Raw genomic sequence first — 56,827 nt, forward strand, 5'->3', positions numbered from 1 at the left:
AGAGCATGCCGTGGTACTCGATATTCGCAGCGCTGAAGAAGAAGACGAGAACCCGCTTGAGATCGACGGCGTCGAAGTGAAGCATATTCCGTTTTTTAAACTCGGCACCCAATTTGGTGACCTAGATCAGTCTAAAACTTACCTGCTTTACTGTGACCGTGGCGTGATGAGCCGACTTCAGGCCCTCTACCTGCAAGAGCAAGGCTTCAACAACGTGAAAGTCTACCGCCCGTAAGTTTGACTCATTCCGCGAATTTAAAAGCGCAAACCGTTGATTCGGTTTGCGCTTTTTCGTCTTCGTCGGAGCGTAGTCTGGTTGTGATATCAATAGCGAATGATGCTTTTGTCTCAAGGATAACAGTAAAGCTGGAAACATTTCGCGAACATAAAAAAACACCGCCATGTAGGCGGTGCTAAAAAATTTGACAGACAGGTCAAAATAAATACAGGAAGTATATGTTTTGTTTCTGCATGAAACAAAACTGGTAGAAACCTACCGAACTCGAAATACGAGTTTGCAAACACAACATCGCAAAGAGTGGTCAATTGATTCAAAACAAATCAAGCCGTTCTGACTTCTCTTTGCGGGATGAAATATAGAATTTCTCTGGTCGTCAGGCAATGGACATTTTATAATGTTTCAGATAAAAAAAACTAATCCAATATGTAGAGGGCTACTATGTCCAGAAGATTGCCTCCGTTAAACTCTTTAAAAGTGTTTGAAGCCGCGGCGCGTCATTTGAGCTTTACTCGTGCAGCAGAAGAACTGTTTGTTACTCAGGCGGCCGTGAGTCACCAAATCAAAGCCCTAGAAGAGTTTCTTGGTTTGAAGTTGTTCCGTCGGCGCAATCGTTCCTTACTTCTGACCGAAGAGGGACAAAGCTACTTTCTTGATATCAAAGATATCTTCTCTTCCTTAGCAGAGGCGACTGATAAAGTTCTAGAACGTAGTGAAAAAGGTGCGTTAACTATCAGTTTACCACCTAGTTTTGCTATCCAGTGGTTGGTACCCCGTCTGGCAGATTTTAACCTGCAAGAGCCTGACATCGATGTGCGGATTAAAGCGGTCGATATGGATGAAGGCTCGCTGACCGATGATGTTGACGTGGCTATTTATTATGGCCGTGGCAATTGGCCAGGGCTGCGCGCCGACAAACTTTATCAAGAATTTTTAATCCCACTTTGTTCACCTTCATTACTTTTGGGTAACAAACCATTAGAAACTCTAAGTGATCTAAAGCAACACACGCTGCTGCATGATACCTCACGTAAAGACTGGAAGCAGTTTGCTAAGCAAAACGGTATTGAGGGCTTGAACGTGAATCACGGTCCGATTTTTAGCCATTCGACCATGGTGCTGCAAGCCGCTGCGCACGGTCAAGGAGTGGCACTTGGCAATAATGTCTTAGCGCAACCTGAGCTGGAAGCAGGACGTTTGATCGCGCCATTTGATCAAGTTTTGCTGTCGAAAAATGCGTTTTATGTGGTGTGTCATGAGAAGCAAGCGGATATGGGCCGGATTGCGACTTTCCGCGATTGGATGCTAGCCAAGGCGCAGAGTGAACAAGAGGAATTACTGGATGAGTGAGATTCGAATTGATGGTCAGACTCAAGACCCCGTTTTTATCTTCGCTCACGGCGCGGGAGCCGGGATGGAGCATGCGTTTATGCAAGCTGTGGCTGCTGGGCTGGCACAAAAGGGAGTTCAAGTGGTGCGCTTTAACTTTCCGTATATGGTAAAGCGTGCCCAAGACGGTAAGAAGCGACCGCCAGACAGAGCACCGAAATTGCTTGAGGCTTATACCGAGGTGATTGAGCAGTTTGCTCAACAAGGCCCGATTGTGATTGGCGGCAAGTCGATGGGAGGGCGTATGGCCAGTTTGCTCGCTGACCATCCCAATGTAGCGGGTGTGGCCTGTTTGGGTTTTCCATTCCACCCTCCGGGGAAGCCTGAAAACTATAAAGGTGACCATTTAGCTCAACTGTCTAAACCTTGCCTTATTTTGCAGGGAGAACGAGATACATTCGGTAAGCGTGAAGAGTTTGCTGAGTTTACGCTCTCCGAACAGGTGATCACGGCATTTTTGCCCGATGGAGACCATAGTTTTAAACCGCGTAAAGCGTCTGGTCATACGGAAGCAGGAAATATTGATCGAGTGATTGAACAGTTAGCGGCGTTTATTCTTGAGGTCTATCATGGTGCAAAGTAAAACCTTATTCGCCATCGGCGGTGCGTTGAGTGGAACAGGGGTTGCGCTCGGTGCTTTTGCCGCGCACGGTCTCAAACAGACGTTATCGCCTTATTTAATCGATGTGTTCAATACCGGGGTTTTGTATCAGATGCTGCATTCACTGGCGATTGTATTATGTGGCTTGTTAGTGCTAATAAAACTGCCAGCCAAGGCGCAAAAATATTTCGCCCTCGCGGCAATTTGCTTTATCATCGGCATCTTTTGTTTTAGCGGCAGCCTCTACGCCCTTGCATTGACTGGTATCAAATGGTTCGGACCAGTCACCCCACTGGGTGGTGTAACCTTTATGCTAGGTTGGGGGCTGTTTGTCTATGCAGCATTGCAAGTTAAAGAGGTGAAACAGTGAAACAGTTAATGCTCTACTGCCGCAGCGGCTTTGAAAAAGAGTGTGCCGGTGAAATTCAAGATCGTGCGACTCAACTCGAAGTGTTTGGTTTCCCTCGCCTCAAAAAGAACAGTGGCTTTGTGATTTTTGAATGCTATCAGGAGGGAGACGCTCAGAAACTGGTTAAGGATCTAGATTTTAAGTCGTTGATTTTTGCTCGTCAGATGTTTGCTGTCGCGACGGAAATTGACGATCTGCCTCGCGAAGACCGTATCTCGCCTATTCTTGAGCAGTTATCGCAAGTAGAAGCAATGCCACGCTGTGGTGACTTACGTATTGAAACGCCAGACACCAACGAAGCGAAAGAGTTGCTCAAGTTTTGCCGTAAGTTCACCGTACCTATGCGTCCGGCGCTGCGCGGTAAAGGTCTTTTGTTTGCTAAAGATAGCCCTAACAAGCCCGTCCTGCATATCTGTTTTGTCGAGCCTGGCCACTGTTTTATCGGCTACTCGTTGACTAGCAATAACTCACAGTTCTTTATGGGCATTCCTCGCCTTAAGTTCCCTGCAGATGCGCCGAGTCGCTCGACTTTGAAACTGGAAGAAGCGTTTCATGTTTTCATCCCGCGTGAAGAGTGGGATGAGCGATTAGCTGCTGGGATGTGGGGCGTCGATTTGGGGGCGTGTCCAGGTGGTTGGACTTATCAGTTGGTGAAGCGCTCGATGTTTGTCCACTCTGTGGACAATGGCCTAATGGCAGATAGCCTAATGGATACGGGCCAAGTAAAGCACCACCAAGAAGATGGCTTTAAGTTTGAGCCAGCGCGTAAAAACGTCACTTGGTTGGTGTGTGACATGATTGAAAAGCCTTCGCGCGTCGCGCAATTGATGGGAGAGTGGATCATCAGCGGTTGGGCAAAAGAGGCTATCTTCAACCTTAAGCTGCCGATGAAAGGTCGCTATGATGAGGTGTTGGAAGATATCGAGAATTTAAAAATCTTTCTGCGTGAACATGATGTGAAGTTCAAACTGCAAGCCAAACACCTGTACCACGACCGTGAAGAGATCACCGTACACATCCAGTGTCTTTCAAATATCTCGCCTAGATAGCGTCGATAAGTAATCTGTGTGGATAGTAAAAGGGTGACCGATAGCGTCACCCTTTTTTCATTTATTTGGACCAGTAAAACGAATATCTTGCAGGTTAAAGCCGAGTGCGATATCGGTTTTGAGTGCGGCTATCTGTTTGCATCGCCGTGCTGAATCGATATGCTCGTCGAGCTTTTTTCGATACTTTGGTGCCAGTTCGTCACTGGCGAAGGCTTGCTCAATATCTTCAAATTGAGTGAGTATTTCTTTAGCTGCTTTGGGGCCGATGCCCGGTACTCCTGGGACTTGACTAGAACTCACACCGGTCAGCCCCCAATAATCCGCCAGTTGGTTCGGTTTAACCCCAAACTCTTTCGCGATAAACGGCTCATCGAGCCAGCGATGCTGAAAGTAGTCGCGGATCTGCAAGGTAGGCGACAAGAGTTGGCAATAGCCTTTGTCGGTTGAAACAATGGTGACTTTTTCATTGTGGTGGGCAACTTTCATCGCCAGTGTCGCCACTAAATCGTCTGCCTCATCTCCATCAGACAGTAGTGAGTCGATACCCATTGCCCACCAGGCATCTTGAATAGCGTCAAGGCCATTCAACAAAGGTTCGGGCATGGGCTTACGATTTTGCTTGTATTCAGGCAGGATCTCGGCTCGCCAGCCTCTTTCCTGTAAATGATGGTCAAACACGGCGATGATATGAGTCGGCTGTGCTTCATCGATAATTCGGTGTAAGGTGCGCGAAGTGGTGGTGATAGTGCGGTCTATCTCTGTTGGGTCGGGTTGCGCAGAGTGAACTCGGCGAATCAGATTTAACGCGTCAATAATGACCAAGTGAATCGACATAACAAGCAAAAAAATAAGGGCATCAAGCCCTTATTGTATCGAATGCACCGTATTTTATCACTAGTTGTCCGTTTTGATTTGGTAGCAAGGTTCGTAAGCGCTACCGCCAGGCAGCTTCATACGGTCTTGGGCCACAAAGTCTTTGAGCAGTTTATCCATTTTGGCCATCAAACTGCGGTCTCCATCAAGTTGGTAAGGGCCATGCTGTTCAATCTCACTAATCCCTTCAGACTTAACATTCCCGGCAACGATACCCGAGAAGGCGCGACGTAGTGCAGCGGCCAGTGCTTCGGGTGGTTGGTCTAAATGTAGATCTAGGCTGGCCATATTGGCATGAGTAGGCTCAAACGGCATTTGGAACTCAGGTTCAATATTGAGTGACCAGCTAAAACTGTATGCATCACCATTGTCTTTGCGGTGCTGACGAACATCAACCATGCCTTGTTTCATGATTTGAGCGACTTTGGCGGGATCGTCGATGACTATCTGGTAATGTTTTTGTGCCTGCTCACCGAGTGTGTCTGCGACAAAGCGATCAATTGAACGGAAGTACGCTTCGCTCTCTTTGGGGCCTGTCAGCACTATCTGCAGCGGCTGATCTTTGTTATCGGGGTGCATCATAATTCCGAGAATATACAGTAATTCTTCGGCAGTCCCCGCCCCGCCTGGGAAAATGACGATGCCATGAGCCATACGCACGAAAGCTTCGAGACGTTTTTCGATGTCTGGCATGATCACCAGTTCGTTGACAATTGGGTTCGGTGGCTCAGCGGCTATGATCGACGGCTCTGTCAGACCGAGGTAGCGTTGCTCATAATAGCGCTGCTTGGCGTGGCCAATGGCAGCGCCTTTCATCGGTCCTTCCATTGCACCAGGCCCACATCCGGTACAGATGTTCATTTCACGCAGGCCAAGCTCGTTACCTACCTCCCTGGTGTATTGGTATTCAGTGGCATTAATTGAGTGACCACCCCAACAAACGACTAAGTTGGGCTCTATGCCAGGGGTGAGAGCGCCAGCATTGCGCAAAATGCCGAATACTAAGTTAGTGATATGCGCAGGATTGGTTAAGTTGAGACGCTGATTGTCAGCGAGGTGCATATTGACGTAAACGATGTCACGTAATACGGAGAACAGATGCTCTTGAATGCCTTTGATGATTTCGCCATCGACAAAGGCGTGGTCTGGCGCATTGATCAGTTCAAGCTTAATTCCACGCTCTCGACGCATCACGTTGACGTCGAAGTCTTGATATTTATCGAGTAATTCTTTGGAGTTGTCGGTATGTGCCCCAGAATTGAGGACGGCGAGGGTACAGTTACGGTAAAGCTGGTACAGGTCGCTGGTTGCGGTTTTCTTAAGACGCTCAACTTCAAGTTGAGAAAGTAAGTCCATACTACCGGCAGGACTGATATGAGTGATCATGAAGACCTCCTAGGCGATGCACCTTAGCGTGATTCATCGCTGTTATTATTATCGTTATACGTCGCTCTAAGCTGTTTGTTTTCGAGTTAACATAACTAAAGTCTAGCAGTTGTTGCTATATAATAAAGTTAACTGATTGATATATATAGATCAATAAGCATTGTCTAACAGTATATAGGAGGAGAGAACAGGGGGTATGCGTTATTAGCGCCAAACCAGTTGACTGTTTCCGAGTGCTTTGGCTTCGTTGAGGCAAAGGTTAAGTCGCTCGAGTATCTCTTCTGGCGTATCGGAGTCTTTGAAGGCGGTACTGGCTGCGGATAAAGTGATGCTCAGGTGGCGGTCTCGGAACTTAAATGGCAATTTAGCAACCTGTTTCTGAATAGTCTGGATCACATTGAACGCGTCGTTGTCACTGATTTCTGGAAGCAAAAGGATAAATTCTTCACCAGAGAAGCGAGCGACAGTATCGGTTTCCTGTAGCTCTTTCTTGATCGTGCGAGCGATGATTTTCAACGCTTTGTCACCTGCGGTATAGCCAAAGCTATCATTGATCGATTTGAATCCATCAATATCCAAAATGACCACTCGAAGCGTGTGTTGGGCACGAATCCAACGGCGGTATTCCAGTTCGAGACGGTCTCCAAATGCCGCGCGGTTGTACACCTTAGTCAATGGATCGAGCAGCATCCGCTGGGCTTGATCTTCCAAACGGCGTCGATAGTCTTGCGTCACTTCATACAGCGCCTCAAGCTGGCTTTTACCATAGCTCATGCGATCGAGCAGCGCTTGCTCACGTTGTTCGGCATGCTTTAAGCGCTCAGACAGCGAACTTATTTGCTCAAGAAGAGGGTTGACCTGAACTTTCAACTCATCCAACGAGCTGGCTGTCGAGACTTTGGTTTGCGTCGTATCAAGGAGTTCGACCAACTCGCCGTTCATCTCTTGGCGATGTTGGAAGTAGTTGTGTGATTGCTGTACGTTCTGTGCTGAGCTCTTTAGAGAAGAGGAAAGGCTTGCATTAACTTGTTCAAGGAACTGCTCTGAGGTTTTTCGTTCGTAGTTAGTGCCATCAATGACCAGTTTCAAGGTTTGTAAGGTCAGTTCGAGTAGAACATGGCTATTCACGCCGATTAACAGCTTAGCGCGAATATCGGCCAATAACTCACCTGACTCGCCTTCGAAGTCGAGTTCAGTAATTAAGTGTTGCAGTTCATCAGACAGTCTAAGCAGCAGCTCTCGATCTGAGCTATTGGCGATTTGATTAATCGTGTGTTCAGGGTTGGAAGTGATAATTTTGACAGAACGTTCATAAAGACTCAGTAAGCGCATTGCCTGTTCGGCTTTCGGATGTTTTAAGCCGTTCGAATAGCTCAGTAAATCTCGTAGATCGCGCTTGATTTTGGCGGGCAACCCCGTCAGTCGTAACAAGGTCTCGCCGCTGTGTTTGATTTGCGAGTCAAGGTGTTCTGTCTGTTTATCCATAGCCAAGCCTTGTTGTTTAAGCAAACGTTCCAATACCGCTAGTTTTGGTATCAGAGTACTGACGTCTTGTTGCTGCTCGATAGCTTGTTTTAGTTCGATTAACCCTGCGTTTAAACGTGGGTTTTCGCTTTTATAGGCGCTACTTAGCGACGCAATAATGCGCTGTAGGACCTTCTGTTCTCTATTAAATTTGAACGAGGTGTCCCGCTGTGTCAATCGAACTTGTTCCAATTGAGATTTCAGCTTGTGAAGCTGTGACTGAAGATCTTGCTCAAGAACGCCCATGAATAAACTTAAGGAGGAATCTACTGCTACTTAGTAATCTGTCGATAATATCAAATAAATCGAGGCCGTCACGAGTTTGTGAGTTCGATTGTCGAGCTTTTACTCATCTTTTAATAGTTTTTTGATGCTGTCCTCATTCTTGAAAGAAGAGTGGACTTTGATCAAGCCCTGATTAATCGAGTGTTTACACGCTTTGCGGATATTTCCCGTTGCTAAACTCGCGGCTGGAGCATTCTCAATCGCGCGTAAATAGACCCATTGGCTCGAATGTTCTTTCATGCTCAATGTGCGCGCGGTGCTGGTTGACATCAGGAGTACATCAATGAGCTCCTTATCATTCACCGCGGTATAGGCGCGTGGTAAAAATGGATAATCCGCCATGCCGATACGAATAATGCGATTGATTCGGCGCTCTGGCTCGAACTCCATAATCCATTGTTGGATCTTTTCGAACAACTGCTCTGGTTGCGTGTTCTGCTCACTATTGGGTTCAATATAGAGTAAGTTGGCATCAGAGAAGTGATAAATACGTGCTGGGTGCTGAACACGTTGTTTGAGAAAATCGCCAAACGCTCGCTCAAGCTTTAGCCCTTCCTGGTAACCGTGTTGAAGATACATGTTGCGTAAGAACGGCACATCGATCATCACGAACCGTAATCGATCGTTGAGTGGCTCGTGAATAAGTTCACCTACATGCCACTTCTCAAATTTATGGTTACTCTCCTCGAGGGAGGCGGGCAAGCGGGCGTTTAACATACGCAAGTTCTTCAATCCCGAACGAGAATGGGTGTAGAGATCTTCATTCAGCGCATCTAACTCTTCGTTTTGTATGCCGATCACATGCCCTCTGCGCAGCAAGAACAGAAAAAGAATCGCACACAGAATAAATAGTGTCAGAGTAATGTTCTGAAATTTTCGGTAGTCGGTTTGGGTCTGCTCGAGCTCTTGCTTCTGGCTGTTTAAGTGCAGTGTCTGCTCGACAAACTCTTTTTGCTGACGGAAGGCATCCTCACTGAGCAGGTCTGTTTCTTGTTGTTCAATGGCCGCCAGTGAGTTGTACTGTTTTAAACTCTCCAAAGCCAGTTGGTATTGGTTGTCCATTTCATAGCCCAAGTAGAGCATCTGATAAGCGTGTTTTTCGACATTCACGTCTTGCTCGGTTTGCGCTATTTTCAATGCTTGTTTGGCGGCTTCAATCGCCTGTTTTGGGTGGCTTTGATAGCGCAATAGCCCCGCTTCAAGTAGCAGAGCGTAGGATTTTAACCGCGGAATATCTACGTATTGGAGCAGTTCTTGCGCGCGTTCTAAGTACTGCTCTGCCAGCGGATAGTTGACCAGTTTAAGGTAGGTGGAGGCTAAGGCGATGTGTAAATCGATCACATTTTCGATGCTGTTGTGCAGCCTATCGTGGTCCATCGCGTTGAAGTAGTGAACCAAAGCTAAGTTGTACTTACCTTGGTGGTAGTAGATGTCTCCCATGCTTTTTAGAATAGGAGGCAGTGCCGGTGAGCCTTGATAATTGTCGTAGTAATCGGCGGCTTGTGAATAGTGGTTGTTGGCTTTATCGAGGACTTTACGTTCAAAAAACAGCTGTCCAAGTAAACGGTTTACCTCGGCAAGTTGATTGGCAGAATCTTTTTCTATCGCTTTCCAATAACTGATCAACAGCTCGGATAGAGCACGATTATACTGTTTATTGGCCAGTAAATGCTGCCCGACCGTGGTGTGATAGTCGATGTATATTGAGGTCGAGTCAGTACTATCGACATACTCTTTAGCTTGCTCATAGAGTTGGTCTGCACTGCTCAGTTTGCCCTCGCGCGAGGCGATCTGCGCTTGAAACATGAGAATGCGATAGTTGAGGCCGCGCGCCAGTTGCTGAGGGTTATCTATGCTCGCAAAGCGCTGTTCCAACTGACTGATCTTGGCTCGGGCTTTGGCATGGTCTTGGTCAATCAACCAAACCAGCTCTGTCTCTTCCAAAGCGACGCTAATCAGCAGGTATGGAAGCCTGTAGCGCTCTGCAATACTGCGTGCTTCACGCAAGTGCATAAGTGCTTGTGGAGAGTTGCCCAAGTTGAATTCGGCTTGAGCAAGTATACGTAGAGCGTCTATGGTGCTGCCGGGAGTGCGAATCCGGCTATCTGCTTCATCTCGAGACATCGCTGACGGGCTTTGCTCGGTGTTGTCAGACAAGGTTCGCTGTTCAAGGTAGTTGTTGATCAACTGTTTGGCTTGATGGGGAACCACATCGACCAAGCTATTTGCTTCACTTAAACTCGCAGAAGCATAAATAGTATTGGCCATTAAGGGCCAAGCGAGCAACAACAGCCAAGCACATGTCCATCGTTTCCAGCATAGATACACCATAAACCGCTTTCCTTATTGTCGTGCCATACGTTGGTTATGGTTTGGCTGGCGTTGGATATTTGAGCGGTATGGGTTGATGTCCAGACCTCCGCGTCGGGTATAACGAGCGTAGACCGTCAGTGATTGAGGCTGACAGAACGCCATCAGATCGGTAAAGATTCGCTCCACGCATTGTTCGTGAAACTCATTGTGCTCACGGAACGAGACCAAATAGCGCAGCAAAGCTTCACGATCGATTTGGTGACCGGTGTAATGAATCTCAACACTACCCCAATCAGGCTGGTTAGTGATTAAGCAGTTTGATTTCAATAGATGGCTATGCAAGCTTTCCGTCACGAGCTTGCCTTTGGCTGCGCCAGACAATAGACGGCGGTCGAAATCGTAATCAGTGATCTCGATATCCTGATGATCGATACACTCACCGTCCATCGTTACGATGACAGTATCAGTGTAATCTTCAACGCTACGTAACGTCACGTTGACGTTTTCGCCTGCACAGGCTGAAAGGTCTTGAATTAATGTTTGTTCAACATGCTCCCAGCTAGCAAAGCGAGTTTGGTTAAAGCTGTTTAAGTAGAGCTTGAACGATTTAGATTCGATAAGATTCGTGCTGGTCGCCGGAATAGAGACTTCGCCGATCGCCACTTGCGGTAGCCCTTTTTCGTTAAGCCAAGAGAGCTCATATAAGGTCCAAATATCACAACCGCTGAAGGGCAACACGTCGCCGAGTTCAAGGTCGTCTCGATTAAGGCTGCGTGGTACCGGTTGTAGCAAGCTCGGATCATATTGGTTGGCGTATTCAGTTTTCTGGCCTAGGGTGAGCCCAGCCAGCTCTTTCGCATCAGAATATTTGCTCATACTTTTATTCATTTTCTATTAGAATGGCGAGAATTTTACGCAATCCTGCGGTCAAAAGCGAATATTCATATTGGAGAATCTAATGACTGATAATGCCTTACAAGCGTTGCGATCATTCAGTGAAAAATACCGTCAAGCACACTTAGATGCTTTAGGACACCTACCCAAAAGCACAGAGCTGGTCGACATGGTCTCTCCATGTGTAGAACGAAAAACCGAGCAACACGTCGAGTGGCAGGCGTGCCCACGTGAAGTGGCCGCAGATTTCACCAATGTAGAAAACGGTATTGAGCTGAGGCTGCATGACGACATCAAAACGTTTTACGGTGTGCAGTACAGCGCGGATATGGAAGCGACATGGCAGGGGAACCCGTTAACTCTGTTGCAAGTATGGAGTGATGAAGATTTCCTGCGCTTGCAAGAAAACATCTTGGGTCATTTGGTGACTCAGCGCCGTTTAAAGCTTAAGCCAACGGTGTTTATCGCCGCTACGGATAGCGAGCTGGATGTCATTTCAATCTGCAACTTAAGTGGCAACGTGATTCTTGAGCGTCTTGGTACCGACAAGCGTGATGTCCTTGCCCAAGACTTGGCCGAGTTTTTAACTCAAATAGACGCAGTGGTTGAGTGATGTACGTTGTTGAGTTGCAGTTTGAGTGTTTTGATAACACGACAGTTTCAGCGGTCGATAAGGCCATTAACGGTTTGATGGATGCTTTGCGTTATAACGGCCAAGTGCTAGGGCGTGAATTTCCTATCGTGATGGGCGAGGGGGAGTTTTTTGTTCGGGTGGTTTGCCCAGAGCAGGACAGTTTGCACCCCAACTATCACTCTGACTTTGTCAACGTGTGCTTGAATCGCCTAGCGAACGCGAGTTTATTGACACCAAAAATGCGCCTGCTCGGTCGTGATCTCAACTCCGAACAAGCCGCGGAAGAGGAGGCGCCGAGTTGGCAGGTGCTTTACACCACCTATGTGCATACCTGTTCCCCCCTGCGTAGCGGCGACACCTTATTACCGATCCCGCTGTATCGTAATCAAGCGACCTTAAATGGTGATCACAAAGCCGTTATTAAATGGCAAACCGAGTGGCAAGCGTGTGATGAGATACAGATGGCGGGAGGGTGCCGGGCCGAGCATGCGGCGCTGCATGAGATTTGTGATACCGACAGTGTGTTATTCAAACGTGGCTGGGACTTGCGAGGCCGGATTGAGTACCTGACTAAGATTCCGACCTATTATTATCAATACCGAGTTGGAGGTCAGAGCCTCGCTGCAGAGAAAGCGCGTAAATGTCCTAAGTGTGGTGGCGAGTGGTTGGTTGAGCAGCCTCTGCATGATATTTTCCATTTTAAGTGCGACGAGTGTCGGCTTGTCTCCAATATTTCTTGGGATCACCTCAAGTAATCAAGTTTGATCCAATGTTAAAGACCCGCTTAGTGCGGGTCTTTATCTTGTTCACTCTCTTCCTCTTTGTCACTTTTAGGCGTGGAGTCTGATTTTTTGTTCATCTGGCCAAATTTCATATTGGCGTTGTACTTGAGCGCCGCGATGTTGCCGATGACAACGCTCAGCACAACGAAGCTAATGACCCATGGGTTTGTCAGCAGTTCCATCACAGTCCTTGTTGAGAGATGTTACTAATAAACTGATTGTAGATCTTTTCCAGTAGGACGAACACTGTTTGCTTAGCCAAAATGGGCGCCGACATCAGTTGTTGCTCCAACATGGCGATGTTTAGCTGCTGTAAACAGTCATAGGCGCTAGCGCTATGGCTGACGTGCCAAGGTTCGACCGCGACGCCGCCCAAATCACGAGCGTAGGGAAAGAAGAATCCATACTCATGCAAATGATCTTTCAACCACAAATAGAAGTTGTGTTGATGACCGGAAAGGTACTCCCATGGCTCGAGTAGAAGCTGCGTGCCTTGCGGTAGGCTAGTGCGGTCAAAGATATCGAAGTCTGTGCCCCAATGATGGCGGCTTGCGCCGGGCAGTGCAGACCAGCGCAGCACGGCCAAAACCAGCTGCTCTTGGCTAAGTGAGTGAATATCGAGAGGCTGGCTATTACTGTCGAGCACGGCACTTCGCCCCGAAAGTTTGTTGTTCCAAATCAGCCGTTGACGTTCAAAGTCACGAAAGCCGCTCGCGATGTGCAAGTCAAACCCCGCGTGCGCTGCCGCCTGCTTGAGCGCCAATAGATCTTGGCTCACTTGAGGGTGAACCAAGAAGCTTTTTTGCCCGACCACTGTCTCGATTAAGTGGTCGGTACTTTGCCCGGTCAGTTGCTCTGGCGTCATGGTTATGCGAGTAAGTTTTCCAATGTTTTTTGATACATCTTGGTGAGCTTCTCTAAATCTGCCACACAGACGCATTCGTTGACTTTATGAATCGTCGCGTTCACCGGTCCCAGTTCGACGACTTGCCCGCCCATTCGAGCAATAAAGCGACCATCTGAGGTGCCGCCAGTGGTGAGCAGTGCAGGCTTGGTTTGGTTCACACTATCAACAGCGTCGACCACGGCGTCTAGCAGCGCTCCGGTATCGGTTAAGAATGGGTCGCCGTTAAATGTCCACTTGAGCTGGTAATCCAAGTCGTGCTTATCCAGTGTTTCGGTCACACGTTGGACAATCGCATCGTTGTTGAGCTCGGTGCTAAAGCGAAGATTGAACTGAACGTTGAACTCCCCCGGGATCACATTCGATGCCCCTGTCCCTGCGTGAACATTTGGGATTTGGAAGCTGGTGGGCGGAAAGTAATCGTTACCTTGGTCCCATTCGGTTGTAGCTAACTCATGGATAGCCAGCAAAGATTGATGCACAGGGTTGCGTGCCAAATGCGGATAAGCCACGTGGCCCTGCACGCCCTTGACCGTTAGGTCGCCGGTAATTGAACCGCGGCGACCGTTTTTCACCACATCGCCGACGATTTCAGTACTGGATGGTTCGCCAACGATGCACATGTCGATGTTTTCACCGCGAGCCATCAATGTTTCCACCACACGCACGGTACCATTGATGAAGGGGCCTTCTTCATCTGAGGTGATCAAGAAACCGATTGAACCTTTGTGGTCGGGGTGCGCTGCGATGAACTGCTCTACCGCTACCACCATACTTGCGAGTGAGCCTTTCATATCGGCTGCGCCGCGGCCATACAGTAAGCCATCTTTAATGGTCGGTTCGAATGGTGCAGTATGCCAATGGTCGAGATTGCCCGCCGGAACCACATCAGTGTGACCAGCAAACGCAAACAGCGGCGATTGTGTACCGCGGCGGGCCCAAAAGTTGGTGGTGTCCTCAAACACCATGATTTCGATGTTGAAACCAAGCGCTTTGAGGCGGTCTATCATCACCTCTTGGCAGCCAGCATCTTCAGGTGTGACCGATTGGCGGCTAATTAAATCTTTTGCGAGAGCCAGAGTAGGGCTGTCTGTCATCCTTGAAATCCTTACAAAATACTATGAAAAAATAGCGGCGTACTGGTCCGCTTTAAAACCAATGTAGTAGTCATTACCGATGACCAAAATCGGGCGCTTGATCATCGCAGGTTGCTCAATCAGCAGTGTAATGGCATTGGCTTCATTGAGCGTCTCTTTTTGCTCTTGAGTCAATTGACGATAAGTGGTGCCACGTTTATTGAGTACGTTCTCCCAACCAAGCTGCTGACAGAAAGTCTCGACCAAGGCGGAGTCGATGCCTTGTTTACGGTAATCGTGAAAGTGGTACTCCACTCCCTCTGCTTCGAGCCACTTTTTGGCTTTTTTAATCGTGTCGCAATTGGGAATGCCGTACAGGGTGATTGTCATAATGAAACCTTTGAAAGTGACTTTTATATCGTTGTTTGTCGCATCCTAGCAGGAAGTGTTCGGCGAGACAAAAGTGTGATAGATATATTTTATTGGCTAAAAAAAATCATTTCCCATGGTGAGCGATCGTAGAGTTTTTGATCGAACGCAACACATGACAGTGCAAAACAGAAATAATGACTCTAGAAATTTATAGGAGGTATCAATGGAATTGAGTCCTGTTTTTGCGAGGCGCTTATATCTTGCCCTGCTGGTAGAAAACTTAGACAGGCCAAATGTGCCTAAACTCATCGAGCAAACAGGTTGGCCACGTCGTACTATTCAAGACGTTATCAAAGCCTTGCCCGGTATTGGCATTGAGTTGATGTTCGTGCAAGACGGACGTCGTCACAATGACGGTTATTATCAGTTGTCGGACTGGGGACCGTTTGACAGCCAATGGGTAATAGAGAGACAGTCCGATATTGCGGCTAGCTTAGGCTTTCAGGCATAAAGGGAATCTAGACAAAAAACCTAGCGAACATTCGCTAGGTTTTTTTGTGTTGTCACTCAGGGGGAGGGCAAGAGTAGGCGCTGCCCATTAGCGTGAATGAGGTGACAAAGTTTTGTGAATGGTTGACCGAAACCGTGTTAGCTCCCAAGTTATGAGCGCGATTCTTGATGTCGTTCAACGCGCCTTGTACCAAAGAGTCATTAGGGAAAAACAGGTAGCTATACCAATGGCCTTCACTCCCCGTCACTTCACCCAGCCATTGACATTGTTCAGGATTAAACTGGCTGTCCATTCTCAAGTGAACCTGATCTGCCGCTGGCTCTAACAGGGTGTCAGGCGTGACACATCCTACGAGTGCGCCGCTGATGGTCAGCACCAGTAGCGATTTAATTTTGACTGACATAGACCAAAAATCCTATCCAACTAACGATGAGCAGTATCCAAGCAAGCCGTCCATCATTCTGCTTTTGTTCCGTCACTGTGCTTGACTGTGTGGGTGACACTTCAGCCGCAGGTGAGGACGCTTGTTTGGCTTTGTGAGCTTTTTTCTTGGCTTTATTGGCTTGCCGTGCGCGCTCTTTTTGTTGCTTTTTATATTGTGCGATGCCTTTTTCAATCCCTTGGGCGATCAAGCGCGTTTGTTCTTTGGTTTGTCCAGGTTTTTGGGTCGCCTTGGCAATTTTAAACGCCTCTTGTTGAGTCTCAACAGAGGGGACGGTTTTGTGCTTCATTGAGATACGCCTTGCTGATTCATTTAAGCCATATCCTAACACGATATCGCGATGAAGCATGAAGATTGATGCTAGTGAACACGGTGTCATGATTGCTGCTTTGACCTAATGTATCTAGCCTTATCCCTTTATTGCTTCTACGCCACAAGACAAAAATTTGATAGAAAATAGCGTTACTTGGGGTAAAGTGGTCATAGAACAACGACAGTGAAAGAAGTCCTAGTGCGCTACGCAATCGAACAATATGATAAACACGGCTACCTCAAAGCGCCCAAGTTACTCTGGTTAGGCTGGTTCTTGTTGGCTAAAGCTTGGGTGGTGTTTGTCGTCGCAGGTGCTAGTCGAGAAAGCGGCAGTAAAATCCTGGCGATTATCTATCCCGATCAGACCATGCTCTATTTAGGTTTAGTTATGGGAATACCGAGCCTTGTTCTGATGTGGCTATTTGGTCTGCGCAACCCTGAGCGACGTATCATAACGCGTCTCGTCGAGTGGGGCCGTTCGATTACCCTACTGACCGCTTGTGCTCAACTTGTGCAAGCGGCTTATCATGTCTATCTGGCGCATGGGGCGTTTAGTTGGGCAAATGGCGTCGTGATGTTACTTTTGCTCTGGTTTATCCTCTACGTGATCAATAGCCGCAGTGTCAGAGACAGCTTTATAGCACCACCTATGATGTGATAAAACCAAGCGATGATCAGCGTCAATATGTTGTGAGTCAAACCGAATACACTGAGCCAAAAACAACAAATGAGGAGTAATCATGTCACAGTTTCAAAGCGCAATTCTCCCTGAAGCAGGCCCTTTTGCGCAATTTACCTTGCTCAAGGTGACACATAATCCACATCAGGTGCTTGAACAATTGCAGGCATTACCCGCTCTGGTTGATGAGTTAAACCGTCAGCAACCCGGAGCGCAGTTAACCGTGTCGATTGCTTTTACCAAAGCGTTTTGGCTCCAATTAAATCAACCTATGCCGAGTGAGTTGATTGATTTTCCTGTATTGGGGCAAGGTGAGGTCGTGGCACCAAGCTCAGATGTCGATGTGTTGATCCATTGTCATTCTCAGCGTCATGATCTGCATTTTTACCTATTGCGTAAGCTGATGGAACAAGTCAGTGATAGCGTTGCGGTTGTGGATGAAACTTACGCCTATCGCTACCTAGACTCACGCGATTTGACCGAGTTTGTCGATGGCACCGAAAATCCTAAAGCAGAGCAACGACAAGAAGTCGCCATCATTCCAAACGGAGAATTTGCCGGGGGCAGCTACGTCATGGTGCAACGCTTTGTGCATAACCTGCCCGCTTGGAATCGCTTAAATGTCTCGGCGCAAGAGAAAGTCATTGGCCGCACTAAGCCAGACTCGATTGAACTCGACGATGTCCCAGCTGCATCTCACGTAGGGCGAGTGGATATTAAAGAAGAAGGCAAAGGGCTTAAGATTGTTCGCCACAGCTTGCCATACGGTAGCGTGTCGGGTGAGCATGGTCTGCTGTTTATCGCTTACTGCCACACCTTACATAACTTTAGCGCCATGCTGGAAAGCATGTACGGTGTGACCGATGGAAAAACCGATCAGTTGTTGCGCTTTACCAGCGCCGTCACGGGGGCGTACTTCTTTGCGCCATCTGTGCCGATGCTGCAGGCATTGAAAGTCAAGTAACCGACTGATTAGTGAATTATTTTGTTAGCCGAGCCATTGCGCTCGGCTTTTTTGTATTTGCCATTAAAGTAATTCGCATTGTGCCGATACAGAGAGTAACCCTTTGGAGGATCGTGTTATCTATGGCTATTACTGTGAATACCAATGTTTCAGCAATGACAGCGCAGCGTCACTTGACGACGGCGACGGATTTGTTGAACCAATCACTGGAGAGGCTCTCTTCAGGGTATCGCATTAACAGCGCCAAAGATGATGCCGCTGGGCTGCAGATTTCTAATCGTCTTGAATCACAAATGAGTGGGCTAGACGTCGCGATGAGAAATGCCAATGATGGGATCTCGATTATGCAGACCGCTGAAGGGGCGATGAACGAGAGTACCAATATACTGCAACGTATGCGCGAGCTCTCGTTGCAATCCGCCAACGGCTCAAACAGCCGTGCAGAGCGTGATGCCTTGCAAGAAGAAATGGCGGCTTTAAACGACGAATTGAATAGAATTGCCGAAACCACCTCTTTTGGTGGTCGAAAATTGCTCAGTGGCTCGTTTGCTTCCTCATCATTCCAGATTGGTGCCAGCTCAGGTGAAGCGGTACAAGTGTCACTGAAAAACATGCGCTCAGACAGTTTGGATATGGGTGGCTTTAGTTACGTTGCCGGAAACGCTGCGGGGAGTGATTGGCAAGTGAGTCAAGGTAATCGCATGCTGATGATGCAGTACACCAATGCTCAAGGTCAGCAAGAGACAATTAAGATAGAAGCCAAAGTCGGTGACGACATCGAAGAATTGGCGACCTACATTAATGGTCAAACAGATAAGCTCTCCGCATCAGTGAACGAAGAAGGCCAACTGCAACTCTTTATGGCGGGTAAGGAAACCGCTGGCACGCTCTCATTTTCGGGGAGTTTAGCCAATGCGCTAAATATCAATCTTAAGGGGTACGAGGCAGTCGACAACCTCGACATTTCAAAGGTGGGTGGCGCACAGCGTGCTGTGTCGGTGATCGATACCGCCCTCAATTATGTCGACAGTCATCGAGCTGAGCTAGGCGCGATGCAAAATCGCTTTAATCACGCGATCAATAATCTATCTAATGTGAATGAGAACCTGTCTGCATCAAACAGTCGTATTAAAGATACCGATTACGCCAAAGAGACCACTCAGCTGGTCAAACAACAAATTCTGCAGCAAGTCAGTACATCGATTTTGGCTCAGGCGAAGCAACAACCGAATCTCGCTTTAACCTTATTAGGCTAATTGTCAAAAAAGAGAAAGGTATCGACAAGCGGACATAAAGCTTTAGTAAAAAAATCGGCTTTTTAACGATTTTTGTTTGTTGGTCACGCTTTCTCTTCCAAACCAATTTTTTTCAGAAAATTCTCAAAAAAAGACTCAAGGTTTCGAAAACCGTGCCGTTAATAAAAGTAACTTTTGAGAGAACTAGCTTGGTTTTCCGAGACGTCGGAAACCGGAAACATCGGAAAATCAAACGGAGAAATCACCATGGCAGTGAATGTAAACACTAACGTAGCAGCAATGACAGCACAGCGTTACCTAAATAGCGCAAACAACGCCCAACAAGGTTCAATGGAGCGTTTGTCATCAGGCTTTAAGATCAACAGTGCAAAAGACGATGCAGCGGGTCTACAAATTTCGAACCGTTTGAATGTTCAAAGCCGCGGTCTTGACGTTGCAGTACGTAACGCGAACGACGGTATCTCTATCGCGCAGACTGCTGAAGGTGCGATGAATGAGACAACTAACATTCTGCAACGTATGCGTGACCTATTGCTACAATCGGCAAACGGCTCAAACTCTAAATCTGAGCGTGTCGCGATTCAAGAAGAAGTCACTGCGCTGAATGACGAACTAAACCGTATCGCAGAAACAACCTCTTTTGGTGGTAACAAACTGCTTAACGGTACCTTCTCAACCAAGTCTTTCCAAATTGGTGCAGACAACGGTGAAGCGGTGATGCTTTCACTTAACGATATGCGCTCTGACAACGTAGGCATGGGTGGTACTAGCTACCAAGCTGCGGAAGGCAAAGACAAAAACTGGACAGTAACAGCAGGTTCTAACGACCTAGCGATCACTTTGACTGATAAAGATGGTCAAGAGCAAACTATCAATATCAACGCTAAAGAAGGCGACGATATTGAAGAGCTAGCGACTTACATCAACGGTCAAACAGATATGGTGAAAGCCTCTGTAAACGAAGATGGTCAGCTACAAGTGTTTGCTGGTGCGAACAAAGTTGATGGCGCAGTGTCATTCGCTGGTGGTCTAGCAGGCGAGCTAAACATGGGCGAAGGCAAAGCAGTCACAGTAGACACCATCGATGTAACGTCTGTGGGTGGGGCTCAAGAGTCTGTGGCTATCGTTGATGCGGCGCTACAATATGTAGACAGCCACCGTGCGGAGCTGGGTGCATTCCAAAACCGCTTCAACCACGCGATCAACAACTTAGATAACATCAATGAGAACGTGAACGCATCGAAGAGCCGTATCAAAGATACCGACTTCGCGAAAGAAACAACGGCATTGACCAAGTCGCAAATTCTTTCTCAAGCTTCAAGCTCTATTCTTGCTCAAGCCAAACAGGCGCCAAACTCGGCACTCAGCCTACTCGGTTAATCAAGACCTTAAGAAAAAAATCCAGCTTCGGCTGGATTTTTTTGTTTCTAGTAACTGTTTGATTTAAATCGCTATATTTTATTTTGAGCAAAAAAGTTGCGAAAAAGTTTAATTTTTCTCTAAAGGTATTTTTTAGTGGGCCGTTAAAGGACTGAGAGAAATGAGATGTGTTGATGCGAGGTGAGAGACGCTGAAACACATCACCCTAATGCCTAAGGAGATCAAATATGGCAATTAACGTAAACACGAACGTGTCTGCGATGACTGCTCAGCGTTACCTTAATGGTGCGACTGATGGCATGCAGAAATCGATGGAGCGTCTATCTTCGGGTTACAAGATCAACAGTGCCCGAGATGATGCTGCTGGCCTCCAAATCTCAAATCGCTTGAACTCGCAAAGTCGTGGTTTAGACATGGCGGTAAAAAATGCCAATGACGGCATTTCTATCGCTCAAACCGCTGAGGGTGCGATGAATGAGACCACCAATATCTTGCAACGTATGCGCGATTTGGCGTTGCAATCTTCCAACGGCTCTAACTCTCGTTCTGAACGTATCGCTATCCAAGAGGAAGTGACGGCGCTGAACGACGAGCTTAACCGTATTGCAGAAACCACGTCGTTTGGTGGTAATAAACTACTCAACGGTACCTTTGGTAGCCAATCTTTCCAAATTGGTGCAAGCTCGGGTGAGGCGGTTCAGCTTTCGATGGGGAATATGCGTTCTGACACCATGAGTATGGGTGGTAAAGCGTACGTTGCTCAAGAAGGTAAATCTCCTGACTGGACGGTCTCTGAAGGTACGACGGACCTGACTCTAAGCTATACTGATGTGCATGGTGAGGCAAAAGAGCTTTCTATCAACGCGAAAGCGGGTGATGATCTCGAACAGCTCGCAACCTACATCAACGGTCAGAGTGAAGATGTCAAAGCTTCTGTCGGTGAAGAGGGTAAATTACAACTGTTTGCTGCTTCGAATAAAGTGGCGACAGAGGTCACTATTGGTGGTGGATTGGGCGGCGAAATTGGTTTCGGCGCAGCGCAAGATAGAACAGTGGCAGATGTTGATGTAACGTCAGTTGCAGGATCGCAGCTCGCGGTGTCTGTGATTGATGGTGCATTAAAAACGGTTGACAGTCAGCGTGCTGAACTGGGTGCATTCCAAAACCGTTTTGGTCATGCAATCAGCAACCTAGATAACATCAACGAGAACGTGAATGCGTCTCGTAGCCGAATCGTGGATACTGACTACGCGAAAGAAACAACGGCGATGACTAAGTCGCAGATTCTTCAGCAGGCCAGTACCTCTGTTCTAGCGCAAGCTAAGCAGTCTCCGTCGGCAGCTCTTAGCTTATTAGGTTAATCGATAGGTTCGATTGGAGCTTATTGGTACAACGTTATGTTGTGACCTGCTAAGGTGGAAGGGAGATCGTTATGGAAATACCATCCTACACATCGAACATCCAGCCTTATGGCTCAGAAAGTGGCACTAAACTTGCTTCAAAGTACGATGGTGTACAGCAAGTTTCCTCACAGAAGGAGCAGGTCTCTACTGCGGAGATAAGTGAACAAGCGGCTCAAACCGTTGAGAAAGCGATAGAAGCCTCGCAAGAGCGTGAAAAGCTGAATCGGGAAGAGCGCGAGAGGATTGTACAGCAGATGAATGATTTCATCTCGTCAATCAATAAAGGCTTATCATTTCGCGTCGACGAAGAGTCGGGCAGAGATGTTGTGACAATATATGAAGCGGATACTGGCGATATTATTCGGCAGATACCCGATGAGGAAATGTTGGAGATCTTACGACGGTTACGTGAGCAAACGGCTCGCTACTCGTCTGGACTGGTCAACCAAATGGTGTAATCGTACTGGAGTGAATGAATGAGTTTTGGGCCAATAGGCATGAATTCTGGCATGGATATCAATTCTATGGTCAGCAAAATTGTTGATGCGGAGCGTGTTCCTAAACAGCAACGCATCGATAATGAGCGGGCCGAAATTGATTCCAGTATCAGTGCCTATGGTCGACTCAGAGAGTCGCTGGATACGATGAAAAACTTGATGGCGAGCTTTCGACAAGAGAAAGCTTTTGCCGCAAGAACCGTGGAGTCAACTGACGAAGCGGTCGTATCGGCGACAGCAACCACTGACGCTATCGCTGGTCGATATGCTATCGATGTGTTGCAGCTTGCCCAAAGTCATAAAATTGCGTCCGATGTACTACCGGAAGACGCGAAATTTGGCCCGGGTAAGCTGCAGATTTCACTCGGAGAAAAAAACTTTTCCATTAATGTTCAGGATAACTCGAAACTGATCGACATTGTTCGAAGTATCAACAACAGCAAGTCTAATCCAGGGGTTCGCGCCGCCGTCATCAACGACGTTGAAGGTCCTCGTTTAATCGTCGCTTCTAATGTGTCAGGAGCAGACAACGATATTTCTTTACGTGTCGAGGCTAAGCCTGGCGACACACTTAAATCTCTAGAATACAAAACCCTTGAGCAGCGAGTGAAAGATCTTGAACGCGCCCGTGCTGCTGCTCAAGAACTGATCGCGCCTTTGAACCCTGCCGAGAAAAAAGTTGCCGATAAAATTGCGCAAAAAATCATCGATGCGGCAAAGGTTGTCGATCAAGAAATTGCGCAAACGTCAAAACAGGCGGCAATGAATGTCGATCCCAATGCGGCCAAAGAGGCCACACCAGGAAACGAACTATCGAATGCCGCAACGGCAGCGGCGGCGAAAGCGGGAATTGAAGCTAACAAGTACCTTAAGCCCTCGGAGAGAATTCCAGGCTGGACGGAGACGGCATCCGGCACCTTGTTAGACTCCTATTGGGAGCCAGAGGCTGAGCTCGATGCGAAAGCGTTGGAAAAGGCTCCGGATGTGCCGGGTTGGAGCAATACGGCGTCTGGCACATTAACCGACTCCTATGTGACACCCAAAGAAGCGCAAGCCAAACTTGAGGCGGCCAAAGCTCGTCTCGAACAGCAAGTTGCGCAAGAGCAAGAGCGACTGGCTAAACGAGTTGAGTCAGGTGAACTTACTCCCGAGCAAGCCAAACAGCTTGAGCGAGCAAAATTACCGCCAGAAGAGCGAGAGTATTTAGAGCGTATAGACCAAGCTCAGCGCGATTTAGATGCAGCGCAACGATCCTTTGATACTTATCAAGGGATGACAGAAGTTCAGTCTGCTCAAGATGCGAAAGTACTACTCGATGGCGTGGCGCAGCTCTCTAGTAGTAATAATATTATTGAAGATGCGATTGACGGTGTTGATTTAACGCTCAAAGGTCGCTCTGGGCCGGGTAAAGCGCCGTCAGAAATTGATATTGAGTACGATCGCCAGGGTGTACGTGACGACATTGAACAGTTTGTTGCCGCTTACAATCAGTTTTATCGAGTCAGTAAGGAGCTGTCAGGCGTCGACCCTAGAACAGGTATGGCTGGGCCTTTGGCAGGAGACAGTATTGTTCGCAGTGCAGATTCGCGGCTCAAAGCGGTGTTTTCACAGCGAGTAGAACCCGCTCCAGAAGAGCTCAAAACGTTGACCGAGTTTGGTATCACCACCACTCGCCAAGGTGACCTAGAAATCAATTACGACATGCTGGACAAACAGCTCAACAATAACTTTAACAAGCTGGCTGATTTTTTTGGTGGCAATCAGGGGTTTGCTAAAAAAGTCGAAGACGCGATACAGGGGCTCACTGGCGTGACCGGGTCGATCCGAAATCGCGAGCGTAGTATGGTAGAGCGCAATTACCGCCTCCAAGATGATCAAGCGGCACTGGATCGCCGTATGGACAACTTAGAGAAGCGCACCCACGCCAAATTTACGGCGATGCAGGATGCGACGAGTAAAATGCAGTCACAGTTGGCGGGGATGATGAATGCCCTTGGATAAGGAAGTGGGAGCTAAGCTAAAGGAATTAAGTGATTTAGATCACGAAATTGAGCTCGCTTTGACCGTCGACGAACTAAGTGTTGAAGATATTGCACGCCTAGTCGATACAAGGGAACAGATATTGCAAAGTTTACTGGAAGCGTTTCAGGCGCATCCAGAGCTTAGTCGCTCACAACAGTGGCAAGATGCGGTCACCCGAACACAGACTGTTGTAGCGATGATGCAGGAAAAGACTGCTGAATTTGGTCAAGCTTTAAAAAAATACCGTCACGGTAAGCGCTCGGTTCAGCAGTATCAGAAGTTTTTATAAATTAAGAGGTTTGTTATGCGTGGTTCACTACAGGCTTACAAGAAGGTATCGGTTGATAGCCAGCTCAGTGCGGCCTCCCCGCATAAAATTGTACAAATGCTAATGGCAGGTGCGATAGAGCGTTTGATTCAAGGCAAGGCGGCGATGCTTGCAGGCAATATTCCTGTTAAAGGTGAACGTCTGGGCAAGGCCCTTGATATTGTCATCAGTCTTCGCAGTTGTCTTTCTATGGATGATGGTGGGGACATCGCACAAAATCTCGATCAACTGTATGAGTTTATGATTACACAGATCACAGAAGCGAATCATCAAAATGACCCACAACCTATCGACGACGTGATTGATATTATCCGTGAAATCAAATCTGCATGGGACCAGATCCCGACGGAATACCACAATCTGACTGCGCAAGACGTGGGGTTGTAAGCGAACGCTAATTAAGTGATGAATAAATATACACTGAGTAAACTCTGGCCCAGTTCGCTTTTGGGCTAACATCACATCAAGTAATTGCTTGGTTGCCATATTTTTTTTATCAAATAGAATAGAAGCCACTAACTAGCCTAGTGGCTTTTTTTGTTGCTGAGTTTTTATCCATTGTCTAGCGAGCTTTCTCAACTATAGTTATTTGTAACGCTAGAAACATAATCCAGCCACAACGTTTCATAATAAAGGCAAACATTCTCACCTATGCAAGGTTTAGCAAAACTACTTGTGATTGATGATGACGCGCAAGCACGGACCAATCTCAGTAATATTTTAGAATTTGTTGGAGAACAGTGTGAGGCGATCTCGTCTCATCAACTTGACGACTTGGATTGGTCACAGGTGTGGGCTGGTTGCATTCTAGGTTCTCTGGACAATCATCAGTTATCTGCCGAGCTAAGCGATAGATTATCTCAAGCGAATCATATTCCATTACTCATTGCTGGTAAGCACTCTTATCCTGTTGATGAGTTGACTAACTATGTTGGTGAACTTGAATATCCTCTCAATTACCCGCAATTAAGTGAAGCGCTGCGCCATTGTAAGGACTTCTTAGGCCGCAAGGGCGTGAACGTGCTTTCATCGTCGCGCAAAAACACCTTATTTCGTAGTTTAGTCGGCCAAAGCTTAGGTATTAAAGATGTCCGTCATTTGATAGAACAGGTTTCTGGTACTGAGGCGAACGTATTGATTTTGGGTGAATCTGGCACGGGTAAAGAAGTCGTCGCGCGCAATATCCATTATCATTCAGCGCGTCGCAATGGTCCTTTTGTTCCGATTAACTGTGGTGCGATCCCAGCAGATCTGCTCGAAAGTGAGCTATTTGGCCATGAGAAAGGCGCGTTTACTGGCGCAATTACCTCGCGTAAAGGTCGTTTTGAGTTGGCCGAAGGTGGTACGCTGTTTTTGGATGAAATCGGTGATATGCCAATGCCGATGCAAGTCAAGTTGCTGCGTGTGTTACAAGAACGCTCATTCGAACGAGTAGGCGGCAATACCACGATTCGCGTTAACGTACGCGTGATCGCGGCAACGCATCGCAATCTTGAGTCGATGATTGACGACGAGTCATTCCGTGAAGATCTTTACTATCGTTTGAATGTGTTCCCGATTGAGATGCCTGCTTTGCGCGATCGTAAAGAAGATATTCCGTTGCTACTTCAAGAGTTGATGACGCGAATGGAATCAGAAGGGGCACAGCCGATCTGTTTTACACCGCGATCGATCAATTCTCTTATGGAGCACGAGTGGCCGGGTAACGTCCGTGAACTCGCGAATTTGGTTGAGCGGATGATCATTCTTTATCCCAACAGTTTAGTCGACGTCAATCACTTACCGACCAAGTATCGTTATAGTGATATTCCTGAATTCCAACCTGAGTATCACAGCCGCGAATCGGTCGAAGAGCAAGAGCGTGATGCGCTGCAGGATATCTTTGCTGAAGACTTTAGCTTCGAGTCGAACGATGTGTTTGAACAACATGATAACGCACCACAAAGCTTACCCCCTGAAGGGGTTAACTTGAAAGAGATGCTAGCTGATTTGGAAGTGAACATGATCAATCAAGCGTTAGATGCTCAAGGTGGTGTGGTCGCGAGGGCGGCTGATATGTTAGGTATGCGCCGTACGACCTTGGTGGAGAAGATGCGCAAGTACAACTTGCAGCGATAAAGTGTTCAAATATTGACTGTCAATTTATCGACTTCTCTATAAGTGACTGAAAATAAAGAATAATAGCCTGGCGTGCTTTTTGCATTACAGGCTATTGTAGTTTTTAAGGCAGAAATACGTCATGCACTCAACAACATCCACTGATAATCCAACACCGCTGGGTACCCTGGAGCAACAAGTCGAACGTTATCAACAGGTTCTTGATGTGATGCCAGCAGGGGTCATTTTGCTTGATACCCAAGGTACAGTGCAGGAAGCAAATCCAGAAGCACAACGCCTGTTGGAGGTGCCGCTTGTGGGAGAAAAGTGGTTCGAAGTGATTCAACAAGCGTTTGCACCGCGTGAAGATGACGGTCACGAGATTTCACTTCGTAACGGGCGAAAAGTGCGTTTGGCGATTTCAGCCTCGACGACCGGACAGTTGATCTTGATTACCGACCTGACAGAAACACGCTTATTGCAATCACGGATTAGTGATTTGCAGCGTTTATCTTCACTTGGCCGTATGGTAGCGTCGCTGGCACATCAGGTTCGAACTCCTTTGTCGAGTGCGATGCTCTACGCCTCCAATCTTGCGGCGCCTAACTTACCCGCCGCAACGAAAGATCGCTTTCAAACCAAACTGATGGACCGATTGCATGACCTAGAAAAGCAGGTCAATGACATGTTGTTGTTCGCTAAAGGTGGGGATAACAAAGTCGTCAAACCGTTCACCGTTGAAGACTTGATGACGGAATTCTTCCCGATGATAGAGACGGCCTTAAAAAACAATCACATTGATTTTCACCTTGAAGTGGAACAGGAGCAGACTCAACTGCTTGGCAACGCTAATGCGGTCGCCTCTGCGCTGAGCAATCTGGCGATGAATGCGATTCAAATCTCAGGAAAAGGATCCCAGTTGGATGTGTTTTGTCGTCCGGTTTCGGGTGAACTTCGGATATCAGTACAAGACAGTGGTCCAGGCGTGCCTGAAGAGCTGAAAAACAAGATTATGGAGCCTTTCTTCACCACCCGTTCGCAAGGTACCGGGCTTGGTTTAGCGGTAGTACAAATGGTGTGCCGCGCACATGACGGAAGGTTAGAACTGATTTCAGAACAGGGAGAGGGGGCGTGCTTTACTATGTGCCTGCCGCTTGAGCGTCACCCTGATGTTGAACAAGAACCAATCACTGGAGAATGACTATGGCTCAAAGTAAGGTCCTGATAGTAGAAGATGATGAAGGTCTACGTGAGGCTCTCGTCGATACGTTGGCGTTGGCTGGCTACGAATGGCTCGAAGCCGATAGTGCCGAAGATGCCTTAGTCAAGCTCAAGTCGAACAGTGTGGACATTGTCGTTTCAGACGTACAGATGGCGGGTATGGGCGGTTTGGCGCTATTGCGCAACATCAAGCAGCATTGGCCTAATTTACCCGTATTGCTGATGACCGCATACGCTAACATCGAAGATGCTGTGTCAGCGATGAAAGATGGCGCGATTGACTACATGGCCAAACCCTTTGCCCCAGAAGTTCTGCTCAACATGGTCAGTCGTTATGCACCAGTTAAGTCGGATGATAATGGCGATGCAGTGGTGGCGGATGAAAAAAGCATTAAGCTTCTCGCACTGGCTGATAAGGTGGCAAAAACCGACGCTAGCGTGATGGTGTTAGGCCCAAGCGGTTCGGGTAAAGAGGTAATGTCTCGCTACATTCATAACGCGTCTAACCGTAAAGACGGCCCATTTGTGGCGATTAACTGTGCCGCGATTCCCGACAACATGCTAGAAGCAACCCTGTTTGGTTACGAAAAAGGCGCATTTACTGGCGCGGTTCAAGCGTGTCCTGGTAAATTTGAACAAGCTCAAGGCGGTACCATTTTGCTCGATGAGATCAGTGAAATGGACCTTAACCTGCAAGCGAAACTGCTGCGTGTGCTACAAGAGCGTGAAGTGGAGCGTTTAGGGAGCCGCAAAAGTATCAAGCTTGATGTACGCGTATTGGCGACCAGTAACCGGGACCTTAAACAGTATGTTCAAGAAGGGAATTTCCGCGAAGATTTATACTATCGGCTCAATGTCTTCCCGATCACTTGGCCAGCACTGAGCGAGCGTCAAGGTGATATCGAACCATTGGCTAATCATTTAGTTGAACGCCATTGCCAAAAACTGGGTCTGCCAGTGCCTACTTTGTCACCTCAAGCGGTGGCTAAACTTATGGCTTACCCTTGGCCAGGTAACGTACGTGAACTCGACAACGTGGTGCAGCGGGCGTTGATCCTGAGTGAAAATGGCCATATTGATGCTAGCCATATCTTGCTTGAAGGACTCGATTGGCAAGATGCATCGAGCCTGCAAGTCGCGGTGGAAAGTCGCGATAACTCAGTGATCCCAGAGATTAAGCCCATCGCAGAAGCGAGCAAGAATATCACTTCAAGCAGTGGTCTTGGAGGTGAGCTCAGAGACCAAGAGTTTGCCATTATCCTCGAAACATTAGAGGAGTGTAATGGTCGCCGCAAAGAGATGGCAGAAAAGCTAGGTATTAGTCCGCGTACTTTACGCTACAAGTTAGCAAAAATGCGTGATGCCGGGATTGATATTCCAAACTAACGTGTTATTTTCCTTTATCAACCGACGTGGCACGAGGATTGCAGCGTCATAAGTCCAGCACATGTTTATGTCAAAGAGTTGACAACCGAGGTTTTGATGAGAGTTGATGGTTTTCAAAGCGAAATGCAAGCAATGATGTTCGAAGCAAGCGGTACTAAACCTGCGGCGACAGGACAAACGGTCGGTGCGGACTTTGGTCAGCTGCTTAATAATGCTATCAATAATGTCAATCATCTTTCGAAAGTCTCCGGCGATCTACAAACCCGTTTTGACCGTGGTGATGCCGATGTCTCTCTCTCTGACGTAATGATCGCCAGAAATAAATCCAGCGTCGCTTTTGAAGCAACAATTCAAGTACGTAATAAGCTAGTAGAAGCGTACAAAGAATTGATGAATATGCCGGTTTAAGTAGTTAGGTAAAGTCTGTGGCAGAGCAAAATCAATCAACGGATCTCACGGTGGCCGACGGCGGTGCAGACAGCGCAATGCTTGCAACCACTGATCTCGATACCAATGTCCAGAACCCTGATCTGGACGAAAAGAGTAGTTCAAAGTTTGATATGGCAGTCGGCGACCTCGACTTGCTGCGTCAAGTCGTATTGGTTCTGTCGATCTCCATCTGTGTTGCTCTGATCGTTATGCTGTTTTTCTGGGTCAAAGAGCCAGAAATGCGCCCACTAGGCGCTTACGAAACAGAAGAATTAATTCCTGTCCTTGATTATCTAGATCAACAAAAATTCGACTACAAACTCGATGGCAATACCATTTTAGTGCCCTCAAGTGACTACAATAGCCTAAAACTCGACATGGTTCGTGCTGGCTTAAATCAAGAGAAACAAGCCGGTGATGAAATTTTATTGCAAGACATGGGGTTTGGTGTTTCTCAACGCTTAGAACAAGAGCGTTTAAAGCTGAGCCGCGAACGTCAATTATCGAAAGCCATCGAAGAGATGAAGCAAGTGCGCAAAGCTCGCGTCCTGCTCGCCTTGCCAAAACAGAGTGTGTTTGTTCGTCACAATCAAGAGGCATCAGCGTCGGTGTTCTTGACACTTAAAACTGGCACCAACTTAAAGCAAGAAGAAGTCGACTCTGTGGTTGATATGGTGGCGAGCGCCGTGCCGGGTATGAAACCTAATCGCATTACGGTCACGGATCAACATGGTCGTTTGCTGAGCTCTGGCTCTCAAGATCCAGCTTCTGCTGCGCGCCGTAAAGAACACGAAATGGAGCGTAAACAAGAGCAAGCGCTACGTGAAAAAATTGACTCTGTGCTGATCCCTATTTTGGGCTTTGGTAATTACACCGCTCAAGTGGATATTGAGCTCGATTTCAGCGCGATTGAACAAACACGTAAAAGCTTTGACCCCAACACCCCCGCCACCCGTAGTGAGTACACGCTTGAAGATTACAACAACGGTAATGTGGTTGCTGGCGTACCTGGTGCGTTAAGTAATCAGCCACCTGCCGATGCCTCTATCCCACAAGATGTCGCGCAAATGAAAGATGGAAGTTTGCTTGGCCAAGGGTCGGTGCACAAAGAGGCGACACGGAACTTTGAGCTCGATACGACCATCAGCCATGAGCGCAGACAAACGGGGATTGTTAATCGCCAAACGGTCGCAGTCGCGGTGAAAAACCGTGCTGTGGTTAACCCAGACACAGGTGAAACGAGTTATGAACCGATTTCTGATGCTGAGCTAAACTCTATTAAGCAGTTGCTGGTTGGAACCGTAGGTTTCAGTGAGGCGCGTGGTGATTTGCTCAATGTGCTTAGCATGCAATTCGCAGAGCCTGAAGTTGAGGTGTTGGCGGATGTGCCAATCTGGGAGCATCCAAACTTCAACGATTGGATACGTTGGTTTGCGAGCGCGTTGGTCATTATCGTTGTAGTTTTGGTACTGGTTCGCCCAGCGATGAAGAAACTACTCAACCCTGCTTCGGATGACGATGAGCAGCTTTACGGCCCTGATGGCCTGCCAATCGGTGCGGATGGCGAAACTAGCCTAATCGGCGGCGATTTAGACGGTGGTGAGTTATTTGAGTTTGGCTCAAGTATCGACTTGCCTAATTTACACAAAGATGAAGATGTGCTGAAAGCGGTGCGTGCCTTGGTTGCCAACGAGCCAGAGCTAGCGGCACAAGTTGTGAAGAATTGGATGCAGGATGCCTAACGAAATAGTTCCACAAAATGAGGGCGGTGAGGTAGTAGAAAACTCCGTCGACATAGAAAGTATACCGGGCGAAGAGCGTGCGGCTATCCTGTTGTTGAGTCTTAATGAAGAAGATGCCGCAGGGATTATTCGCCATTTAGAGCCAAAGCAAGTTCAACGTGTTGGTAGCGCGATGGCGCGCGCCGCAGACTTGAGCCAAGACAAAGTCGGAGCCGTGCATCGTGCCTTTTTGGAAGATATCCAGAAATACACCAATATCGGTATGGGCAGTGAAGACTTTATGCGCAATGCCTTAGTTGCAGCGCTGGGTGAAGACAAAGCGAATAACCTTGTTGACCAAATTCTGTTGGGTACGGGCTCTAAAGGTCTCGATTCGTTGAAATGGATGGATCCACGCCAGGTAGCCAGCATTATCATCAACGAGCACCCTCAGATCCAGACCATCGTCCTGTCATATCTCGATCCCGACCAATCAGCGGAGATCCTATCTCAGTTTGCCGAGCGTGACCGCCTCGACTTGATGATGCGCATTGCTAACCTTGAAGAAGTTCAACCGTCAGCACTGGCTGAGCTGAACGAAATCATGGAGAAACAGTTTGCGGGTCAAGCTGGTGCGCAAGCGGCCAAAATTGGCGGCTTGAAAGCAGCAGCAGAGATCATGAACTACATGGACAACAACGTCGAAGGCATCTTGATGGAGCAGATTCGCGATCAAGACGAAGACATGGCGACGCAAATTCAAGATCTCATGTTTGTGTTCGAAAACCTTATCGAAGTGGACGATCAAGGTATTCAAAAACTGCTGCGTGATGTGCCACAAGACGCCTTGCAGCGTGCATTGAAAGGGGCGGATGACGCACTACGAGATAAGATCTTCAAGAACATGTCGAAACGTGCTGCTGAGATGATGCGTGATGACCTTGAGGCGATGCCTCCAATCAAGGTGTCTGATGTAGAAGCCGCACAGAAAGAAGTATTGGCAGTCGCTCGTCGTATGGCCGACTCTGGTGAGCTCATGCTCGGCGGCGGTGCGGATGAATTCCTCTAAGTTGAATAGCTAAGGTCTGTATGTCTTTGGAAAGAAAGCGCGGTTTTTTACGACTGGATAACGATGATCAGGTAGAGAAACCTGAACGTTGGGGTATGCCTGACTACACTGCGCAAACTCACAACCAAGCCAAAGAAACGGCGATGAACTATGACCCGAGCTGGATGCCGATCGCCGAGCCGGTAAAAGAAGAGGCGCCTAAAGAGCTCACACAAGATGAAATAGAACTGATCAAGCAGCAGGCTTATCAGGAAGGGCTTCATCAGGGCCAAGAGGCGGGCTTTAAGCAGGGTTATGACAAAGGTAAACAGCAAGGTTTTGATGAGGGCAAGCAAGAAGGCTTAGAAGCGGGCAAAATTGAAGGCGTTGCAGCAGGCCAAGAGTTTATTCAGCAGCAGGTGCAAACGTTCGTCAACCTTGCCAATCAGTTTGCCCAGCCACTTGAGCTAATGAACGCTCAAGTAGAAAAACAGTTGGTCGACATGGTGCTGACTTTGGTCAAAGAAGTCGTCCATGTCGAAGTCCAAACTAATCCTCAAGTGGTGCTCGACACCATCAAGCAGTCGGTGGAGTCTCTGCCGATATCGGGCCATGCCATTACGCTCAAACTTCACCCAGATGATGTAGAAATCATCCGCTCTTCTTACGGTGAAGAGCAACTCGAATTTCGCAATTGGACGCTCATGAGCGAACCTGCGCTCAATAGAGGGGATGTGCAAATCGAAGCGGGTGAGTCGAGCGTCAACTATCGCATGGAAGATAGAATTCGTAGTGTCATCCAAAGTTTTTGTGGAGTGAATCGTCACCAAGGTGGTGAGTGATGCTAGCTCTGGCGGAACGTCTATCTCAATACAAAACACAAGGTTTAACCTGTCGCCCAGTGGCGTCGGGTAAGTTGGTGCGTGTGGTCGGTTTGACACTAGAAGCGACAGGGTGCCGCGCCCCCATTGGTAGCCTGTGCAAAGTCGAAACCATGCATGGTGAGACGGAAGCGGAAGTGGTCGGGTTTTCTGGTGACAATCTTTACTTAATGCCAAGTGAACAAATAACGGGTGTGCTCCCAGGCGCTAAAGTGACACCCATGACCAGCGAATCAGGGCTACCTGTCGGGATGGAGCTACTTGGCCGTGTCATTGATGGGGTGGGTAACCCGCTTGATGGACTTGGGCCTATCTATACCGAGCAGCGCGCAGCATTTAACGCTGAGCCTATTAACCCGCTAGCACGTAAACCGATTTCAGAACCATTGGACGTCGGTATTAAAGCCATTAACGGCTTATTGACGGTCGGCAAAGGTCAGCGAATTGGCTTATTTGCTGGATCGGGTGTGGGTAAATCGGTGACATTGGGGATGATGACTCGCGGGACCACTGCGCAAGTAGTCGTGGTAGGCCTAATCGGTGAACGTGGGCGTGAGGTCAAAGAGTTTATCGAAGAGATCCTTGGCGTTGATGGTCGCCAGCGCTCGGTAGTGGTTGCTGCGCCTGCAGACTCCTCACCACTAATGCGTTTAAAAGGCTGTCAAACGGCACTCACTATTGCTGAATATTTCCGTGACCAAGGGCTAGATGTTCTGCTACTTATGGACTCGCTGACACGTTTTGCTCAAGCTCAGCGTGAGATAGCGCTGTCGGTGGGTGAGCCTCCCGCCACGAAAGGGTATCCACCATCGGTATTTGCTAAGTTACCGGCTCTGGTTGAACGTGCCGGTAACGGTAACCCTGACCAAGGCTCGATTACGGCGTTTTTCACCGTACTAACGGAAGGTGACGACTTGCAAGATCCAATTGCCGATGCCTCGCGGGCAATATTAGATGGTCACGTCGTGCTGTCGCGTGAAATGGCGGATGCGGGTCATTACCCAGCCATCGATGTTGAGAAATCGGTCAGCCGTGTGATGCCACAGATCACCTCCGAAGAGCACATCTTGATGTCGAAAGCGGTGAGGCAGGTACTGTCGATATGTCGTAAGAACCAAGATTTAGTCTCGATAGGGGCTTACAAGCCCGGTACAGATCAGGCGATAGATGGGGCGTTTACCCTCAAACCTAAATTGGATGGTTATTTGCAACAAAGCATGAAAGAGACAGTACCATACGATATGTGCGTCAATATGCTACGTAATTTGTTGCAAGGGGAAGGATAATCGATGGACAACGCGCTAGAGTTCTTGCTTGACCAAGCCAAAGAGCATGAAAACCAAGCGGCGTTGGCGCTTAGCCAAGCGCGCAATGAACTTGATGGTTATTATCAACAACTCGAACAGATTGAAAAGTATCGTCTCGACTACTGTCAGCAATTAGTCGATCGCGGCCAGCAAGGGCTCACGGCCAGCCAGTACTCCCACCTTAATCGATTTTTAACCACCTTAGATGAGACCCTTTCTAAGCAGAAACAGGCTGAGACGCATTTCATAGATCAAGTGAACAACTGTGAGCAAAATTGGTTGGAGTGTCGTAAAAAACGTCGTTCATATGAATGGTTAATTGAAAAAAAGCACGACGAAAATCAACGCTTGCAAAATCGACGAGAGCAACAACAAATGGATGAGTTTTCTACCCTTCAGTTTGGTCGTCGGAGCTTGAACTAGCCTCACACCAATGATGTATCTCCCGAGCAGGCTTTGTATCTGGCGTACTTTTTGCAGAGTATCTCTCGTAACACGTCTCTAAGCGTAACCACACAAGCACCGAGCCCTACAGGGGGTCTAGCGTGTCTGTGCCAGATAGCGCTCAATTCGCGCATTAAGTGAGTGAAGCTCGTATGAATATTAACTTGTCATCGGTATCAGAGAGTCCAAAAGTGACTAATGTCGCCCCAGAAGGTGGCGAGGCGACGACTGAAACATCCGAATCAGGCGGTTTTTTTGCCAAACTTGCCGCTTTAATTACAGGCGACAGTAGTAAAGAGGTGAGTGATGCCCCTGCTTCTGATGAAAAAGGTCAAACCGACTTAGAAGTCGCGGCTGGCGGTGAAACAGGCTCAGCCAAGGTCTCTGTCGAGGAAAACCAGTCCACTGAGGCGCTATTGGAGCAAGGTGACGGTGAAGATGCCGAAGATGGGAAGCCAACTCAGGCGGCTAAAGACTCACCACCAGATGAAAGCAGCGCCGCCAAGATAGTGTCAGATAGTGATCAAGTTTTGCAGCGTTTGGATGAGTCGAATAGGGCACTTAAAACCCAGGACGGCAAAGAGTTGCCACCAAAATCAAACCGTGACACGGTGCAAACTGAGGTGGATGGGCCAAATGGCAAGGCAATGAGCTCTACTGGTGATGAAGAAATCAGTTTGGCGTCTCATGAACAAAATGCAAAAACTCCTCTGCATTCGCAATCGACGGTCGATGCAAAATCGGTAGATAGCGAGGAACCTGCGCTTAAAGGCAAACAAGTTGATGCCGAAAACGGCGTGAAGAGCAGCGATGTTGAACAGGAAACCGTGGCTATTCCAGCTTCTGCACAGCGTTTCATCCAGCCTTCGACAGAGGCAAAAGATGGTGAAAAAACAGAAAATGGTGAGGAAAGCCTAGACGCTAAAGCGGCACTGAGCGCAGCATTGGTTGCCAAAGGCCAAGACAATAAGGTTGATGATAAGGTTGTTATTGAGCCCAAACAAGCGTCGCTAAAACCCGTCGCAGAGCAAAGCGATATTGCGAATGAAGAGCCTGTCAAGGTCTCCCAAGTAACAGAGACTGAACTGGGCAACGAACTCGACAGCGACGTGCTTGCTGCCACGCTTGCGCCGAGTGCAGTGGTATCTGCCGGTGTGACGGCCGCGGCTATCAGCGAAGCGCCACAAAAACTCAATCCGCTTGCTCCTGAGTTGGTCACTACCGCCATCGTCGACGACGGCAGTGAAAAAGAGAGCACGTCTGAACTTGCTGCGGCGACAATGGCCTCTGCTATTCCTTGGGCGTCAACTGAGCAAGTGGTAAGCGATGAGATAAAGCTCAAACCGGAGTTACACGCTAAAGCGCAACAGGCGCCCGTGGCTCAGTCGGTACACCAAGCAATAGTCAATCAACAATCTCAAGTAGCGCAGCAGGCGTTACAAGCGAACAGCCATCAAGCGGTGCCTATGCCCAATGACCTTGCAGCCAGCCAGTTGCAGCAGCTTGCCGCCGCCCCTAACGTCGCAGTGAATCAGGATCAAGCGTTGTTGAAAGCGGCGCTAGGTGCTAAGGCCGCAGCCTCGGTGGGTAAACTTGCAACAGGCGGCAAAGGAGGCACACAGTCGAGCGGTGAAAGCGGTAGTGGTTTTGCTCACCAATTGGCGCAAGCTGCTGGGCAACCAGGCAGCTCAGCAATGACACAAGCTAGAGCGGAACAAGTGGCTCAAGCACCTTTGCAGCTTAATCGCGAGTTCGCCGGTGAACAAGTCGCTGAGCGCGTGCAGATGATGATGTCGAAGAATTTGAAAAACATTGATATCCGCCTTGACCCGCCAGAGTTAGGCCGTATGCAAATTCGCATGAATATGAACGGAGACGCCGCGACAGTCCACTTCACCGTGGCAAACCAACAAGCACGCGATGTGATTGAACAGTCCATGCCAAGGTTACGCGAAATGCTCGCTCAGCAAGGGGTCCAACTGGGCGATAGCTCTGTTCAACAACAAGCTTCTGGTCAGCAACAAAGACGTTACGCAGACGGTGGACAGGGTCAATCTGGTCAAGGAGGCAGCGGTCAGAGCTTCCAAGGTGAAGAAAACCTTGAACCAGACATCAATCTTGATTTGAATGTCGCGGCAAAGCGTGATGGAATTAGTTATTACGCTTAAACTATAAAAAATGAACAAATAGAGAACGTTAAGCTATGGCAGTTGAAGAAGTCGAAACAGAAGCGCCCAAAGGGAAAAGTAAGCTCCTGATCATCATTATCGCGGTGGTCGTCTTGCTAGTGGGCGGCGGTGGCGCTGCGTTTTTCTTATTAGGCTCTGACGAGGATAGCCAAGATCAACAAGCGGCAGCCCAGCAGGCCGCAGCCCCTGTTGATCCAGTGGCCTATGTTAATATCCCTCAACCGTTTCTGTTTAATGTGACAGGGGATAAGAAGGATCGCCTTGTGCAGATTAAGGTTCAATTAATGGTTCGAGGCAGCGAGAATGAAAACCTTGCTCGTTACCACTCTCCACTGATTGAGAGTTCGCTGCTTAGTACTTTTGCCTCCGCGACATTAGAGCAACTGCGCACAGCAAATGGTCGTGTTGAACTGCGCGATAAAGCCACCGATGATATCAAAGCGAGTTTGAATCGTGCTGTTGGTCAGCCTGTCATCGAACGTGTTTTGTTTACTGATTTTGTAATGCAATAGGTGACCTGTGACTGATCTACTAAGCCAAGACGAGATCGATGCGCTCCTCCATGGCGTCGACGACGTCGATGAGGTAGAAGAGGAAGATGTTGCCACGGACACGAGTGCCGTCGAGTTTGACTTTTCCTCGCAAGACCGGATTGTACGTGGTCGTATGCCCACGCTCGAACTTATCAACGAGCGTTTTGCACGTCATATGCGAATCAGCCTATTTAACATGCTGCGTAAAACGGCCGAAGTGTCGATTAACGGCGTGCAAATGATGAAGTTTGGTGAATACCAAAATACCTTGTACGTTCCCACCAGTTTAAACATGGTGCGCTTTAGACCATTAAAAGGCACGGCGCTTATTACGATGGAAGCGCGGCTGGTGTTTATTTTGGTAGAAAACTTCTTTGGCGGTGATGGTCGTTTTCACGCACGTATCGAGGGGCGTGAGTTTACGCCGACTGAACGACGTATCGTGCAGCTGCTGCTAAAAATTGTTTTTGAAGATTACAAAGAAGCTTGGTCCCCAGTAATGGGGGTTGAGTTTGAATACTTGGATTCAGAGGTGAACCCAAGTATGGCAAATATTGTCAGCCCAACCGAGGTGATTGTCGTCAGTTCTTTCCATATCGAAGTGGATGGCGGTGGTGGCGATTTCCATGTGGTCATGCCGTACTCTATGGTAGAACCCATCCGTGAACTGCTTGATGCGGGTGTTCAATCAGACAAAATGGAAACGGACGTGCGCTGGAGTACAGCGTTACGCGAAGAGATCATGGATGTCCCGGTTAACTTTCGGGTTGATTTGCTCGAACAAGATATTTCCTTACGTGATCTGATGGAACTGCGCCCTGGCGATATTATTCCTATCGACATGCCCGAGCATGCGGTAATGTTTGTTGAAGAGCTGCCGACATTCCGTGTGAAAATGGGGCGTTCGGGGGAGAAGCTCGCTGTGCAAGTATCTGAGAAGATCAAACGTCCAGATGTAGTCAAAACCGATATTGCTTTCCTTGGTAAAGATGTGATTTCTGAGCTAGAAGATGATGAAGGTGATATGGATGAATAAAATAGAGATAGGTAACTGTTATGGAACCAAGTGACGACCAAAAATTGGCGGATGAGTGGGCTGCAGCTCTTGGTGAAGATCCCGCAGCGCCAGAGATTGATGTAGATGAAGTGATGTCAGCTCAGCTTGATGAGCTTGAGGATACCGCGTCACCCATCTCTGAAGATGAACGCCGTAAACTCGACACGATTTTGGATATTCCCGTCACCATCTCGATGGAAGTGGGACGATCGCAAATCAGTATCCGCAACTTGCTGCAACTAAACCAAGGTTCAGTGGTTGAGCTAGAGCGTTTAGCCGGTGAATCCCTGGATGTGCTAGTGAACGGAACCTTGATTGCACACGGTGAAGTGGTCGTGGTCAATGACAAGTTCGGTATTCGTTTAACCGACGTAATTAGCCAGACTGAGCGGATTAAAAAGCTCAGATAGAGTAAGGTTATCTATGAGGTTAGAAGTTAGGAAGTACTTGCCTTTAGCGCTTTTTCTACTTTCACCAACGGCGATGGCTACCACGACGGGTAGCCAACTTGACTGGGCGACCACTTTTGGGTCGCTCTTGTTCGTTATTGCCTTTATTTTGTTGTTAGCTTGGTTACTTAAACGGATGCGTGTACCAGCACTGATCAATCAAAAAGGCCTAAGTGTGGTGCGCCAAATCGCGGTTGGTCACCGAGAAAAAATCATTATTGTTCAGGCCGCGGAAGAGCAATTTTTGGTCGGTGTGACGGCGCAGTCGATTCAACTGATCGCTAAGTTGGATAAGCCACTGTCTCAGGAGGAGTTAGCTGCAAGTCCGTTTTCAAATCAATTGACTCAGCTATTAAAGAAGAATGATCAGAAAGACTAATATAACCACGTTATTGCTGACATGTGTGCTGACTCTGGTGGCTTGGAGTGTGTCTGCTCAGGAAGAGTTACCTACACCTGTCCCCGGTAATGTCGCAGCGACGGACTCGGTGACCGTGTCGGCGATGGAGCGCGAGCAAGGTGCCTCGCGCACAATATCGACGGGCACATTTGCTGGCAGTGGCGCTGGGATCCCGGCGTTCACCATGACCACCAATCCAGATGGAACCGAAGACTATTCCATTAACCTGCAAATCTTAGCTTTAATGACCATGCTCGGGTTTTTACCCGCCATGGTTATTCTAATGACATCTTTTACCCGAATTGTGGTGGTGATGTCGATATTGCGTCAAGCGATGGGTTTGCAACAGACGCCGTCCAACCAAGTTATCATTGGCATCGCTATATTTCTGACTTTTTTCATTATGTCTCCGGTACTCAGTAAGATAAATGACGATGCGATTCAACCTTACATTAACGAGCAGATCAGTGCTCGCCAAGCATTCGATCTTGCTCAAGTGCCGATGAAAGACTTCATGCTCAAACAGACTCGAGTCAAAGATTTGGAGACGTTTGTTAACATCTCGGGTTCGACGGCAACGGCGCCAGAAGAGGTGTCAATGGCGGTGCTGATCCCCGCCTTTATCACCTCAGAACTCAAGACGGCGTTCCAAATTGGCTTTATGCTGTTCTTACCGTTTTTGATTATCGACTTAGTGGTCGCCTCGGTGCTGATGGCGATGGGTATGATGATGCTCTCGCCAATGATTGTTTCGTTGCCGTTTAAATTGATGCTGTTTGTGTTGGTTGATGGGTGGAATCTCATCTTGTCGACCCTCGCTGGCAGCTTCGCCTTGTGACGGGAGGAAATACATGACTCCTGAGATGTTTGTTGAACTATTTCGTGAAGCGCTGTGGATGGTGCTTATCATGGTGTCAGCGATCATTATTCCAAGCCTTTTGATTGGTTTGGTGGTGGCGATTTTCCAAGCGGCCACCTCAATCAACGAACAGACGCTGAGTTTTTTACCGCGTCTTATCGTCACCCTATTAGCACTGATGCTATTTGGTCACTGGATGACACAAATGTTGATGGAGTTCTTTTTTAGTATGGTTGAACGTCTACCGCAGGTCCTCTACTAGGTGTAGCTATGGAGTATCCTGCAAGCGTCGTACTGGACTGGATTGCCAACTATTTTTGGCCCTATACTCGCATTGCGGCGATGCTGATGGTCATGTCCGTGACCGGAGCACGTTTTGTCTCAACTCGGGTACGGCTCTATCTGGGGTTAGCGATTACATTTGCCGTGATGCCTGCCATACCAGCGGTCCCCGACAACATTGAACTGCTCTCTTTCGCAGGCTTCATGACGTTACTCGAGCAGATCATTATTGGTGTCGCGATGGGAACGGTCACCCAATTTATGATCCAAACCTTTGTCATCTTAGGTCAAATCTTAGGTATGCAATCGAGTTTGGGTTTCGCCTCTATGGTCGACCCAGCCAATGGCCAGAACACGCCGCTGCTCGGTCAGCTATTCATGTTCCTCTCGACGATGTTTTTTCTCGCAACAGACGGCCATCTAAAAATGATCATGCTGGTGGTGATGAGCTTTAAGTCGCTGCCGATTGGGTCTGGCTCTTTGACGACCGTTGATTTTCGCGAACTGGCGTTGTGGTTAGGCATTATGTTTAAAGTGGCGCTGAGTATGTCGCTATCGGGCATTATCGCTCTGCTGACCATTAACTTATCATTTGGCGTAATGACACGTGCCGCGCCACAGCTCAATATCTTTTCGCTCGGTTTTGCGTTTGCTCTGATGGTGGGCTTACTGCTTTGTTGGTACATCATTGCCGGCTTGTACAATCATTATGAACTATTCTGGTTACAAGGTGAGCAACAGGTCTGCCGCTTTATTCGGCTTAACTGTTAGGGGGCAAGATGGCAGAATCCGACGGTCAAGAACGCACCGAAGACGCGACGCCCAGGCGCTTGCAACAGGCCCGAGAGAAAGGGCAGGTTGCAAGGTCAAAAGAGTTGGCGTCAGTATCGGTACTTGTCGTAGGTGCCATCGCCCTGATGTGGTTTGGTGAGGGGCTGGCGCGCGCACTCTTCTCTGCAATGGGACGTTTTTTCTCGCTATCGCGTGAAGAGGTATTCGATCAAGTCAAACTCTTCGATATTGCCCTCGGCTCTCTCGGTAGCTTGGTGTTGCCGCTGCTCCTGATATTGATCACTTTATTTATTGCGGCATTGATTGGTGCTGCAGGGGTCGGGGGGGTGAGTTTTTCCGCAGAAGCGGCGATGCCGAAGTGGTCGAAGATGAACCCACTCAGTGGTTTGAAACGTATGGTCGGGCTTCAAAGTTGGGTCGAACTGCTCAAATCCATTTTGAAAGTCGCACTGGTCTCTGGGATGGCGTTTTACCTGATAAATGCGGCTAAAGAAGACTTGTTCCAGCTGAGTATGGACGTGTATCCCCAGAACATTTTTCACGCCCTAGATATCTTGCTCGATTTTATCCTGTTGATTAGCTGTACTTTGCTGATTGTAGCTGCGATTGATATCCCCTTTCAGATTTGGCAACACGCAAACCAGCTCAAGATGACTAAACAAGAGGTCAAAGACGAATACAAAGACACCGAAGGTAAACCGGAAGTAAAAGGCCGTATTCGTATGCTGCAACGTGAGGCAGCGCAGCGGCGAATGATGGCAGAAGTACCACAGGCCGATGTAATCGTCACCAACCCAGAACACTTCTCTGTTGCACTGCGCTATAAACAAGACACAGACCGAGCGCCCATCGTGGTGGCGAAGGGAACTGATCATATGGCGCTTAAAATTCGCGAAATCGCTCGCGAGCATGATATTTATGTAGTTCCAGCGCCACCTTTGGCGCGGGCACTTTACCACTCCACTGAGCTAGAACAGGAAATTCCAGATGGCTTGTTTACTGCGGTTGCACAAATTCTGGCGTATGTGTTCCAGCTTAAGCAATACCGCAAGCGCGGTGGTCAGAGACCAAAACTGAAAACTACCGATTTACCCATCCCACCGGATCTAAGGCAGTAACGCCTGTTATTACTTGTCAGGAATAGACAGCAACACCAATAACGCTCCGTCGCCGCCAAACTCAAGTGGCGCTTGGTGAAAAGCCATCACGTCGGGGTGCTGTGCCAGCCATAGTGGTGCTTTCTGTTTGAGAATGTGTTTACCGATACCGTGTTGAACGCAGGCACAAGAGATTTCGTTCTTGATACAGTACGCGATCATCGCGCCTAGCTCTCGTTTTGCTTCTTGTTGAGTCATGCCATGCATATCAAGAAATACATCTGGCACATATACACCACGGCGCAAGCGCTTGACCTCATAGTGTGAGACGTCATCTCGAGCGTAGCGAGTCGGCCCCTCTTCGTTAAGCAAAGGGACGAACTCATCAGAAAAATAGAACTCAGTATCGCTGGCTTCACGGGCGACGCGACGAATTTCTTTTTGCTTACTGTTTCTTTTTGGTTGGCGGACTATGGTATCCTGTGACAACTTTTTTACGCCTTGTACTGCATCCCTAAAAAGGGCGAAGTCATCATCCATTTCGGTGTCTTTTTTGCTCATGGGATTAATCATTACTATCGAACAATGCAATGTGCAGTATTGTAGCGCTTTTCGGAGGCAATTTTGGATAAGATTTTTGTAGAAGAAGCGGTTTCAGAACTTCATTCGCTTCAAGATATGATTCGTTGGACTGTGAGTCGTTTCAACGCGGCTAACCTATTTTATGGTCATGGCACAGACAACGCGTGGGACGAAGCAGTGCAATTGATCCTACCAACCCTTTATCTACCAATTGATGTGCCTCCTCATGTATTGAACTCTCGCCTAACCACCAGCGAACGTATGCGTATCGTTGAGCGTGTGGTTAAGCGCATTAACGATCGTACACCAGTGGCTTATTTGACCAACCGCGCATGGTTCTGCGGCCTAGAGTTTTTTGTCGATGAGCGTGTTTTGGTACCTCGTTCGCCAATTGGTGAGCTTATTCAAGCAGAATTTCAACCATGGTTAGTTGAGCAACCAACACGCATCATGGACCTGTGTACCGGAAGTGGTTGTATCGCTATTGCTTGCGCACACGCCTTCCCTGAAGCCGAGGTCGATGCGATTGATATCTCGACTGACGCATTGCAAGTGGCAGAGCAAAACGTTCAAGATCATGGAATGGAGCAGCAAGTTTTCCCTATCCGTTCAGACCTATTCCGCGATTTACCAAAAGAAAAGTACAACCTGATTGTGTCTAACCCGCCATATGTCGATGAAGAAGACATGAATAGTCTGCCGGATGAATTTACCCATGAACCAGAGTTGGGTCTGGCTGCTGGCACGGATGGTCTGAAGTTAGTGCGTCGTATTTTAGCCAACGCCCCCGATTACTTAACGGAAAACGGCATTTTGATCTGTGAAGTTGGCAACTCTATGGTGCATATGATGGAACAGTATCCACAAATTCCATTCACGTGGTTGGAGTTTGAAAACGGCGGTCACGGGGTATTTATGTTGACCCGTGAACAATTGGTTGAACATAAAGAAGAGTTCGCACTCTACATCGACTGATTTTTCCTGAGCACCGAGTCTTAAGCGCCAAGCGAGAAAGTTTCTCACTTGGCGTTTTTTATGCGAGCAAAATAGCGTTTGGGGGTTTACATCAAACCGCAATAAGGCGACTATGAATTTACCAACAATTGAAGTGTAAAGCTGTGTATACAACTTAAGTTGGCCACAGCGAAGAAAGTTTTGAGGAAGTAATGGCAGGAAACAGTATCGGACAACATTTCCGAGTGACCACATTCGGGGAGAGTCATGGTATCGCACTAGGATGTATTGTCGACGGATGTCCTCCGGGTCTTGAGATCAGTGAAACCGATATTCAAATCGACCTTGATCGCCGCCGTCCAGGCACTTCTCGTTATACGACTGCTCGCCGTGAGCCAGATGAAGTGAAGATTCTCTCGGGTGTGTTTGAAGGCAAAACGACCGGAACCTCGATTGGTCTTCTAATTGAAAATACCGACCAACGCTCAAAAGACTACTCTGAAATCAAAGACAAATTCCGTCCGGGTCATGCCGATTACACCTATCACCAAAAGTATGGCGTGCGCGACTATCGAGGTGGCGGCCGCTCTTCAGCTCGTGAAACCGCAATGCGTGTCGCGGCGGGCTCTATCGCAAAGAAATACCTCAAGCAGGAGTTTGGGGTTGAGATCAGAGCCTACTTGTCGCAAATGGGTGACGTTGCGATTGATAAAGTCGATTGGGATGAGATTGAAAATAATCCATTTTTCTGCCCAGACGTCGACAAAGTTGACGCATTTGACCAATTGATCCGCGACCTGAAAAAGCAGGGTGACTCCATTGGCGCCAAGTTACAAGTAGTTGCGACCAATGTGCCGGTTGGTTTGGGTGAGCCCGTGTTTGACCGATTAGACGCCGATATCGCTCACGCATTAATGAGCATTAACGCGGTGAAAGGGGTGGAAATTGGCGATGGCTTCGACGTGGTCAGTCAAAAAGGCAGTCAGCATCGTGATGAGTTAACACCAGATGGCTTTGCCAGTAACCACGCGGGCGGCATTTTAGGGGGAATTTCGACGGGCCAAGATATTGTGGCCAACATAGCTCTAAAACCAACATCAAGTATCACGGTCCCTGGTGACACCATCACTAAGCAGGGCGAGCCTACTCAACTTATCACCAAAGGTCGCCACGACCCTTGTGTTGGCATCCGCGCAGTACCGATTGCCGAAGCAATGTTGGCGATTGTAGTGCTAGACCATCTGCTGCGTCATCGTGGGCAAAACCATGGTGTGACCACCGAAACACCGAAAATCTGAGCATAAATAGAACAAAAAAACGGCTTCCTTCGGAAGCCGTTTTTTTATTCAGTGAATAGATCCTTCTGTTTCGAGCTGAAACGAGGGGAGGCGCCATTTAAAGCGCACTGCTGCCATGCGCAGCAGATAACCGACGACCAGTGTGGCGACAGTCGCTGTCACATCATTGACGCCAAATTCGAGCAGACATAAGTACAAACCAGAAGCAATCAAAGCGACGGATGCGTAGAGCTCTTGATGCAGCACCAGTGGAGTTTGACGGCAGATTAAATCTCGTAGCAATCCACCAAAGACACCGGTGACTAGGGCTGAGACCATGCAAATCAGCGCGTGATGGCCCATACCTAATGCTATCTTGGTGCCAATAATACTAAAAACAATTAATCCTAGTGCATCGAGACGAATAAATAGCCCTTTGAGTTTGATGACCCACTTAGCCAGGCCTGTTGTCAAGACACCAGCCAAACAGGTAATCGCCAAAAACTCAGGGTTTTTCACCCAACCGAGCGGATAGTGACCGAGCAAAATATCACGCACCGTACCGCCACCAATCGCTGTGGCGCTAGCAACCAGCATCACCCCGAACCAATCCATCTTACGTCGACCTGCACTAAGTGCCCCTGTCATCGCTTCCGCTGTAATACCAATAACATACAAAACACTGAGCAGCATGATGAACCCTCATACATTATCTTAGTCGACATTGGCTTGCGCCAAAATTAAAGCCGAGAGTGTAGTAGTAAAGCCCGGCGCTGACGAATGAGATTTTGTGAAAACGAAAACGTTTGTTGCATAACTATTTCTAATGCCTACAACAGTCGAGCAGATTTGCAAAATTACTTAAAAATGCGAGAATGCCGAGCGCTATTTACTGACTGTTTTAAGAGCGCCATGAGCCACGACTATCGAGATCTCATTCGAATTTTCAACCACACCTTTTACTCTGAGTACAACACCAAACTAGAACTTGGAGGAGACGAGCCGATTTATCTGCCAGCGGATAACAATATCGGCTATCACCGGATTATTTTTGCGCGTGGTTTTTATGCGTCAGCGATGCACGAAATCGCCCATTGGTGTGTTGCGGGGCCTAAGCGTCGATTATTGGAAGATTTTGGTTACTGGTATGAGCCAGACGGCCGAACTGAAGCCTTGCAAACGAAGTTTGAAAAGGTCGAAATACGCCCACAAGCCTATGAATGGATCTTATCGATGAGCGCTGGTTTTCCGTTTACGGTCAGTTGTGACAATCTCAACGGCGATTTTGAGCCGGATCGCTTGGCATTTATGCATAAAGTCCATGCTGAGGTGGGCAAGATTTTTGAGCAAGGGCTGCCGCTGCGGGTGAAGATGTTATCGGACGCGTTACGAAGTTATTATCAGATTGCCGAACTCGATTACTCAATGTTTGCAGTGAAATAGAAACAAGCCGCCAAGTGCGGCTTGTAAGTACTAGATTACTGGATAAACCATTGGGTTTCGGCCTGATTGTTGTGATCGAGGGTGTACACAATCGGCTGGGTATTAGGTTCCATCACCGACACAACAGCGATCAGTGATTCACAATGGTTAGGCACCTGTAACTGGTAACGACCCGTGCCAGATTGCAGCGCTGCTTTCACCAAGCACTTGTTATAGTCCACTGACTCTAGGTTGCCGCCAGCATTGTCACAAATCGAAATGTAAACCTGCGATGCGGCTAAGTGGGGTAAGCTGACATCCACATCCACTTTATATACAGAAGTCAGGCTATTCGCGGGTTCAATTTGCAATGTGCTGAGCGAGATAGGCGTTTCACTACTCGTAGGCGCAGGCGTTGAAGACCCAGTAGCGCTAGATTCTGATGAACCTGCAGAGCCTCCTTCTCCACCACCGCCACCACCACAACCGGAGAGAGCAAGGATAAATGCGATTCCAAGTTGCTTGGTTGATTGTAAATTCCACATCGTCTTGTCTCCTCTAATCGACATAAATCTTGTTGCTGTTTGGAAGGGTATACCAGGTTGGTTCTGTCAATCCGCTTGCATCTTGAGCAAAGTCAGCAAACCTTGAGTAGGTATTTAAGATATTTTGTTGCTCAAGTGGATGTTGCCATGTGGTCGGAATTTCAATTGCCCAAGGCAAACCGTTAGCATTATGGAAATGAGTGTCGCCAGTCGATGTGTCAACACCGTAGGTTTTGTATCTGGCATCAAATTTACTGGTTGGCGCTTGATTTTTAAGGTGGATCTCAAGGGCACGTCCCGGATAGCCTCCGCTCAGTTGGTTGCCCACGTCGCCGTAATAATGGCCAGGAGAGGCGAAGATGAAGGGATCATAAGGGAAGCTTGGCATAATATTGATATCCATCGCGTTTTCGAGAGCAAAGGTCAAATGCCAGGTCGGACGATAACTGGTACCACAACTCTCTTGTGTTCTAAACATGGTACAGCCCTCCGCTTCGCCTGGTTCGGTGATATCCCAAAGATCCTCATGGATGATAAACACAGCATCTGTTGTATCCGTTTCTAAGCCGTGAGCTTGAAGGGTATTGTTGACATACAGCTGGACAGAATCGGCTTTAATATCTTCACGAGCGATCCCCGGCAGACGAATCGCAAAACCAGAGTGATAGTCACCACCTAATGCTGCCACCTTGCCTTCGATTTTGATGCGTATCACCTGATTGTTGAGTTGGTACTCGGTGAATTTGACGTTCATTAACACGTCATTCATGTCGTAATCACCAACCATTGGGTATTGATCTTCGTAGGCAAAGGTAGTGAAGCCACCTGCACTTGGGTAAACCTCGGTAACCACACCACTTTCAGTGATATCAATAAGGTAGTCTTCCACTTCTCCCTCAGGGACACCGCCACTGGGGCCTATCCCTGATGTGTTGGATACGCGAAAGCGTGCCCAGGTTTCGCCTGTGACGGCCCAGGTTGGGACTGAGAAGAAAATATCGCCAGTATTGCTATCTACCGATTGGTCGCTGATGATGCTTTCACTCACTTCAAACTCACCATCATGATCGAAGTCTATCCAAGCATTGAGTACCGAGCGATTGGTAGCCCCGGAGATGGTTGCGATGATTTTGCTCGTTTGACCAACCTGAATAGGCACGGGGAACTGAATGCCGTCATCGTCGTTGTTGCCATCGGAGGTGTCGTCGCTATAGGGGTATGGGCTAGCATCGGTTTCACCATCAACCAAAGTACCGAGTTTCAGATCTGACATCCCGTGTCGAGCGCCTGATGATGCAAATGTGGTCTTATAAGAATCAGGGGCATCGCCAAAGTCGGTATATTCACTGGGCTCGACAGGCGCTAAAGCACAGCGAGCACCATCGTTCGAGTTGCTTGATGGACCATAAGCAAAGAATTCTGCGGTTGAACGAGTGCCATTGATTGCGATTTTAAACACATAGCCGTTACTGTTGTTACTGGCATACAAGTTACCATCCACGTCAAAGTAAACCGCACCGAAAGTCAGGCGGTAACCGAGTTCATTTTTATTCAACAATTGGTTGAGCCGGGTTGAAGTACCAGCGTTCACATCAATCTGCCATAGATAGCCATTAGCATCGATTGAGTAAGCAAGGCTGTTATCTGGATGGAAAGCGAGATCATAAATGGCAGGGTTACCAAACTGGCTTGGTGGTGAAGAGAGTTCCATGACTAAGCTATCGAGATCGACTCTATACAAGCCGTAACTTGGTCGGTAGCCATACCATGCGTTTTCATCAAGTGACACGTCACCAACATAAATAGAGGTTGGAGCGCCGGCAGGTTTGGTGATGTTCAACAAGGTTTTGCTAAACGCCGCGTCAATGCGAGAGAGAGAACCGCTGCCGTAATCCCATCCATAAATAAAGTCATCGTGTTTGCTGTACCCGACACCGTTAAGCTTATCTAAGCCTAAATCGGAATCTAATGTGATGTAGCTGCCGACATCAATGTTCACACCATAAGCTACAGGTGTTCCGGTTGGATTTTGAATTAAGAAGGCTTGGGTCGGGCACTGAGAAAAAGGCATGTCAGCGACAACCGTTGGCGAGCCAGTTAAAGCGATGGTAACGATAGCGGCTAGATAAGCGGGCGGGATTGTTCTCATTGGTTTTTCCTCGCTAATGTGTGGTTAACAGACGAGAAATTGCACAGGGTGTGCCATAGCTGGAAGCCCCGCTACAGCGGGGGTTTGCGTTGCCATTCTCAATGTGAGAAGCTTGGCGTTCTTTTTTGAGATGCAAACTGACTAGGCGTTAACGCACCATGATTATTGAATTTGAAGAGAAGCTACTTGAGTTAATTGATGCTCGAATTGAGTCGGCGTCGGATGACGAATTATTTGCCGGTGGCTATCTGCGTGGGCATATTTCTCTCTCCGCAGCGGCGTGTGAGGAAGGCGGTATTAACGATGTTGAACAGCTTAAAGTACTCATTCAGCAAAGCTTGGAAGACGCTCGTTCAGAATTAACGCCAGCTGATCGCACCATAGTCAACGACCTGTGGCTTGAGCTGGTCAATCAAGCTTAAGTTAATGATTTAGTTATTAAGGGTTGCATAAGCAACCCTTTTTTCATTGCACTTATCCAGCTATCGCTTTGCCTTTGCGCAGCTTTCTTACCCACATTCTACTTGGGTGCAGTGTTTCTAGCACATCAACGGGCAGAGGAAGTGGATCCGCACAGATTTGCGAGGCTAACACTTCTGCGGCGAGTGGGGCTGAACTTAATCCTCGTGAACCTAAGCCGAGTAAACAGAAAAGGTTGGGGTAGTGGGCAACGGGCTGTGCTTTAGCGGCCGTTTGGCTGGCTAAATCTTGATACTGCTCTGTTATCTTGTTGAGGTCGCCCACATCACCAATGAAGGGCAAGTGGTCGCGACTCACACAGCGTATTCCCTGCCGTGATTGGTCACTAGAGGTGTCTACTTGACGGGGCCAACTCTGGTTCGGCACGCAGCGAGTGAGGCGCTCTCCATTTTGTTGTTGAGCAATGGGGTCAAACTCGGTGTCAATGTGACTTCTATCGTAGCTTGCACCGATACAATGCTGGCCGTTGTTTGGGTTGACTGGCGTCATATAACCATCGTAACAAAGTACGGTGTTGAGCTGGCTGAGCTCACTGGTAGTTGGAACGTGACTGACTTGGCCTTTTACCTGACCGAGAGGAATATCTGCGCACTGAGCGAATTCGGCAAACTGATGGCCACTAGCGACAATCACACTATCGTGGACAAACTGCTGATTGTCGCTACTCAGTGTCCAGCGCTGTTGTGACTCATCCCAAGTTAGCTGGTTGATCTTAAATTGGTAGTGAACGCTAAAGTGCTCGCTTTTGTTTAGGCTGTCGATGATACCCTGAGTCAGTTGTGCCGGACACAACCAGCCACCCAGCGGGTAGTGAACGCTCTCCATATCGATTGGCAATCCGATGGTTGCACTGGTTTGCTGGACATCTAAGTGTTGAAGCAACTGGAGGTCAAAATCGCCCTCAAGCATCTTGGTCAACTTGGTTTGAGACTTGTCATCCCACATGAGCTGAGTCACACCACACCATTGGTGGTCAAATTCACACTCTTGTGCGGCTTGATCAACGAACTGACGCGCAAATAAAAATGCGGGTGCAAACACGCGTGATACACCAGTATGTTCACCATTGAGTAGTGGGTAGACGGCACCTTGTCGGTTGCCTGATGCGCCTTGTGCTGGTTGCGAATCTTGGCAGTAGAGGGTCACATTTTTACCTCGACGTCGCAGTGCTTTAGCCAGAGTGGCACTGGCGATACCACCACCAATAATCGCAATAGAGTGGCTTGACGAGCTGGCGTAGCGATGGAACCAAGGTTTGATATTGGTATAGCTTTGCTTGTTTGCTAAGGCACCCGCGAGCATTTCTCGCTTGGTGCCAAAGCCCTTGACTTTACTCATCTCGAAACCAGCTTCAATCAAGCCGCGACGAACAAAGCCGGCAGCGGTAAAGGTTGCACAGGTACACGCTTGTTTGGCTAATTTTGCCATGCCATCAAACAGAGTTTGACTCCACATATCAGGGTTTTTACTTGGTGCAAAACCATCCAAGAACCAGGCATCGACCAAACCTTGTTCTGGAACAGGGACTTTAGGTAGACATTGTTTAATATCACCAAACCAAAGATCCAGGGTGATGGCCCCTTCATCTAATACCAAGCGGTGGCATTCTGGGACGGCGATGGGATAATATTGTTGAAGTTTCTGCGCAAACTCGGCTAATTCGGGCCAAGCTTGGTGTGCTTTCTCAAGGTCATTTTTATTGAGTGGGTATTTCTCAAAGCTCACGAAATGGAGTTCTTTCAGTGGCGCATCGGGGTGTTGCAACCTAAATTGATTAAACCATTGCCAAACTGCCAGGAAGTTAAGACCAGTACCGAAACCGGTTTCAGCGATGACGAAGCGTCGTTGGTCATATTCTTGCCACCTTTGTGGCAGATGATTTTGTTGAAGAAACACGTAACGGGTCTCTTCGAGGCCATTCACGTTAGAGAAATACACGTCATCGAATTGGTCGGAAACGGGCGTACCAGCGTCATTCCAACCTAACTGGGCATTGGTAATCGAGGTCATAGTGTTTAACTTATGTCAAAAGAATCGATGTTATGGTCGCAATTGTACGGATTTAAAGGAAAGCTGACCACTTTTCCCCATTATCTTCGCTATCATCTAGCGGATTTTAGAATTATAGGAATGTCATAATGAAACGAGTCGTAATCACCGGTATGGGTATTGTTTCAAGTATCGGTAACAACGTCGAAGAAGTTTTAGTGTCTCTAAAAGCAGGTAAATCTGGTATCACTGCCTCTGAGCAGTTTAAAGAACACGGCCTTCGCTCTCAGGTTTGGGGGGATTTAAAGATTAACCCAGCAGAGCATATTGACCGTAAGCAGATGCGCTTTATGGGTGATGCGGCTGCTTATGCATACCTATCAATGCAGCAAGCGATTGAAGATGCAGGCTTGACTGACGAGCAGGTTTCAAATGATCGTACTGGTATCGTTGCGGGTTCTGGTGGTGCTTCTGCGCTAAACCAAACGGTTGCGACGGACACCATGCGTGCCAAAGGCGTGAAACGTGTTGGTCCTTATATGGTGCCACGCACTATGTCATCAACAGTCTCTGCGTGTCTGGCGACTCCGTTTAAGATTCGTGGTGTGAACTACTCAATGAGTTCAGCGTGTGCCACGTCTGCTCACTGTATTGGTCACGCAATGGAGCTTATTCAACTGGGTAAACAAGACATCGTTTTTGCAGGCGGTGGCGAAGAGCTAGACTGGTCTCAAACCATGATGTTTGATGCGATGGGCGCACTGTCGACTAAATACAACGATACGCCAGAAAAAGCATCGCGCACCTACGATGCAGACCGCGATGGTTTCGTTATCTCTGGCGGCGGCGGCATGTTGGTTGTTGAAGAGCTAGAGCACGCCCTCGCACGTGGCGCGAAGATCTATGGTGAAATCGTAGGCTACGGCGCAACATCTGACGGTTACGATATGGTTGCTCCATCAGGTGAAGGTGCGATTCGTTGTATGAAGATGGCAATGCAAGACGTTGACAGCATCGACTATGTCAACACGCACGGCACGTCAACGCCTGTCGGTGACGTGAAAGAGCTAGGCGCTATCCAAGAACTCTTCGGTGATAACAGTCCTGCAATCTCAGCAACGAAAGCGATGACAGGTCACGCACTCGGTGCGGCAGGCGTACATGAAGCAATTTACTCAACGCTGATGCTAGACAACGGTTTTATCGCGCCAAGCATTAACGTTGAAAACCTAGATGAAGCGGCTCAGGGCTTGGATATTGTGACAGAGAAGCGTGATGCTGAGCTTACCACTGTAATGTCAAACAGCTTTGGTTTTGGCGGCACCAATGCCACATTGGTCATCAAGAAATACCAAGCTTAAGGAATGTGCAGGACACTAAGCCCTGTTGCCCGAATTTCCAGAGCCAGGTTCATCGTTAGCGATAACAGTGAACCTAACAGACGCAGACTTTAGCCCATGGAGAGCGGGTTAAGATCCTTTTGTTCTGGACTATTGCCCGACGATACGTCGGGCATTTTTCTTTCTAAACGTCTTGTACAAGATTAAAACTCGACACCTAGTGTGCTTTTCTGCACAATCGAACCCATCTAAATTCTAGCTGACGATAGTAATGAAAATCCTAATAGATGAAAACATGCCTTACGCTGAGCAGCTTTTTAGTCAGCTCGGTGAAGTCATCTTAAAACCGGGCCGGGCCTTGACCGCCGACGATCTGATTGATGTCGATGCCTTAATGATTCGCTCTGTGACCAAAGTTAACGCGCAACTTATTGCGAAAGCCAACAAGTTGAAGTTTGTTGGTACGGCGACCGCAGGAATGGATCATGTTGACCAAGCCCTACTGCGTGAGAGAGGGATTTACTTTACCGCTGCACCAGGTTGCAACAAGGTGGGCGTAGCGGAGTATGCATTTAGCGTCATGATGGTCCTCGCTCAGCAACACGGCTTTTCCGTGTTCGATAAAACTGTGGGTATCATAGGTGCAGGACAAGTTGGCAGTTATTTGCAGCAATGCTTACAAGGTATTGGCGTCAACGTTCTCATCAACGATCCGCCCAAGCAAGCTGCTGGCGATGAACGCCAGTTTACACCGCTTGAAACGTTGCTTTCTCAGTCTGACATTATCACTCTACACACTCCAATCACGCGCGAGGGAGAATATCCAACGCATCATTTGATTGATGAAGCGGTACTAGAAACGTTACGCGGTGACCAAATTTTAATCAATGCAGCGCGTGGTCCTGTGGTAGATAATCAGGCGCTCAAAGCACGCTTACAGAAAAACGATGGTTTTATCGCCGCGTTAGATGTGTTTGAGTTTGAGCCAAAGGTTGATATGGAGCTTCTGCCTCTGCTAGCATTCGCCACCCCCCACGTTGCGGGTTATGGGCTAGAGGGCAAAGCGCGCGGTACGACGATGATTTTCAATAGCTACTGCGAGTTCTTGGGGCGAGACTTGTGCGCACATGCCAGCGGTTTACTCCCCGTTGCCCCAGTTCCTCGTTTAGAGCTGGACAGAGAGTGGGATGAATCGACACTGCATAACATCACGCAACTGGTTTATGATGTACGTAAAGATGACGCTCTGTTTCGTCGTGAAATTGCCAAACCTGGTGCGTTTGACCTGATGAGGAAAAACTACTGGGACCGCCGCGAATACAGTGCTGTCACTATAGTGGGCGATAGAAAATGTCGTCTATCACCACTAGAGAAATTAGGTTTTCAGGTTGAGGTAAGTCAATGAGCCAACAATATAATGTCGCGATTTTGGGTGCCACTGGTGCCGTCGGTGAGACGATTCTAGAAGTGCTGCAAGAGCGCAAGTTCCCAGTCGGTGAGCTCCACTTACTCGCGAGTGAGCGTAGCGAAGGTAAGACTTATCGCTTTAACGGCAAAACGGTCAAGGTACAAAACGTCGAAGATTTTGATTGGTCACAAGTACATATTGCTCTGTTCTCGGCGGGCGGTGAGCTTTCGGCCAAGTGGGCGCCAATCGCAGCAGATGAGGGTGTGATCGTTATTGATAACACCTCACAATTCCGTTATGAGTATGATATTCCGCTGGTAGTGCCAGAAGTGAATCCACAAGCCATTGCAGAGTTTCGCAACCGCAATATCATTGCCAACCCAAACTGTTCGACTATCCAAATGCTGGTGGCGTTGAAGCCGATACACGATGCAGTGGGTATCGAACGAATCAATGTTTCGACCTATCAGTCAGTATCTGGTGCGGGTAAGGCCGGGATTGATGAGTTAGCAGGGCAGACTGCTAAATTACTCAATGGCTTGCCTGCCGAGACCGAGCAATTCTCGCAACAAATAGCCTTTAACTGTATTCCGCAAATCGACCAATTTATGGAAAACGGCTATACCCGTGAAGAGATGAAGATGGTTTGGGAGACGCAAAAGATCTTCAATGACCCGGGTATCACGGTTAACCCAACTTGCGTTCGAGTACCCGTATTTTACGGCCACGCAGAGTCTATTCATCTCGAAACTTGCGCACCAATCGATGCTCAGGAAGTGACGAATCTACTCGAACAGACTGAAGGCATTGAAGTGTTCCAAGGCGAAGATTTCCCAACCCAAGTGCGCGATGCTGGTGGGAAAGACCACGTAATGGTGGGGCGTATTCGTAATGATATTAGTCACCATAGTGGTGTCAATCTTTGGGTCGTTGCTGACAACGTACGTAAAGGCGCAGCCACCAATGCGGTACAAATAGCAGAAGTATTGATTCGCGATTACTACTAATCAGCGTTGAAATCGTCATGAATATGAAGCCTCACCTTAGCGTGGGGCTTTTTTAATCGAATTTAGAAAATTTGTGTGAGATTAATGCGATTATGGCGTCGGACACACATTTTTTACCTCTACACCTATAGTTTTGGTGGGTTTATCCGATATATTTAACAGATCATTGTATTTTTAATTTATTGAGCACATAGCTGAGCCTTATATGCGTCGAATTCTACAGCGTCTACTATTGCCGTTAGCAATGGTTGCCGTGACTCAAACATCAATCGTTAACGCGGAGAGCATTCGCCTTAAAGGCCCTAATGGTGAGATTCAAACCTCTCCCCAATTCTCAGAGCCAGTTTCCCGCAACGCACGTGCCACAGCAGAGCCTTATCGTTTTTATGGGCCAACCACAGAACAAGAGACGCTGTGGTCGATCGCGACCCAGCTCAGACCGGCGACTTCAGTAACGGTGCAGCAAACGCTTTACGCCATTTTTCAACTCAACCCTCAAGCGTTTGACAACCAAAATATTCACGAGCTTATTCCCCAGAGTCGGTTACGTATCCCATCTTTGGATCAAGTCCGCAGTGTGTCGACTCAAGATGCTGTCAACGTGATGCAAGCGCATCAAGCGCGCTTGAATAAACTAGCGCCGCAGACTTCTGGGGTAAGTCCAACTCGCGCACCTGAGACGTCGAGAGCCGAGGCTACGGCGCCTAGCAACCCGCAAGTTGCTGTTCAACCCACACAACCAAACGCAACCACCAATGATGACCTAAAAGCGGTTGTTGAAGGTGAAAAACGCCAGCAAGTTAAAACCTTAGAAAACCAACTGCAGAGCTCGGAAAGCGAGTTGATGGCGCTGGAAGAAAAAAACCACAAACTGCGCTTAATGTTGGCCGAAGTTCAGTCTGAAGTTGATGTATTGAAAGATGAGCTTAGCGATGAAGACAGAATTCGATTAGAAGTAG

Annotated in this window: 59 protein-coding genes (2 of these 59 running past the window's edge); 43 read left to right on the top strand and 16 right to left on the bottom strand. The window is 48.1% G+C overall.

The window, feature by feature from the left end:
- The 5 genes from thiI to rlmM form a co-directional block, all read left to right on the top strand.
- Window positions 1–235 carry the 3' end of a tRNA uracil 4-sulfurtransferase ThiI gene (thiI, locus tag FCU94_RS04155; RefSeq protein WP_176287279.1) on the top strand. 1,214 nt of this gene lie to the left of the window's left edge, so the window shows 235 of its 1,449 coding nt (coding positions 1,215–1,449); its start codon lies beyond the left edge, outside the window; the stop codon is at window positions 233–235.
- A gap of 444 nt (window positions 236–679) precedes the next feature.
- Complete coding sequence (locus tag FCU94_RS04160) at window positions 680–1,588, top strand: transcriptional regulator GcvA (RefSeq protein WP_176287280.1); 909 nt, start codon at window positions 680–682, stop codon at window positions 1,586–1,588.
- Entirely contained in the window at window positions 1,581–2,210 is a 630-nt protein-coding gene (locus tag FCU94_RS04165) for an alpha/beta fold hydrolase (protein ID WP_176287281.1), read from the top strand. Before FCU94_RS04160 ends, FCU94_RS04165 begins: the two co-directional genes overlap by 8 nt.
- The gene (locus tag FCU94_RS04170) at window positions 2,197–2,598 is read left to right on the top strand and encodes a DUF423 domain-containing protein (RefSeq protein ID WP_217906341.1); all 402 of its coding nucleotides are present in this window, start codon (window positions 2,197–2,199) and stop codon (window positions 2,596–2,598) included. The genes FCU94_RS04165 and FCU94_RS04170 overlap by 14 nt, the downstream gene beginning before the upstream one ends.
- A complete protein-coding gene (gene rlmM, locus FCU94_RS04175) occupies window positions 2,595–3,686 on the top strand; it encodes a 23S rRNA (cytidine(2498)-2'-O)-methyltransferase RlmM (RefSeq protein WP_176287282.1) in 1,092 nt (363 codons plus the stop codon). The genes FCU94_RS04170 and rlmM overlap by 4 nt, the downstream gene beginning before the upstream one ends.
- Before the next feature lie 57 nt (window positions 3,687–3,743).
- On the opposite strand, the gene xni is transcribed toward rlmM, so the two are convergent.
- The 5 genes from xni to queF form a co-directional block, all read right to left on the bottom strand.
- Entirely contained in the window at window positions 3,744–4,520 is a 777-nt protein-coding gene (xni, locus tag FCU94_RS04180; protein WP_176287283.1) for a flap endonuclease Xni, read from the bottom strand.
- Between the two features lie 60 nt (window positions 4,521–4,580).
- The gene (ppnN, locus tag FCU94_RS04185; RefSeq protein WP_176287284.1) at window positions 4,581–5,945 is read right to left on the bottom strand and encodes a nucleotide 5'-monophosphate nucleosidase PpnN; all 1,365 of its coding nucleotides are present in this window, start codon (window positions 5,943–5,945) and stop codon (window positions 4,581–4,583) included.
- A gap of 204 nt (window positions 5,946–6,149) precedes the next feature.
- Entirely contained in the window at window positions 6,150–7,715 is a 1,566-nt protein-coding gene (locus FCU94_RS04190) for a GGDEF domain-containing protein (RefSeq protein WP_176287285.1), read from the bottom strand.
- Between the two features lie 99 nt (window positions 7,716–7,814).
- Window positions 7,815–10,085 carry a tetratricopeptide repeat protein gene (locus FCU94_RS04195; protein ID WP_176287286.1) on the bottom strand — a complete coding sequence of 757 codons (2,271 nt, stop codon included), beginning with the start codon at window positions 10,083–10,085 and terminating at the stop codon, window positions 7,815–7,817.
- A gap of 12 nt (window positions 10,086–10,097) precedes the next feature.
- A complete protein-coding gene (gene queF / locus FCU94_RS04200) occupies window positions 10,098–10,943 on the bottom strand; it encodes an NADPH-dependent 7-cyano-7-deazaguanine reductase QueF (protein WP_176287287.1) in 846 nt (281 codons plus the stop codon).
- Between the two features lie 82 nt (window positions 10,944–11,025).
- Here queF and syd point away from each other — a divergent pair, with 82 nt between their 5' ends.
- Window positions 11,026–11,574, top strand: coding sequence for a SecY-interacting protein (gene syd / locus FCU94_RS04205; protein WP_176287288.1), 549 nt, complete (start codon window positions 11,026–11,028; stop codon window positions 11,572–11,574).
- The gene (locus tag FCU94_RS04210; protein WP_176287289.1) at window positions 11,574–12,350 is read left to right on the top strand and encodes a Zn-ribbon-containing protein; all 777 of its coding nucleotides are present in this window, start codon (window positions 11,574–11,576) and stop codon (window positions 12,348–12,350) included. Before syd ends, FCU94_RS04210 begins: the two co-directional genes overlap by 1 nt.
- Before the next feature lie 29 nt (window positions 12,351–12,379).
- Here FCU94_RS04210 and FCU94_RS04215 read toward each other — a convergent pair whose 3' ends face one another.
- The 4 genes from FCU94_RS04215 to FCU94_RS04230 are packed head-to-tail and all read right to left on the bottom strand — an operon-like array spanning window position 12,380 to window position 14,747.
- Window positions 12,380–12,559: a DUF2897 family protein gene (locus FCU94_RS04215; RefSeq protein WP_176287290.1), complete on the bottom strand. Its 180-nt coding sequence runs from the start codon at window positions 12,557–12,559 to the stop codon at window positions 12,380–12,382.
- Window positions 12,559–13,242 carry a M15 family metallopeptidase gene (locus FCU94_RS04220; protein ID WP_176287291.1) on the bottom strand — a complete coding sequence of 228 codons (684 nt, stop codon included), beginning with the start codon at window positions 13,240–13,242 and terminating at the stop codon, window positions 12,559–12,561. Before FCU94_RS04220 ends, FCU94_RS04215 begins: the two co-directional genes overlap by 1 nt.
- 2 nt (window positions 13,243–13,244) lie before the next feature.
- Window positions 13,245–14,378 carry a succinyl-diaminopimelate desuccinylase gene (gene dapE / locus FCU94_RS04225; RefSeq protein WP_176287292.1) on the bottom strand — a complete coding sequence of 378 codons (1,134 nt, stop codon included), beginning with the start codon at window positions 14,376–14,378 and terminating at the stop codon, window positions 13,245–13,247.
- 21 nt (window positions 14,379–14,399) lie between these two features.
- Window positions 14,400–14,747: an ArsC family reductase gene (locus tag FCU94_RS04230; protein ID WP_176287293.1), complete on the bottom strand. Its 348-nt coding sequence runs from the start codon at window positions 14,745–14,747 to the stop codon at window positions 14,400–14,402.
- A gap of 205 nt (window positions 14,748–14,952) precedes the next feature.
- Between FCU94_RS04230 and FCU94_RS04235 the strand changes: the two genes are divergently transcribed.
- On the top strand, window positions 14,953–15,240 hold the full coding sequence (locus tag FCU94_RS04235) for a winged helix-turn-helix domain-containing protein (RefSeq protein WP_176287294.1): 288 nt from the start codon (window positions 14,953–14,955) through the stop codon (window positions 15,238–15,240).
- Window positions 15,241–15,292: 52 nt separating this feature from the next.
- Here the strand turns inward: FCU94_RS04235 and FCU94_RS04240 are convergent, their stop codons facing one another.
- Both FCU94_RS04240 and FCU94_RS04245 read right to left on the bottom strand, forming a co-directional pair.
- Window positions 15,293–15,643 carry a DUF4156 domain-containing protein gene (locus FCU94_RS04240; protein WP_176287295.1) on the bottom strand — a complete coding sequence of 117 codons (351 nt, stop codon included), beginning with the start codon at window positions 15,641–15,643 and terminating at the stop codon, window positions 15,293–15,295.
- Entirely contained in the window at window positions 15,627–15,971 is a 345-nt protein-coding gene (locus FCU94_RS04245) for a DUF2956 domain-containing protein (protein WP_176287296.1), read from the bottom strand. The genes FCU94_RS04240 and FCU94_RS04245 overlap by 17 nt, the downstream gene beginning before the upstream one ends.
- A gap of 222 nt (window positions 15,972–16,193) precedes the next feature.
- Between FCU94_RS04245 and FCU94_RS04250 the strand changes: the two genes are divergently transcribed.
- From FCU94_RS04250 to flhB, 27 genes are all read left to right on the top strand, one after another.
- Window positions 16,194–16,652, top strand: a complete 459-nt coding sequence (locus FCU94_RS04250; RefSeq protein ID WP_176287606.1) for a DUF2919 domain-containing protein — start codon at window positions 16,194–16,196, stop codon at window positions 16,650–16,652.
- Window positions 16,653–16,734: 82 nt separating this feature from the next.
- Window positions 16,735–17,637, top strand: a complete 903-nt coding sequence (locus FCU94_RS04255; protein WP_176287297.1) for a Dyp-type peroxidase — start codon at window positions 16,735–16,737, stop codon at window positions 17,635–17,637.
- A gap of 122 nt (window positions 17,638–17,759) precedes the next feature.
- Window positions 17,760–18,893 carry a flagellin gene (locus FCU94_RS04260; RefSeq protein ID WP_176287298.1) on the top strand — a complete coding sequence of 378 codons (1,134 nt, stop codon included), beginning with the start codon at window positions 17,760–17,762 and terminating at the stop codon, window positions 18,891–18,893.
- A gap of 246 nt (window positions 18,894–19,139) precedes the next feature.
- Window positions 19,140–20,273 carry a flagellin gene (locus FCU94_RS04265; RefSeq protein WP_176287299.1) on the top strand — a complete coding sequence of 378 codons (1,134 nt, stop codon included), beginning with the start codon at window positions 19,140–19,142 and terminating at the stop codon, window positions 20,271–20,273.
- A 227-nt stretch (window positions 20,274–20,500) separates the two neighbouring features.
- The gene (locus FCU94_RS04270) at window positions 20,501–21,634 is read left to right on the top strand and encodes a flagellin (RefSeq protein WP_176287300.1); all 1,134 of its coding nucleotides are present in this window, start codon (window positions 20,501–20,503) and stop codon (window positions 21,632–21,634) included.
- Between the two features lie 71 nt (window positions 21,635–21,705).
- Window positions 21,706–22,134: a flagellar protein FlaG gene (flaG, locus tag FCU94_RS04275; RefSeq protein WP_176287301.1), complete on the top strand. Its 429-nt coding sequence runs from the start codon at window positions 21,706–21,708 to the stop codon at window positions 22,132–22,134.
- Window positions 22,135–22,152: 18 nt separating this feature from the next.
- Complete coding sequence (gene fliD / locus FCU94_RS04280; protein WP_176287302.1) at window positions 22,153–24,174, top strand: flagellar filament capping protein FliD; 2,022 nt, start codon at window positions 22,153–22,155, stop codon at window positions 24,172–24,174.
- Window positions 24,161–24,484, top strand: coding sequence for a flagellar protein FliT (locus tag FCU94_RS04285; RefSeq protein ID WP_217906342.1), 324 nt, complete (start codon window positions 24,161–24,163; stop codon window positions 24,482–24,484). The genes fliD and FCU94_RS04285 overlap by 14 nt, the downstream gene beginning before the upstream one ends.
- A 15-nt stretch (window positions 24,485–24,499) precedes the next feature.
- On the top strand, window positions 24,500–24,910 hold the full coding sequence (gene fliS / locus FCU94_RS04290; protein WP_176287303.1) for a flagellar export chaperone FliS: 411 nt from the start codon (window positions 24,500–24,502) through the stop codon (window positions 24,908–24,910).
- A 264-nt stretch (window positions 24,911–25,174) separates the two neighbouring features.
- Window positions 25,175–26,641 carry a sigma-54 dependent transcriptional regulator gene (locus FCU94_RS04295; protein WP_176287304.1) on the top strand — a complete coding sequence of 489 codons (1,467 nt, stop codon included), beginning with the start codon at window positions 25,175–25,177 and terminating at the stop codon, window positions 26,639–26,641.
- A 121-nt stretch (window positions 26,642–26,762) separates the two neighbouring features.
- Window positions 26,763–27,821, top strand: coding sequence for a sensor histidine kinase (locus FCU94_RS04300; RefSeq protein ID WP_176287305.1), 1,059 nt, complete (start codon window positions 26,763–26,765; stop codon window positions 27,819–27,821).
- Between the two features lie 2 nt (window positions 27,822–27,823).
- Window positions 27,824–29,227, top strand: coding sequence for a sigma-54-dependent transcriptional regulator (locus tag FCU94_RS04305; RefSeq protein ID WP_176287306.1), 1,404 nt, complete (start codon window positions 27,824–27,826; stop codon window positions 29,225–29,227).
- Between the two features lie 96 nt (window positions 29,228–29,323).
- Window positions 29,324–29,635, top strand: coding sequence for a flagellar hook-basal body complex protein FliE (gene fliE, locus FCU94_RS04310; protein ID WP_176287307.1), 312 nt, complete (start codon window positions 29,324–29,326; stop codon window positions 29,633–29,635).
- Window positions 29,636–29,652: 17 nt separating this feature from the next.
- Window positions 29,653–31,398 (top strand): flagellar basal-body MS-ring/collar protein FliF, encoded by a 1,746-nt coding sequence (gene fliF / locus FCU94_RS04315; protein ID WP_176287308.1) that lies wholly within the window; start codon window positions 29,653–29,655, stop codon window positions 31,396–31,398.
- The gene (gene fliG / locus FCU94_RS04320; RefSeq protein ID WP_176287309.1) at window positions 31,391–32,446 is read left to right on the top strand and encodes a flagellar motor switch protein FliG; all 1,056 of its coding nucleotides are present in this window, start codon (window positions 31,391–31,393) and stop codon (window positions 32,444–32,446) included. Before fliF ends, fliG begins: the two co-directional genes overlap by 8 nt.
- A gap of 20 nt (window positions 32,447–32,466) precedes the next feature.
- Window positions 32,467–33,267, top strand: a complete 801-nt coding sequence (gene fliH, locus FCU94_RS04325) for a flagellar assembly protein FliH (RefSeq protein ID WP_176287310.1) — start codon at window positions 32,467–32,469, stop codon at window positions 33,265–33,267.
- Window positions 33,267–34,592 carry a flagellar protein export ATPase FliI gene (gene fliI / locus FCU94_RS04330; protein WP_176287311.1) on the top strand — a complete coding sequence of 442 codons (1,326 nt, stop codon included), beginning with the start codon at window positions 33,267–33,269 and terminating at the stop codon, window positions 34,590–34,592. The genes fliH and fliI overlap by 1 nt, the downstream gene beginning before the upstream one ends.
- 3 nt (window positions 34,593–34,595) lie before the next feature.
- Entirely contained in the window at window positions 34,596–35,036 is a 441-nt protein-coding gene (gene fliJ, locus FCU94_RS04335; RefSeq protein ID WP_176287312.1) for a flagellar export protein FliJ, read from the top strand.
- A gap of 173 nt (window positions 35,037–35,209) precedes the next feature.
- Complete coding sequence (locus FCU94_RS04340; RefSeq protein WP_176287313.1) at window positions 35,210–37,225, top strand: flagellar hook-length control protein FliK; 2,016 nt, start codon at window positions 35,210–35,212, stop codon at window positions 37,223–37,225.
- A 35-nt stretch (window positions 37,226–37,260) separates the two neighbouring features.
- Window positions 37,261–37,758 carry a flagellar basal body-associated protein FliL gene (gene fliL, locus FCU94_RS04345; protein ID WP_176287314.1) on the top strand — a complete coding sequence of 166 codons (498 nt, stop codon included), beginning with the start codon at window positions 37,261–37,263 and terminating at the stop codon, window positions 37,756–37,758.
- 7 nt (window positions 37,759–37,765) lie between these two features.
- Complete coding sequence (fliM, locus tag FCU94_RS04350) at window positions 37,766–38,815, top strand: flagellar motor switch protein FliM (protein ID WP_176287315.1); 1,050 nt, start codon at window positions 37,766–37,768, stop codon at window positions 38,813–38,815.
- A gap of 20 nt (window positions 38,816–38,835) precedes the next feature.
- On the top strand, window positions 38,836–39,246 hold the full coding sequence (gene fliN / locus FCU94_RS04355) for a flagellar motor switch protein FliN (RefSeq protein WP_176287316.1): 411 nt from the start codon (window positions 38,836–38,838) through the stop codon (window positions 39,244–39,246).
- 13 nt (window positions 39,247–39,259) lie between these two features.
- Entirely contained in the window at window positions 39,260–39,664 is a 405-nt protein-coding gene (gene fliO, locus FCU94_RS04360) for a flagellar biosynthetic protein FliO (protein WP_176287317.1), read from the top strand.
- Complete coding sequence (fliP, locus tag FCU94_RS04365) at window positions 39,648–40,523, top strand: flagellar type III secretion system pore protein FliP (protein WP_176287318.1); 876 nt, start codon at window positions 39,648–39,650, stop codon at window positions 40,521–40,523. The genes fliO and fliP overlap by 17 nt, the downstream gene beginning before the upstream one ends.
- Before the next feature lie 13 nt (window positions 40,524–40,536).
- The gene (gene fliQ / locus FCU94_RS04370) at window positions 40,537–40,806 is read left to right on the top strand and encodes a flagellar biosynthesis protein FliQ (protein WP_176287319.1); all 270 of its coding nucleotides are present in this window, start codon (window positions 40,537–40,539) and stop codon (window positions 40,804–40,806) included.
- Between the two features lie 8 nt (window positions 40,807–40,814).
- Window positions 40,815–41,597: a flagellar biosynthetic protein FliR gene (fliR, locus tag FCU94_RS04375; protein WP_176287320.1), complete on the top strand. Its 783-nt coding sequence runs from the start codon at window positions 40,815–40,817 to the stop codon at window positions 41,595–41,597.
- An 8-nt stretch (window positions 41,598–41,605) separates the two neighbouring features.
- On the top strand, window positions 41,606–42,736 hold the full coding sequence (flhB, locus tag FCU94_RS04380) for a flagellar biosynthesis protein FlhB (RefSeq protein ID WP_176287321.1): 1,131 nt from the start codon (window positions 41,606–41,608) through the stop codon (window positions 42,734–42,736).
- A 9-nt stretch (window positions 42,737–42,745) separates the two neighbouring features.
- On the opposite strand, the gene smrB is transcribed toward flhB, so the two are convergent.
- Window positions 42,746–43,276, bottom strand: a complete 531-nt coding sequence (smrB, locus tag FCU94_RS04385) for an endonuclease SmrB (protein WP_176287322.1) — start codon at window positions 43,274–43,276, stop codon at window positions 42,746–42,748.
- 63 nt (window positions 43,277–43,339) lie between these two features.
- On the opposite strand from smrB, the gene prmB reads away from it, so the two are divergent.
- Entirely contained in the window at window positions 43,340–44,272 is a 933-nt protein-coding gene (gene prmB / locus FCU94_RS04390; protein WP_176287323.1) for a 50S ribosomal protein L3 N(5)-glutamine methyltransferase, read from the top strand.
- Window positions 44,273–44,463: 191 nt separating this feature from the next.
- A complete protein-coding gene (aroC, locus tag FCU94_RS04395; RefSeq protein WP_176287324.1) occupies window positions 44,464–45,549 on the top strand; it encodes a chorismate synthase in 1,086 nt (361 codons plus the stop codon).
- Between the two features lie 48 nt (window positions 45,550–45,597).
- On the opposite strand, the gene FCU94_RS04400 is transcribed toward aroC, so the two are convergent.
- A complete protein-coding gene (locus tag FCU94_RS04400; protein WP_176287325.1) occupies window positions 45,598–46,221 on the bottom strand; it encodes a trimeric intracellular cation channel family protein in 624 nt (207 codons plus the stop codon).
- 219 nt (window positions 46,222–46,440) lie between these two features.
- Here FCU94_RS04400 and FCU94_RS04405 point away from each other — a divergent pair, with 219 nt between their 5' ends.
- Window positions 46,441–46,971, top strand: coding sequence for an elongation factor P hydroxylase (locus tag FCU94_RS04405; RefSeq protein WP_176287326.1), 531 nt, complete (start codon window positions 46,441–46,443; stop codon window positions 46,969–46,971).
- Window positions 46,972–47,006: 35 nt separating this feature from the next.
- On the opposite strand, the gene FCU94_RS04410 is transcribed toward FCU94_RS04405, so the two are convergent.
- Together FCU94_RS04410 and FCU94_RS04415 are read right to left on the bottom strand one after the other, a co-directional pair.
- Complete coding sequence (locus tag FCU94_RS04410) at window positions 47,007–47,495, bottom strand: hypothetical protein (protein WP_176287327.1); 489 nt, start codon at window positions 47,493–47,495, stop codon at window positions 47,007–47,009.
- Between the two features lie 13 nt (window positions 47,496–47,508).
- On the bottom strand, window positions 47,509–49,644 hold the full coding sequence (locus FCU94_RS04415; RefSeq protein WP_176287328.1) for an LruC domain-containing protein: 2,136 nt from the start codon (window positions 49,642–49,644) through the stop codon (window positions 47,509–47,511).
- A gap of 158 nt (window positions 49,645–49,802) precedes the next feature.
- On the opposite strand from FCU94_RS04415, the gene FCU94_RS04420 reads away from it, so the two are divergent.
- The gene (locus FCU94_RS04420; protein ID WP_176287329.1) at window positions 49,803–50,066 is read left to right on the top strand and encodes a YfcL family protein; all 264 of its coding nucleotides are present in this window, start codon (window positions 49,803–49,805) and stop codon (window positions 50,064–50,066) included.
- Window positions 50,067–50,118: 52 nt separating this feature from the next.
- On the opposite strand, the gene mnmC is transcribed toward FCU94_RS04420, so the two are convergent.
- Window positions 50,119–52,134, bottom strand: coding sequence for a bifunctional tRNA (5-methylaminomethyl-2-thiouridine)(34)-methyltransferase MnmD/FAD-dependent 5-carboxymethylaminomethyl-2-thiouridine(34) oxidoreductase MnmC (mnmC, locus tag FCU94_RS04425; RefSeq protein WP_176287330.1), 2,016 nt, complete (start codon window positions 52,132–52,134; stop codon window positions 50,119–50,121).
- Between the two features lie 128 nt (window positions 52,135–52,262).
- Here mnmC and fabB point away from each other — a divergent pair, with 128 nt between their 5' ends.
- The 4 genes from fabB to FCU94_RS04445 all read left to right on the top strand — a co-directional run.
- Window positions 52,263–53,474 carry a beta-ketoacyl-ACP synthase I gene (gene fabB, locus FCU94_RS04430; RefSeq protein WP_176287331.1) on the top strand — a complete coding sequence of 404 codons (1,212 nt, stop codon included), beginning with the start codon at window positions 52,263–52,265 and terminating at the stop codon, window positions 53,472–53,474.
- A 250-nt stretch (window positions 53,475–53,724) separates the two neighbouring features.
- Window positions 53,725–54,858, top strand: coding sequence for a 4-phosphoerythronate dehydrogenase (locus FCU94_RS04435; RefSeq protein ID WP_176287332.1), 1,134 nt, complete (start codon window positions 53,725–53,727; stop codon window positions 54,856–54,858).
- Window positions 54,855–55,868 carry an aspartate-semialdehyde dehydrogenase gene (locus FCU94_RS04440; protein ID WP_176287333.1) on the top strand — a complete coding sequence of 338 codons (1,014 nt, stop codon included), beginning with the start codon at window positions 54,855–54,857 and terminating at the stop codon, window positions 55,866–55,868. The genes FCU94_RS04435 and FCU94_RS04440 overlap by 4 nt, the downstream gene beginning before the upstream one ends.
- A gap of 205 nt (window positions 55,869–56,073) precedes the next feature.
- Window positions 56,074–56,827, top strand: partial view of a FimV/HubP family polar landmark protein gene (locus tag FCU94_RS04445; protein ID WP_176287334.1) — the 5' portion only. It continues 3,320 nt past the right edge of the window; the window shows 754 of its 4,074 coding nt (coding positions 1–754); the start codon lies at window positions 56,074–56,076; the stop codon falls past the right edge of the window.

The organism is Vibrio sp. JPW-9-11-11, assembly GCF_013369335.1.
Taxonomy (GTDB): Bacteria; Pseudomonadota; Gammaproteobacteria; order Enterobacterales; family Vibrionaceae; genus Vibrio.

Coding starts and splice junctions, on each gene's coding strand:
- FCU94_RS04160 (WP_176287280.1), top strand. CDS start 680: ATGTCCAGAAGATTGCCTCCGTTAAACTCTTTAAAAGTGTTTGAAGCC.
- FCU94_RS04165 (WP_176287281.1), top strand. CDS start 1,581: ATGAGTGAGATTCGAATTGATGGTCAGACTCAAGACCCCGTTTTTATC.
- FCU94_RS04170 (WP_217906341.1), top strand. CDS start 2,197: ATGGTGCAAAGTAAAACCTTATTCGCCATCGGCGGTGCGTTGAGTGGA.
- xni (WP_176287283.1), bottom strand. CDS start 4,520: ATGTCGATTCACTTGGTCATTATTGACGCGTTAAATCTGATTCGCCGA.
- ppnN (WP_176287284.1), bottom strand. CDS start 5,945: ATGATCACTCATATCAGTCCTGCCGGTAGTATGGACTTACTTTCTCAA.
- FCU94_RS04190 (WP_176287285.1), bottom strand. CDS start 7,715: ATGGGCGTTCTTGAGCAAGATCTTCAGTCACAGCTTCACAAGCTGAAA.
- FCU94_RS04195 (WP_176287286.1), bottom strand. CDS start 10,085: ATGGTGTATCTATGCTGGAAACGATGGACATGTGCTTGGCTGTTGTTG.
- queF (WP_176287287.1), bottom strand. CDS start 10,943: ATGAGCAAATATTCTGATGCGAAAGAGCTGGCTGGGCTCACCCTAGGC.
- syd (WP_176287288.1), top strand. CDS start 11,026: ATGACTGATAATGCCTTACAAGCGTTGCGATCATTCAGTGAAAAATAC.
- FCU94_RS04210 (WP_176287289.1), top strand. CDS start 11,574: ATGTACGTTGTTGAGTTGCAGTTTGAGTGTTTTGATAACACGACAGTT.
- FCU94_RS04215 (WP_176287290.1), bottom strand. CDS start 12,559: ATGGAACTGCTGACAAACCCATGGGTCATTAGCTTCGTTGTGCTGAGC.
- FCU94_RS04220 (WP_176287291.1), bottom strand. CDS start 13,242: ATGACGCCAGAGCAACTGACCGGGCAAAGTACCGACCACTTAATCGAG.
- dapE (WP_176287292.1), bottom strand. CDS start 14,378: ATGACAGACAGCCCTACTCTGGCTCTCGCAAAAGATTTAATTAGCCGC.
- FCU94_RS04230 (WP_176287293.1), bottom strand. CDS start 14,747: ATGACAATCACCCTGTACGGCATTCCCAATTGCGACACGATTAAAAAA.
- FCU94_RS04235 (WP_176287294.1), top strand. CDS start 14,953: ATGGAATTGAGTCCTGTTTTTGCGAGGCGCTTATATCTTGCCCTGCTG.
- FCU94_RS04240 (WP_176287295.1), bottom strand. CDS start 15,643: ATGTCAGTCAAAATTAAATCGCTACTGGTGCTGACCATCAGCGGCGCA.
- FCU94_RS04245 (WP_176287296.1), bottom strand. CDS start 15,971: ATGAAGCACAAAACCGTCCCCTCTGTTGAGACTCAACAAGAGGCGTTT.
- FCU94_RS04255 (WP_176287297.1), top strand. CDS start 16,735: ATGTCACAGTTTCAAAGCGCAATTCTCCCTGAAGCAGGCCCTTTTGCG.
- FCU94_RS04260 (WP_176287298.1), top strand. CDS start 17,760: ATGGCTATTACTGTGAATACCAATGTTTCAGCAATGACAGCGCAGCGT.
- FCU94_RS04265 (WP_176287299.1), top strand. CDS start 19,140: ATGGCAGTGAATGTAAACACTAACGTAGCAGCAATGACAGCACAGCGT.
- FCU94_RS04270 (WP_176287300.1), top strand. CDS start 20,501: ATGGCAATTAACGTAAACACGAACGTGTCTGCGATGACTGCTCAGCGT.
- flaG (WP_176287301.1), top strand. CDS start 21,706: ATGGAAATACCATCCTACACATCGAACATCCAGCCTTATGGCTCAGAA.
- fliD (WP_176287302.1), top strand. CDS start 22,153: ATGAGTTTTGGGCCAATAGGCATGAATTCTGGCATGGATATCAATTCT.
- FCU94_RS04285 (WP_217906342.1), top strand. CDS start 24,161: ATGCCCTTGGATAAGGAAGTGGGAGCTAAGCTAAAGGAATTAAGTGAT.
- fliS (WP_176287303.1), top strand. CDS start 24,500: ATGCGTGGTTCACTACAGGCTTACAAGAAGGTATCGGTTGATAGCCAG.
- FCU94_RS04295 (WP_176287304.1), top strand. CDS start 25,175: ATGCAAGGTTTAGCAAAACTACTTGTGATTGATGATGACGCGCAAGCA.
- FCU94_RS04300 (WP_176287305.1), top strand. CDS start 26,763: ATGCACTCAACAACATCCACTGATAATCCAACACCGCTGGGTACCCTG.
- FCU94_RS04305 (WP_176287306.1), top strand. CDS start 27,824: ATGGCTCAAAGTAAGGTCCTGATAGTAGAAGATGATGAAGGTCTACGT.
- fliE (WP_176287307.1), top strand. CDS start 29,324: ATGAGAGTTGATGGTTTTCAAAGCGAAATGCAAGCAATGATGTTCGAA.
- fliG (WP_176287309.1), top strand. CDS start 31,391: ATGCCTAACGAAATAGTTCCACAAAATGAGGGCGGTGAGGTAGTAGAA.
- fliH (WP_176287310.1), top strand. CDS start 32,467: ATGTCTTTGGAAAGAAAGCGCGGTTTTTTACGACTGGATAACGATGAT.
- fliI (WP_176287311.1), top strand. CDS start 33,267: ATGCTAGCTCTGGCGGAACGTCTATCTCAATACAAAACACAAGGTTTA.
- fliJ (WP_176287312.1), top strand. CDS start 34,596: ATGGACAACGCGCTAGAGTTCTTGCTTGACCAAGCCAAAGAGCATGAA.
- FCU94_RS04340 (WP_176287313.1), top strand. CDS start 35,210: ATGAATATTAACTTGTCATCGGTATCAGAGAGTCCAAAAGTGACTAAT.
- fliL (WP_176287314.1), top strand. CDS start 37,261: ATGGCAGTTGAAGAAGTCGAAACAGAAGCGCCCAAAGGGAAAAGTAAG.
- fliN (WP_176287316.1), top strand. CDS start 38,836: ATGGAACCAAGTGACGACCAAAAATTGGCGGATGAGTGGGCTGCAGCT.
- fliO (WP_176287317.1), top strand. CDS start 39,260: ATGAGGTTAGAAGTTAGGAAGTACTTGCCTTTAGCGCTTTTTCTACTT.
- fliP (WP_176287318.1), top strand. CDS start 39,648: ATGATCAGAAAGACTAATATAACCACGTTATTGCTGACATGTGTGCTG.
- fliQ (WP_176287319.1), top strand. CDS start 40,537: ATGACTCCTGAGATGTTTGTTGAACTATTTCGTGAAGCGCTGTGGATG.
- fliR (WP_176287320.1), top strand. CDS start 40,815: ATGGAGTATCCTGCAAGCGTCGTACTGGACTGGATTGCCAACTATTTT.
- flhB (WP_176287321.1), top strand. CDS start 41,606: ATGGCAGAATCCGACGGTCAAGAACGCACCGAAGACGCGACGCCCAGG.
- smrB (WP_176287322.1), bottom strand. CDS start 43,276: ATGAGCAAAAAAGACACCGAAATGGATGATGACTTCGCCCTTTTTAGG.
- aroC (WP_176287324.1), top strand. CDS start 44,464: ATGGCAGGAAACAGTATCGGACAACATTTCCGAGTGACCACATTCGGG.
- FCU94_RS04400 (WP_176287325.1), bottom strand. CDS start 46,221: ATGCTGCTCAGTGTTTTGTATGTTATTGGTATTACAGCGGAAGCGATG.
- FCU94_RS04405 (WP_176287326.1), top strand. CDS start 46,441: ATGAGCCACGACTATCGAGATCTCATTCGAATTTTCAACCACACCTTT.
- FCU94_RS04410 (WP_176287327.1), bottom strand. CDS start 47,495: ATGTGGAATTTACAATCAACCAAGCAACTTGGAATCGCATTTATCCTT.
- FCU94_RS04415 (WP_176287328.1), bottom strand. CDS start 49,644: ATGAGAACAATCCCGCCCGCTTATCTAGCCGCTATCGTTACCATCGCT.
- FCU94_RS04420 (WP_176287329.1), top strand. CDS start 49,803: ATGATTATTGAATTTGAAGAGAAGCTACTTGAGTTAATTGATGCTCGA.
- mnmC (WP_176287330.1), bottom strand. CDS start 52,134: ATGACCTCGATTACCAATGCCCAGTTAGGTTGGAATGACGCTGGTACG.
- fabB (WP_176287331.1), top strand. CDS start 52,263: ATGAAACGAGTCGTAATCACCGGTATGGGTATTGTTTCAAGTATCGGT.
- FCU94_RS04435 (WP_176287332.1), top strand. CDS start 53,725: ATGAAAATCCTAATAGATGAAAACATGCCTTACGCTGAGCAGCTTTTT.
- FCU94_RS04440 (WP_176287333.1), top strand. CDS start 54,855: ATGAGCCAACAATATAATGTCGCGATTTTGGGTGCCACTGGTGCCGTC.